The following is a 57,080-nucleotide window of genomic DNA, read 5'->3' as shown; positions in this document are numbered from 1 at the left end:
CACCCTGACGTTCCGGCTGGCGTTCAACCGGCTCCCCAACGGCAAACCGCACGTCGTCGGTGCCCAGATCCATGACGGCGACGACGATGTGACCACCTTCCGCCTCCAGGGCAGCAACCTCTACCTCACCAAGGGAAACGACAGCGACTACAAGCTGATCGCCAGCGGGTATCAACTGCACACGGTCTTCGAGGGAAAGTTCGTCGTCAGCGGGGGGCAGATTCGCGCCTACTACAACGGCGCCCTCCAAGCGACCATCGGACACACGGGACCCCGCAACTATTTCAAGGCCGGGGCCTACACCCTGGCCAACTGCGGCAACTCCTCTCCGTGTAGTAGCTCCAACTACGGGCAGGTGAGCATGTACAAACTATTGATCACTCACTCGTAGCGTGCCGGTCGTCACCCGTTATCCCCTAACTAAGAGCCTGCTATTGCGGTTCGGTGTCCGGCGGGCCTACCCGCCGCCAGCCCGAACGGGAGGGCGCTCCGGCGTCGGTGCGGCTGGGCGCCGGGTCGAAACCGCCCATTGGGCCAGTCGCGGGGCGAACAGGCCGGTGACTGCGAACAGCAGCGCCAGCAGGTCGCGTCGGTCGGCGAGCCGGCCGAACGGCACGCTGGCGATCAGCCCGACCAGCGCGGCGATCGTGAGACCCACTCCGACCGAGCGGGGGGACAGGCCGACGCTCCGGGCGAGGAACAATGCCGAACCGGCAACCGAGAGCCCCATCCCCACCGTGGTGGTACCGGGCGACAGTACTGATTAAAGTCGATTTTTGGTGGTACTCTCCGTCGCACTGTCCACGCGTCCTGAAGGTGTTGCTATGCGGGTGCTCGCCGACCGGGCTACGCACACCACAGTCCATGCCGGAGCTGAAGTACCAGAGGTCGACAAATGTCCTCGGTAACTCGGGAGCGGGCTTCCCGAACGCCTCGTCTCGGCCTGTTTCGCGTACCTGACTTCCGTCGCTTCTACGGCGCGACTCTCGCCGGTCAGCTCGCTGACCGGTTCGTGTTTCTCGCGCTGCCACTGGTGGCAATCGTCTGGCTGGATGCCGACGAGTTCGAAGTCGGCGTACTGACAGCTCTGACGACCGCCGGTTCACTGCTGATCGGGCTTCCAGCCGGTGCCTGGGTGGACCGTTGGCGCAAGCGCCCGGTCATGATCTCCACGGATCTGGTCCGGGCGGCGCTGTTACTGCTTGTACCCCTGGCCTGGTGGGCAGACGCGTTGACGATCGGGCTGCTGTTCGCGGTTGCGCTCGTCCACGGCATGATGACCGTGCTGTTTGAGGTCGGCTACACCAGCTATCTCCCCGCCCTGATCGGCCGCGAGCACCTGGTCGAGGGGAATGCAAAGATCGCCGCAGCCCGCTCCGCGACGAGCATCAGCGGCCCGGGCCTGGCCGGACCGCTGGTCGCCGGGCTGGGTGCACCGCTGACCCTGGTCGTCAGCTCCGCCGGGATGCTGCTGTCCGCGCTGGGCGTGCTCCGGATCCGCAAGCCGGAGCCACAGCCGGAGAGTGCCCTCACCCGGCATCTCATCCGGGAGGTCAGGGAAGGATTGCGGTTCGTGCTCGGCCACCCGATGCTACGCCCGATCCTGTTCACCGACGGCATCTTCAGCCTCTTCCTCATCACCTACCAGACCATGCTGCTGGTGTTCCTCTCTCGGCACCTGGACCTTGGCTCGTTCGGCATCGGCCTGGTGCTGTCGGCTATGGCGTCCGGCGGACTCACCGGTGCGCTGCTCGCCCGCCGCGTGATCGGCCGAGTCGGCCCCGGCCCGGCGGTCTGGCTGGCGACACTGTGCACGGCCCCGGCCGCCGCGATACTGCCGCTTGCCCGGCCTGGCTGGCTTCTCTGGCTCGCGGCGGCCGGATTGGCCCTGGTCTCCGCCGGCGGCGTGATCCGCCTGGTCTCGCAGGTGGGGCTCCAACAGGCCGCCACACCCGACCGGCTGTTGGGCCGGATGAGTGCCATCGTCCGCTTCGTCCAATGGGGCGTCATGCCGATCGGTGCACTACTCGGCGGGCTACTCGGCGGGCTGTTCGGCGCCCAGGCCGTACTGTTCATCGGGGCGGTCGGGATGACAGCCGCGTTCCTGCCGGCCGTCCTGTCACCGCTGGCGGCAGCGCGCGAACTACCGGCGACGGCGGCGACGTGATCGACTCCCGGGTGCCCCACTTGCAGTGTGTCGGCCGTCGCCTGGACTGCTGCGCGATCAGCGAAGCGACCCGGCGCGTTCGGCTAAGGTGTTAGCTAACCTGGGAGGTGGTTAGGTTGACCGAAGCTGCGCACTACAACATGCATGACGCCAAGACCCACCTGTCCCGCATCATCGAGCGGGTGGAAGGCGGTGAGGAGGTCTTCATCGACCGGGCGGGCACTCCGGTGGCAAAGGTCGTGCCGTTGGTGCGCCGGGTCAACCGCACCGCGATCGGCTCCCTCAGCGGGCAGGTGGACCTCTCCGGTGACTGGGACTCGCCCCACACCAATGACGAGATCGCCGGTGACTTCGGCATCAGCGCATGAGCCTGTTACTGGATACCCACGTCGCGCTCTGGGCCATCACCGGCGATGCAAACCTGGAACCGGCATTCCTTGATCGGCTTCGTCATGACCCGGACATCTTTCTTTCTCCGGTCACCCTCTGGGAGATCACCATCAAACAGGCGGCGGGGAAGCTCGCTGGACCGCCCGACCTCGCGGAGTGGGTCCGGGGCATGGGCTTTCGCGAACTGGCGGTGACGCACGTCCACGCGATCGCCGCCGGTCGCCTCCCACCGCATCACCGTGATCCCTTCGACCGGATGCTGGTGGCACAGGCAACCACGGAAGGCATGACGTTGGCCTCGCGCGACGGGTCGATCGCGCGGTACGACGTGGACCTCCTCAAGGTCTGACCCGTCATCCGTTCGGCAATTCGGTGTCCATCCGAGCTGGCCCACCCGCCGTCTACCAGAACCGGAACCCCGCCGAAGCTGCTCCAGTCCTGCGGTTCGGTGTTGAAGCTCGGGTTCTGCCCGCATCCCACCCACCGCCGCCTCGGTCGCGTCAGTGCCGGTTCGCGAAGTCGGCCACCCGGCGGGCAAGCGAGCCCTCGGTCCGAGCCCAGGTGAAGTGGTTCAGGGGGACCGTGGTTTCATCGTTGTAGTGCACCCGTTCGATGGGTGCTGAGACGAGCTTGCGACACAGGTGGTCAAGGCTGAACGAGGGCACGAAATCGTCGCCAGCGATGCTTACCGCGAGTACCGGCACGCGAAGCGCGGCCAGTGCGGGCTCCGGATCGGTCCCGGCGATCGACCGATAGCGACCGTGCCGAGCGGTGTAGGCCCAGTCGCGGATCACTCCGCGAGCCTGTCGGCCGCCGAAACCCCAACCCGGCCAGACGCCGAGTAGCGCCGTGACCTTCGCGACCATTTGTGTCTGCGCCAGCGTCAGTAGTCCGCGGGCACGCGGGTAGGTCCGCCAGTAGGCGAGCCCGGCCGCCACCACGGCAACGCCGGATGGCCCGGACCTGTCGCCAAGTGCGAGGTGCAGCAGGCAGATGTGCGCCCCCAGGGAGTGGCCGAGCAGCAGCGTGGATCGCCCGGCGACGCGGGGAGCCAACCAGTCACGTACGGCGCCGACGTCGGCGGCGAGTTCCGGGTATCCGTACTGGGAACCGCGGTCGGGGCGAGGGGAACTGGCGCCGACACCTCGCAGGTCCACCACGTGGACGGCCAAACCCTCGGCCACGAGCTGTTCGGCGAACGGCCGATAGAAACGCGCTGGCACGCCCATCGCAGGCCAGATGATAACGGCAGGTGCGTCGGCGTGGTCCGGCTCCGGGTAGCTTTGCACCCCGAGTTGGTTCCCGTTGCGAAAGATGTACTCCTGCGTGGGTTCCATCGACGAGAGCTGTCCTTTCGTAGTTATCCGATCGCCAACGGGATCGGGGTCAGCGAGAATAGCTCGGGCGCCTCCACCTGCTTGATAAGCATTTCTTCGACTGCGGCCAGCGGTCCCGGCGATATCTGCCATGTGGGATCGAGGTGTTGGGTAAGCCGGTCCAGGGATGCGATCATCCAGCTCTCGTCCGTGAAGAGGCCGCCCGTATTGTAGGTCCCATTGAGAATTACGCAGGCAGCGGCGTGCAGTACGCAGTGGACTCGTGCTGCCGTCTGCCCCACCATTGACCGGTATCCTCGTCGGTCAATGCTGAACAACCGCGCGGTCTGCTCATGGTAGGCCGCATCGAGCCGGCGCACCGGCTTCCACGACGACAGGCGCGCTGCGAGCTGGGGCCACGCACCCCCAATCTCATCCCGACCACCGTTGGTCAGGTGCAGCCGGCGGCCCTCAGGTATCCACGGTGTCAGTTCAGCCCGTCGGTTGAACAGGGCCGGCAGCAGGGACGGATCACCGCCTGAACCGCTGGGAGCGAATATCAGGTCCGCGGCTATCGAGCTGAGATTCACGTGAGTCGTGCCCTCGAAGATGCTCGCGATCGCCTGGTCCCGGTGCAGCTTCTGAAACGTGCGGGCGGAAACGGTGTCGCGCAGGTATCCCCGGGCGCTGAGCACGGTGTTGAGATCGGCCAGCGCCCGCTCGACCGTGACCGGGACGAAGTACTTCACGATCGCGGACCACAGGCTGAGCCGTTCGGGTACCTCGGTGATTGCTCGCACCGCCGGGATCGACACACATTCTCCGATGATCAGGTCAAGATAGGCCCGTACCAGGATGTCCCGGACCGCAGGCAGCTCGGTGACCGGTGCCCCGTAGAGGCGGCGCCCGCGGGCGTGCGTGTAGGCCAGGCGTAAACCGGTGTCGAGACTGCCCAACGACAGCGCGGCGATGAGCGTACGAGTGATCTGTAGGGCCTTCAGCGTCTGTGGGATGCCCGCGCCCGGTCGCCCCAGCAGCGCGGTGGCGGGAACTGAACAGTCGGAAAACACCATGCCACTCAGGTCATGGCCACGTAGCCCGACAGTTGGCACGCTTGGGCTGTTGTACCAGTGCCCGGTCGGCATCTGCTGCTTGTCCACGAGGAGAAGCGAGAACCTGCGGGGACCGGTAGCGGCGTAGACGGTGCAGAATGCCCCGCGGGTGGCGTTACCCACCGGCCACTTTTCGCCATTCAGCACGTACCGGTCGCCGTCACGCCGGGCGGAGACCTGACACCCGGCGAGGTCACTGCCGTGGTCGCGTTCCGACATCGCGAATGAGCCGAAATCGCCGGCGAGTAGCCGGCTGGCGAGCCAATGCTGCTGCCGGGCGTTCCCCCACAACCAGACCGGGTTGGCGCCGAGCAGAGTCGTGCCGTACGACACCCCGGGCCGCAGGTCGCGACGGGCAATCGTCCGACACATCGAAAACAGTTCCTGGAAGGATCGCATCCGACCACCGAGGGCCTGTGGTACGAGAAAGTGGGGGAACCCCCAGGAACGTAGCGCGTCCATCGCCGGCCAGGGCATGTCGTCGCGCTCATCCTCCTCCACGCTGCGGGAGAATGCGGAGACCGCGTCGGGATGGTTCGGGTCCCCCAGGAACTGCTCAAGCTGTGCGGCCGACTGGTCCGCCGCGTAGGTGCCATGGAGACTCCCGTCAGTCGCCATCGGAGGATTCTACTTCCGGCGCTGGCACAAGGTGCCGCAAGAAGGCGGCGCGGCTGGCCCGCATCCAGTTGCGGGTGGCGAACATCGTGGCCGGTGGGGCGTACAGCGCAGCCGTGTGCTCCACCACCGTGGCCACCTCCGCAGCGCTCGCACCAGCGGCGAGGAGTGTCGCTCCCCATGCCTGGCTACTGAACACGGTCAAGCTGGTGAACTCCGGCGAGTGTTGTCCGGCCTTCGGGTTCGCGGTGACGATGGCCTCGTTTCGGAGGTGAAGGTGCAGACCCAGCAGTGCCAGGTCCCAGCCGACCCCGGTGGCACCCGGACCGAACTCCGCCCAGAATCGCTGGTCAACGGTGGCCGTGTGCTCGAGTTCGATGATGGTCTCCCCGGTGCCGTCGGACAACCGCACATCCACCTCGGACGCCGGGCTGTCCCCGATCACCATCGCCAGGGTGAATAGTCGCATCGGTTCGCAGCGCAGGACGGTGCCACGCAGGTTGCCCTCGAACGCAAAGGCGCCACCCCTGTGCACCTCACCGGTGACCGGAAGGAACCAGCGCGAGATCTGGTCCACGTCGGTGAGGGCGGCCCATACCTCCTCCAGGCTTGCCTGGTATCCGCGACGCAGTCGGACGCTGTGACCGTCACCTGCGGGAATGCGCCGATGGCCGATGTCCCGGTGGACGCTGGCGAGCTGTTCGGCGATGTCTGCCATGATTCCCTTCTTTCCAGTAGCGATCCGCCGTCGGATCACGACGTGCTTTCATACGTTGAACTCGAGGCGGTAGTCGCCGAACTGTCGATCGATCCGGGTCTGGTCCAGGCCAAAATCGGTGAGTGAGTAGCCGGGCCTACCAGGGCGCTCCGGGGCTTGATCGTTCAGGTGCCGCGCCATCCGGGCAGCTGCGTTCGGACGCAGGGAAACCCCGGCGAATTCGCATACCCGTGCGGCGACACCTAACGGGTCCGCCCGCAGGTCTTGCTGTCGTACATCGAGTGTGAGCGCGGCCGTCCCGTATCGATCTCCCTGGCGCAGGTTCGACAGCCCCAGTTTGGCGTATCTGAACCACTGACTGCCGATGGCATGGCAATTCACTGGGGCCCCGCTGGCACCCCGCACGACCGCGGTGAGGTTGCTCGCCGAGGCCAGGTTGGCGGCCGGATCGCGGTGGAGTCGGATAATCCGTGCCCGCGGGTACGCTGCAGCCAGCGCGTCCAGGTGCCATAGGTGGGACGGACACTTGAGCACGATGTGCTGCCCCGGTCGCCGCCACAGCATGCACCGCAGCAGTAAGCGATGATATTCATAGGTTTCGCGCAGGTTCTGCTCGTTCAGCCAGGCTAGGTAGCTCGGTATGTGGTAGCGCTGCGCGAAAATCGAGCTGGAAAATGTGGTGGCGGTCAGCCGGTGGCACTCGTCGGGCCGGAGCGGGTCCAATGGATGCAGGTCCCGGAGTCTCGGTGCAACTCGGTGGTATTGCTCGACGTAGTTGCGAGCGACCTGGATCATCCGGACGCGTGCGGTGGGGTCGGTGGAGGCAGCTGGCGCCAGCATCTCCCACAATCGGGGTGCCCGCAGCTCGGGATGCTCTGCCAGTAGATTGTGCAGGGCCGTCGTGCCTGTGCGTGGCATCCCCGTGATTACGATGACGCTCTCCAGCGGAATCTGCTCGATTTCTGGATTGGCCTTCACGAGCTTGCTCGTCTGGATTTGTGTGACGAGTTGGGTGACCACGAAATCGTGCAGGATCTGACGACCGAAAGAGCTCAGAAACGCCTCGCCGGCCACCGCTTCCAGTAGGCGCCGGAGTGCGGGAAGGAACCGTAGTGGTCGGTGGCCATGGTCGCCGGCCGACTCCCGAGCCCACGCGACGAGATCATCCACAGCCATGCCGGCGACCGTCGGGCGGTCCGCCTCACTGCCGCTCATCGGGGTCACTATCCGCTGTGGTCGGGTTCTGTGATGGAACCGCGGTCTCTCCTGCATCAGGGCTTCTGTCCGCCAACGCATCCGCCACAAGCTGAGTCATGTCGCTCAGGGAGCCAGCCTCGTATAGCTCGGACTCATCCAAGGAGATGTCGAATTTCGCCTCGATCTTGTCTAGGATCTTGTAGAGGGTCAACGAGTCCAGACCGGAGAGATCGGAAAGACCAGCCTCCTGGTCGACCGTCTCGACAGGGTAGTTCAGCAGGTCCGCGATAACCTCCCGGATTTGCTGTTCCACCGTGGTGTGGAAATCAGGCATGGCAGCTCCTTTCCGCTAATTAAGTTGTGTTGAGATCCCCACCGCTTTCAGGTCGTCGGTGGCGCGCTGTGTCGCACCTTGGCCCGTTGCACCTTGCCGCTGCTCGTGCGGGGCATGCTCTGCGGCGGCATCAGTTGCACCGTGACATCGAGTTGACCGAGTTCCGCGGAGATTGCAGATCGAATACGACCGATCAGATTCTGTCGCTCGTCGCTCGACTCGATCGCAGTCTCCACCACTACGACTAGTCGTTCTCCACGCTCGTGGTCCTCGCCGACCGCCGCGCATCGTCGGCGGTAGACCCCCGGCACGTCTCGGACGATCGCCTCCACGTCCTCGGCGTAGTAGTTGTGGCCGCGGATCACCACCATGTTCCTGGTTCGGCCGGCGATATAGAGCTCACCGCCGTGCACGAACCCTTCGTCCCCCGTACGCAGCCAGCCGTCCATGGTGAAGAGTTCCCCCGCCGGCTGCTGAAAGTAGCCGCTGGTGACGGGCGTTCCCGTTATCTCGATCTCACCGAGGTGGTCCTCGGCGCCGTCGGCACCGCCAATGCGGACCCGGACCCCCCGGACAGCCTGGCCCACGGCGACGAGGGGACGGGCTCCAGGCGTACCGGGCTCGGCGAGGACGACGAGGCTGCTGTCGCGAGTGCGGGCTCGATCGAGCCAGAGGTGGGACAGGCGGGCTCCGGGCCGCGGGAAGGTGACGGCGAGTGTCGCTTCCGCCATCCCATAGACAGGCATGATCACATTGGGGCGAAGGCCCCGGTCTGTGAAGGCCTTCTGGAACCGGGTGACCGTGCTGGCCTGGACCGGCTCTGCGCCGTTGAGGCCCAGTCGCCACCCAGACAGGTCGAGATCCTTAGGAACTCGGTTGGCATCATCCGCCAGATGATCATAAAAGAAGTTCGGGGCGGTGGTGACCGTGCAACCGTTGTGGACGAATTGCTGTAGCCACGCTGCTGGTTGCCGGACGAACGTCGACGGACGCCAGACGACCACGCGTAGGCCCTGGCTCAGAGCGGCGAGAGTTGAGAAGAGTCCCATGTCGTGGAACAGTGGGATCCAGAGTCCGGCCACGTCTGTTTCCGTCAATGCGCACCCATCGACGATCGCGTCGAGTCCCGCTACCACGTTGCGGTGGCTGAGGACGACGCCCCTGGGATTTCGGGTGCTGCCGGAGGTGTATTGGATCACCGCGAGCGAGTCGATGTCGGCCGGCTCGGTGAGCTCCGGTCCTGTTGTCGGCAGCGCATCGCCATCGATAACTTTGACCGGGGGTAGGTCGGCTGAGTGGCCGCGAATTACTCCCAGGCATGCCGAGCTGGCCACAAGATGTCGCATCGTGGAGTCGGCCAGGACCCGTCGAAGGTGATCGATGTAGCCGTGTACCCCACCCATGGCCGAGGGAGTAGCGAGCGGTACCGCCACCGCGCCGCAGTGCAGGATCCCGAGTAGGGCGCGCAGGAACACCAGGCCGTTCTCTGAGACTAGTCCAACAGGGTCGCCCGGACGGACACCATCAGCGCGCAACTGCGCGGACGCCGTCCGGCTCATCTGCAGGAGGTCTGTGAGCGATACTCGTTGGCCGGCCTCAGCGATGAGTATCTCACCGCCTCGGGCAGCGTAGATCCGCTCCACTAGCCCGCTCTCCGTGCTGCCGCGCGGTGCTGGCTCCGTCGGCATGGCGACCGCCCCTTTCAACGGATGAGCGAGGCGACCCGCTCGCGGTTGTTGGTCCAGTCGGTTCGGCTGACCGCGACGAGGCAGGCGGTCTTGTGAGGTAGCTCGACCACCATGATCTGCCGCATGCCCAGCATTTTGTGTAGGTGCACCATTGACCGATTACGAATATTGGGATCTCCGATGTAATGTCGGGCCTCCGGCCACGTTTCAAAGGCCCAGTCCACCCCGTCCACGATTACCTCCAGAATGATGCGTCGATCCACCCGCGCTGCCGGATCTACCAGCAAGTGAGACCCGCGGGCCTGATCCTCGATTAGGGGCACATCGGCGAGTAGGCTGTCCCGCTTCGCATAGGTCTCGGCGTAGGCGACCGGCCGTCCATCCAGTTCACCGACGACTGTCTCTACTCCGAGTTGCTCCGCCGGCAGCGCCAGGTAGTCACGTACAGTCTCGGGGCCGTACGGCGGCGGACCGACCTTCGCCACCCGAGGAGCAGTTCCCCAATACGTCAGACCCGGGGCGGTCCACCATCTCCAGATCATTTCCGCGTCGCTCGGCACTGTGCGCCGCCAGACAAATGTGTGTCCACGATGCAGGTGCAGAGTCCGTTGACCCAGTATCCGCCTCTCCACGTCAGCTACCCTTATCACTGGTGTCACGTGGTGTCCGCCGTATGCGTGCTGCCCGGCGCTGGAGTCGGGCAAGGCTCAGGCGAACGGTGCGGGCGACCCGAAAGGCATTGTCACGGTTGGTCTCGAACGAGTTCGTGTAGAAGTGTGTGCCGAATGTCATTGGGCCGACGAGGTAGAGGTTCGGGCACGCGCTGCCGTCCGTGCCGAGAACCTGACAAGTGTCGAACCGGACCCGCACACCGCCCCGAGGATCGGCCGTGAGTAGACCGCGTCCGATCGCGCCGCGTAGTAATGCGTCGCGTCGACAGGCGATGGTGAGATGCCCACCAGTCGCATCTATGAGGACATCGTAGGCGTGGGTGGATGGACCCGACCGAGTGACGATCCGCCAGCGGAAGGCAGCGCCGGATTCTTCGGGGGCGACGGACGTCAGCCCGCTGCGTACGCTCAGTTGTCCGCTCACCACGGCAGGCAGCAGCGCCCTCGCGTTGACCAATGGCATGCTGTGCCGGTACTCGCTCCAGCGGGCTTGGCAGGTCGTCAGGAACAGCATCTGGTCGCGCTCGTCGATGGCGTGCCAGATGGCGGGGGTGTGCGGCGACAACGAGTTCAGTGCGTCGTACCAGGTGGTCGGGGACTCCGTGGCGGCGACGACCGCGGTCGCGAAGACCTGATTCTCGTCCTGTCGTCGACGGCTTCGCTGACCGGCACGGGAGAACCACTCCCGGGCATCTGGCATCCCGGGGGTGTAGGGTTCGCGCGCCCGGGCATCGAGTCCCTCCGCCAGCGCCCGTGCTGCTGTAATTAGCGGGAGCCGCTGTCGGCCTGCCCGGGTCTCCCGGTTTAACCAGTCGGGATCGAGCAGCGCTGGCTGCTGCTCGGCCGTCGCGCTCTGTACCTTCGGAAACCCCCGCGTTCGCGAATAGCAGGAGATTCGTCCCTGGGATCCTTGTCGGAGTAGTTGGATGCAGATGTCAACGGCACTCAGGCCGCTGCCAACGATGCCCACGTGTGCGATGGGCGAAATCTGCATGAGTTGACGTGTCTCGGCGAGAGATGCAACGAAGTTCTGACGGCCCGCCCAGTGAGCGAGGGCGCCGTGGCGGGACTCCCCAGTAGCCAGGACCACAACGTCGAACGTGCGCTGCACACCGTCGGTACCGGTAATCCGGAACGACCCGCCACTCCGCTCAAGGTCTACTGCCGCGGTTGGCCAGTGCTCGACGGCCACACCGGCTCGTTCGGCCGATACGAATGCCCCGAGGAGGACCTGTTGTAGGTAGCGCCCGAAGAGCCAACGCGGTGGGTACTCCAGGTCGTCGTGGTCGGGTGTGCCCGGTTGGGCGCGCAACCAGTCGCTGAACCCGGTGGGTGCCCGCGGGTTGATGTGCAAACGGTCGGTCCGCATGTTTAGACGGTGCGCTGACTGGAAGGCGTATCCTGATCCTGGCTCTTCCGCGGGGTCGATAGCCGTCAGCCTGACCGGGACTGTCGATTGATTGGTCTGAAGCTCGTTGATGAACTTCCACACAAATGAGGTTCCGGTAGGGCCCAAGCCGATTACAGCCACAGACGCTTCGCCGTTTCTGCTCACCCGCTTTTCTCCCTGCGTTGGTTGCTCAGAATGTATTAGCGTGCCGCGCACGAGCTCGCGGACGTCCAGGTAGGTTTTCTGTGGGTTAGTGCCTCAAGGGGTAGTTACGGATCCGTCGCCTCGGGTTCTTTGGATGATTCGACGAATCGCTGGTGTTGGATCCGACCCCACATTGCATTTATGCACACAATTGGCAGCGTTGCCGGGTTTGATCCCTCTTCAGGATATAAGGCGGGAGTGGTTCGGTCAAGTGCTGAAGCGCTTCTTCCTGTGGTCATCTTCGGGTTCCTGGCGCATATTCCGCAAGTCGGGCCCGTCGATGATTTTGGATGGGTGCCGAGGTGGAGATCGTTCGGGGTTGCATCTGAATCCGGTCGGCCTGCGGTGGAGCGCTTGATCAGCTCGTTCACCTGGTGACGGTCGTGCATTTGATCAGGCAGGAGGCCGGGAGGGGAATTCACACCCGGTCGTGAGGTGTGAAGATCTTCAGTGCGGTGCCGGTGCGTGAGACGTCGGGGGAAGCTCATCCTGATCCGGTGGTAGCCGGTCTTGAGGACTTTCCAGGTCTTGAGCTGGCTGACTATGTGTTGGACGGCGGCGCGGAGCCGTAGGCGGTTCGGTGTCCAACCGAGCTGGCCGAACCGCCACCAGCGGGGACGGGAGGGCGCTCCGGCGTTGGTGTGGATGGGCGGCGGGTCAATACCGCCCATCGGGTCAGCCGTGGGGTGAACAGGCCGGTGACCGCGAACAGCAGCGCCAGCGCGACCCAACCCAGGCGCCCCCCGTCGAGGATCAGCAGGGTCAGCAGAGCGGGCCCCACCGCACCGGCGAGGCCGTTGAGGAGCCCGGCAACGCCCTGGTACTCGCCGACGAATTCCGGTGCGGCCAGGTCGTAGGCCAGCCCGGTGCCACCGACCGCGTGCCACAGGTCCCCGATGGTATAGACCGTGGTCGCGACCAGCAGTAGCGCGATCGTCGGGCCGGCGGGCAGCGTGCTGGTGCCGGCGAGGAGCAGCATCGCCGCGGCCAGCGTCAGGCCAGCCCGGCGCATCGTTCGCGCGGCCGGAGTGGCGGTCTGGGCGCCGCGGCTCAGGCGCACGGCCAGCAGCACTGTCAGCACCGTGTTGGTCACCAGGACCGCCGCCACCAGAACGGTCGGTGCCGCCGTGTGGGACACCACCCAGAGGGGAAGGATCAGGGTGAGGACGACGGAGTGCAGCGAGAGCACCGCTGAGGTGGCACCGACGGTGATGAAGGGGGCATCCCGCAGCGCTGGCCCGAGGCCACGCTTCGGGGCGGCCGGTGCCGACCGGGGCGGGAACGGAGGCAGTCGCATGACCAGCATCGCGGAGAGTGCGAACGTCGCGGCGTTGCCGAGCACCAGCAGCTGGTACGCCGCCCGCGTGTCGGCCACCAGGGCGAGCCCCGCCAGGACCGCGCCGGCACCGGTGCCGAGGTTCGCCACCGCGCGCAGGGTCGCGAAGGCAGATACCCGTCCCTGTGGGCCGCCGACGGCCGCGACCAGGGCGGCGCGAACCGCGAGGTTGCCGGTAGCGAGCAGCGCACTGAGCACCGCGACCACGATGAACGCCGCCACCGAGTCAACCAGCAGGTAGGACGCGGCGACAACGGCCTGTAGCAGCTGCAGGACCGCCCGCAGCGTACGCGGGTCGCGTCGGTCGGCGAGCCGGCCGAACGGCACGCTGGCGATCAGCCCGAGCAGCGCGGCGATCGTGAGACCCACGCCGACCGAGCGGGTGGACAGCCCGACGCTCCGGGTGAGGAACAGTGCCGAACCGGCAACCCAGAGCCCCATCCCCACGGTGTTGGTCAGCGTGGCCCAGGCCAGGGTCCGCAGCGGCCCGGGTGGCGGGATCGGCGAGCTCCCCGGCCAGCGGCTCACCGCCCGGCAACCGTGTGGGTCGGGGCGACCTCCTGGGGAACCATGCACTGAATCTAGGGTCGATCGGCTCCGGCCGGGTGCCGACGACCTGCGACGCCGATCACAGTGGATCTATCGGGAGTGCTGCGGGAACCGGGAGCCCGACCACGTCGGCAGCGGAGGCTCCGCCGCGGGTGGAGATGCGGTCGGCGCGGTGTCAGCCGCGGGCGGCGATGCGGTCGGCGCGGTGCAGCAGCGCGGCGGCGACGAGGCCACCGACCAGGACGGCCACCGCTCCCACCGTCTGGCCGGTACGCAACGCGTCGGCGAAGGCGGCGGTGACCGCCGCCCGGTCCGGGCCCGCCGCGGCCAGGGCCGCGGGGAAGGAGCCGGCGCCGGCCAGCGCGGCGGGCAACAGCGCGGCGAAGCGGGCGTTGAGCACCGCGCCCAGCACGGCGATGCCGAGGCTGCTGCCAACCTCGGTCATGGTGCCGTCGACGCCGGCTCCGGCGCCCGCCTTGTCCGTGGGGATCGCGCTCATCACCGCCTCAACGATGGCCGGGTTCGCCAGCGCGCAGCCCGTACCCATGATGAGCAGCCCGGCCAGCAGCGTGCCGTAGCCCTCGGCGGGCACGTGGGTAACCAGCGCCAGTCCGCCGGCGAGCAGGGTCATTCCGGTGGCGATGGCGGCCGGTAGCCCGAGCCGGCGGTTTATCCGCGTGGCGATACCGCCAACGTTGAGCACCACGATGGAGAGTGCGAACGGCACCATCCGTAGCCCGGCCTCCCAGGCCGGGTAGCCGCGGACGAACTGCAGGTGCTGGGTGAGCAGGAAGAGCGCACCGGTGGCGCCGAACGTGATCAGCACGACGCCGCAGACCGCGCCGACGAAGCGGCGGTTCCGGAAGAAGTGCATGTCCAGCATCGGGTGGGCGACCCGCTGCTCCCAGCGGACGAAGAGCACCAGCAGCAGCACGCCGGCACTGCCCGCGCCGAGTACCTTCGTCGAGGCCCACCCGAGCTCCGGACCGGAGATGATCGCCCAGACGATCGCGGTCAGGCCGACGGTGGAGAGCGCCACGCCGACCAGGTCGAGGCGGCCGCTGGCAGGATTGCGTGATTCCGGGATCAGCGCCCGGCCGGCGAGCAGGCAGACCAGCACGATGGGGATGTTCATCAGGAAGATCGCGCCCCAGGGCAGGTGGGCGAGGACGATTCCACCGATCGGTGGTCCGGCGGCGAAGCCCAGCGCGCTGGTCGCCGCCCAGATCCCGATCGCCCGAGACCGCTCGGCGGAGTCGAAGATCTGCATGGCGATGGCGAGGGTGGCGGTGACCAGCAGCGCGCCCCCCACGCCCATTCCGGCCCGGGCGGCGATCAACTGCTCGGAGGTGCCGGCGAGGCCCGCCGCCAGCGAGCCCACGCCGAACAGCACCAGCCCGACCAGCAGCATCCGCCGTCGTCCGTACCGGTCCACGGCACTGCCCGCGCTGAGCAGCAGTCCAGACAGCACCAACGCGTACGCGTTGATCATCCACTGCACGTCGGCGGTGCCGGCGCCGAGCTCCACCGTGAGTACCGGAACCGCCACCGTCAACACGGTGTTGTCCAGGACGACGACGAGTTGGGTCAGGCAGAGGACCGCGAGAATCAGCCAGCGGTGCGGTACCTTGCCGCCAGCGACAGAGGGGCCGACCGACGTGGTCGCGGTCGCTGAAGCGCCGCTCATCGCGTCGCGGTTTCGTCGTGCGTGGTCCGGCTGCCGAGTCGGTTCATCAGGCGGCCCGCCAGTAGCCGAGGGAGGTGAGCTGGTCTTTGCCGACGCAGAGTGTCCGCCGTACGTGCCGGGTGATGCGGCGGGTGCTGGCCGCCTCGCAGCCCACCCAGTAGTGCGCGGTCCCAGAGCCGGATCCACATCGTCGGGTGTATGCCGCACGCCGCCAGGAGCCCACCGTCGTCGAGGAGCAGCCGCTGGTAGCGCCCGGCGACCGACTCGGTGCGCAACACGGTGAGCCGGAAGTCCCGACCGCCCATGGCGCGGAGGACCAGGCCCTCCCAGTTCCGTTTCACAGCGCCTCCAGCTAAGGTCAGCCTAAGTTAGGAGAGGTTAACCTAAGCGGAAGCTCCGATGGTACCGCTCCCTGCCCGCCGGACTCCAAGCTGCTGACCCGATTTCCGCCCGGGCGCCGAACGAAAGGCGGTATTACATGATTTATCAGGAGCAAATCCCCGACCTCGGTGCACTGACGCTGGAGTCGGTCTGCCCCGACCGGCACGCCGAACTGCTGCACGGCTGGCTGACCATGCCCCGGAACCGGTTCTGGGGCATGGGGTCGCACCCGCTCGAACAGGTGCGGTAGACCTATGCGTTCCTCGACGGGTTGGACACCCACCATGCGTACCTGATTCTGCTGAACGGTGAGCCGGTCGGACTGTTCCAGGGCTACCGGCCGGAGGCGGACCCGGTGGGGGAGCGCTATCCGGCGCTACCTACGCGGACTCACCGTGGCGGTAGGCCCCGCGCTGGCCCGGTTTCTGCTGCGAGATCCGACCACCCGGCGCATCGTGGTGGAGCCGGACGTGCGCAACCAGGCCGCGCTGCGCCGGCTACGGATCGAAGGGTTCACCTTCGCCGCGGAGATCGACATGCCCGACAAGCGGGCCCAATTGGCCTTCCTGACCCGAGCCCGGTTTGAAGCCGACCATCCGACTCCGATGGGATAGCGATATCGGCCGTCGCGTGTTGGATCAGGTCGCCCCACACGCGACACCAACTCGGTCGAGGGTTCGACACTAGGCGACATGCCCCGCGTTCTGCTGATCGAAGACCATCAAACGGTGCGCGATGGACTGCAGCTGGCGTTGACCCGGCAGGGCCACACGGTGGACGCGGTGGCGACCGGCGAGCAGGGGCTGGCCCACCTGCACGAGGACGCCTGCGATGTCGTCCTCCTCGACCTTATGCTGCCGGGGATGGACGGGTTCGAGGTCTGTCAGCGGTAGCTATTTCCAGGCGACCTACCCCCCGCCGAGGTGCTTCGGCTCCTGGCGGCGGGCCCAGCGGCGCACGAACGTCGCGAGGGGTTCACGAGCGAGGTGCCCGCCGACGCCGTTCCGGCCGAGGTCGTCCCGAGCACCGACGGTGCCCACCTCGTGGTGACATTGTCGAGCCCGGTGACCACGTTGTCAGTGACCGCCGTCCAACAGATTGTCTGCACTGTGGACCTCGCGGCGGCAAGCCCCGGGCAGGTCGCCACGGTCACCCTGCACGACTCCGACGGCCACCTGAGCCCCCAGTCCTGTCCCAACTATCCGGGCCAGCTGACCGGGTACCCCAACCCGGCCGGCTCCTAGCCGGTCCGGCCCGGCCCGGTGGTGACGCCGAGGGGACCGGGCCGTGGAGTTGGCGTGCGGCGGGTCATCCCGGCTGGTGCCGACCGACCGTAGTCGGTCAACGCGCCGCGGATCAGGACGTCGAGCAGGGCTGGGAACTCGATTCCGGCCCGCTGCCAGATCTGTGGGTACTGCGACATGCGGGTGAACCCGGGGAAGGTGTTGACCTCGTTGACGATGGGCTCGGTGGATCCGTTCGTCGGCAGGAAGAGATCGACCCGGAGTAGCCCACGGCAGTCGAGGGCGTGGAAGGCGCGTACCGCCCGGCGCTGGAGCAGCTCGGTGGTGGCGGAGTCGAGCCGGGCGGGAATGTCGAAGACCGCACCGTCCTCGTATTTCGCGCCGTAGTCGAAGAAATCGGCGTCAGTCACGTTTATCTCCAAGGGGGGACCGGCCTCCACCCGGCCGTCGGGATGCTGCAGCACGGCCACGTCGATCTCGCGTCCACCGGCCGCCTGCTCGACCACGACCTTCGGATCGGCTGTCCGTGCCCAGGCCAGTGCGGCGGGAAGGCGCGACCAGTCGTCCACCCGCGTGACGCCGAGGCTGGACCCGGAGCGGGCCGGCTTCACGAAGACCGGCAGGCCCAGCCGCTGCCGGTCGGCCGGGGCGAGACCGTCACCGGGGCGCAGGGTTACGCCGGGGCTAACCCGCAGGCCCTCGGCGCTGAGCAGTTTCTTGGTGGTGGCCTTGTCCATGCCGGCGGCGCTGGCGAAGACCCCGTTGCCGACGTACGGGGTGCCGAGCCACTCCAGCAGTGACGCGACGGTGCCGTCCTCACCGTACGGACCGTGCAGCGCAGGGAACACCACGTCCTGGGCGTCCAGCGCGCGCAGGGCCGTGGTGAGCGGCGCGGCTTGGCCGTCGACCCGCCAGCCGCCGTCCCAGCCGATGAACACCTCGGTGACCTGGTATTGGTCCCGGTCCAGCGCGGCGAGGATGCTCTCCGCCGAGTGGCAGGACACCTTGTGTTCGTTGCTCTGCCCACCGTAGAGGACCGCCAGTCGCGTACTCATCAGATCATCACCATCTCGTGCAGGTACTCGCGGGCCACCCGGGCCCCGATTCCGGTCAGGATCTCGTTGGGGTTGGTGCCCGCCCATCCCGCCCACTCGGCGACCGTCGGTTGGTCGCCCTGCGCGGGGCCGAAGACCACGACCGGGTCGCCGATCGTCACGGGAAGGTCGCCGGCGTCAACCACGCACTGATCCATGGCGATGCGCCCGACGACCGGGCAGCGCCGGCCGGCGAGCCACACCGCGGCGCGGCCCTCGGCGGTCCGGGGCAGGCCGTCGGCGTAGCCGAGCGGCACCAGTGCCAGCGTGGTTCTCTTCGTGGTCACATGACTCAGTCCATACGAGACGCCGGTGCCGGCGGGCACCCGCTTCACGTTGACGACGCTCGTGCGCAGCGTCATCGCCGGGTGTAGCCCGAACCTGTCGGGCCCGCTCCCACCGAATGGATCGACGCCGTACAGGGCCAGCCCGATCCGGCAGAGGTCGAAGCGGGACGTCGGGGCGGACAGCGCGGCCGCCGAGTTCGCCAGGTGCGCGAGGTCGGGCTGGAGGCCAGCGTCCCGGGCGATCCCGAGTACCTCCTCGAACCGTGCCACCTGCCGCCGTAGCACCGGGCTCCCCGGAATGTCCGCGTCGGCGAGGTGGGACCACACTCCGCGGACCCGGACGCTGCCCTCCACCTCGTAGCTGCGGGCCCGGTCGACCAACTCCGCCCAGTGCTCCCCGCCGGCCCCATTGCGGGACAGTCCGGTGTCCGCCTTCAGCTGCACCATCGCCGGCACGCCCAACCGGTGCGCCGCCTCGGCGGTCGCGCGTAGGTGGGTCGGTGTCGACACGCCCACATCGACGTCGGCGGCGACCAACGCGTCGAACTCGTCGTCGGGCCGGTGCAACCAGCTGAGCGTGGGGGCGCTGATGCCGGCCCGGCGCAGGGCCAGCGCCTCGGATGCCGAGGTCACCCCGAGCCAGGCGGCGCCGGCGTCCAACGCTGCCCGGGCCACCATCGCCGCGCCGTGACCGAAGGCGTCCGCCTTCACCACCGCCATCAACGGGGTACGCGTCACGCCTGCGATCGCCCGCACGTTGCTGGCGACCGCCGCCAGGTCGACCTCGGCCTTGGCCAGCGCGCGTACCGCGTCTTGGATCATGCGGCTGACGTTGTCACCCGGATATCAGCGGATGGTCCGCGATGTGTCACGAGCCGGTAATGGACGCAGGTCCACCCCGCGGCGGGGTCAGATCCAGCGGCGCAGTGCCACCTCCACGCCGGCCTGGAATCGACTCTTCGCGTCGAGGCGTCGCATCAGGTCGTGGACGGTGCGACGGACCGTCCGCTCGGAAAGTTGGAGTTGGCGGCCGATGGCCTCGTCGGTACGCCCTTGCCGGAGTAGCCGGAGGATGGCAACGGTCTGGTCCGTCAGGCCGTCCCTGTCGGCCGTGGCCGACCGCGGAAATTCTCTGCTCTTCTCCCAGAGCAGGTCGAAGAGGAGGCACAGTGTGGAGACCAGGGAGCTACCGCGGATCTCCAACGCGCCCCGGCTGGGTCGTGGCCCGATCGGGATGAGGGCGAACTGCCGGTCGACCAGGGTCATCCGAATCGGGGCCTCGGACATCACCCGACTCTCCTCGCCCTGCTCCGCCATCAGCTCGGCGTACGCCCGGGACCCGGCATCGTCCAGTGTGCTTTCCTGGTATATGTGGCGGATCGTCACCCCGCGGGAGAGGGCGATCCGGGTCAGCGTCTTGGCGGTCTCGATGCTTCCCGGTGGCATCGCCCGGCCGGTGGTCAGCGTCATGATGCTCTCGGACGCGGTGCAGGCGTGCTCGGTCAGGCGTTCCCACACGGTGTCGGTTCCCTCCAGCCGCACGACTTCCTCCCGCCCGCGGTGGGTGTCGTGGCTGGCAGCGTTGGCGAGTACCGAGGCCCGGGCCGCCAGGAGCTTCGCCTGCTGGGTGATCGTCTGCTGCTCGGCCTGGTGTAGCAGGGCGAGCAGGCCGAGGCGCAGGCTCACCGAGCGCAGACTGCCTTCCTGGTGGGGGGACGGCGGGATGATGGCCTGGTCGGCCAGGGCGGAGAAGGCATCGCGGATGACCGCCTCCGGTACGTCCAGGGTGGTGGCGAGTTCATCGACGTTCCAGGTCGGGTGCTCCACCATCGCCCAGTAGACGGCTTCGATTCCCGCCGATATGCCTAGCCTGTCGAGCAAGGTTGCCTCCACCAGTTCTACCGGGTGTTCACATTAGTGAAATCTGCCCCCTCCGCAAGGTTCCGATATTGAGGCGCGCCTTTGGTTGGTGTCGAGCGACCCTCGCGGTGCGACCCGTGCCCCAGGCCGGCCGGCGTCCGGTGCCCCGGGTCGCTCCGGAGATTCGGCCCGGTGCCGTCCTCCCTCCCCGCGCCCGGGCGTCACGGTCGCCCGGGCCAGCCCATCGGCCCTGGCTGCTCCGGGCGTTGCCGGAACCGGCCACGGCCGGTTCCGGCAACGCCCGGGGTGCTGACGCGGGCGACGCCGGAACCGCACGATGATCGCAGCGGCGTTGCCAGGGGACAGGTGGCAGCTGAGGGGAGGTGCCCGATGCGTACCGGGCAGATATGGATAGTCGACACATTTGTGAAAACAGCGGTGCGCGAATCGCGAATCCGATTAGGGGAACGGGCCGCGAGGCCACTACATCGCCCTGCCCACCCGAATTCCCGAATTTGCTCCAGATCTCGCAGTATCGCCGCAAATGCCGGGCGGCCTCCGACCACATCGGGCAGCGGGGGGCGATCGAACGCAGCACATCGTGCCGCCGCAGGGGTGAGCGAGTGCCGGGCGTCCGCGTGGACGGGAGATGGCGATGGAGTCTGTTGCGGTGCGCCCATCCGGCGGTGACCCACCAGCCCGACCGGCGGTGTTCCGGGTGCTCGGCCCGTTGACCCTCAGCAGCGGTGGGGACACGCTGGTTCTGCCACCGTCGAAGGTGACCTCGTTGCTCGCCGCGCTGTTGTTGCACCCCGACGAGGTGATCTCGGTCAGCACGCTGCAGCAGGCGGTGTGGGGAGACGCGCAGCCCGCCTCGGCCAAGGCCGCGTTGCAGACCTGCACGCTGCGGCTGCGGCAACTCTTCCACCGCCACGGCATCACCGGCAGCGTGATCAGGACGGTGCCGGGTGGCTACCGGATCACCGCCAGCGCCGCCACCGTCGACCTGATGCGCTTCCGCGAACTGATCGGCCACACCCGCGAGGCCACCGAGCCAGAGGCCGAACTGGCCAGGCTGGAGGAGGCGCTCGCGCTGTGGAGTGACCCGATGCTGGCCAACGTGCCATCAGAGACGCTGCACCGGGACGTCGTACCCCGGATCAGCGAGGAGCGGGTTCGGGCGATCGAGCGGGTGTGCGATCTGAAGATCAGCCTCGGCCGGGACCGCTCCGCGCTCGTGGACCTCTGGACCGCCAACCGCGCGTACCCGGCGAACGAGCGCTTCTCCGCGCAACTCGCCTCGGTGCTCTACCGCACCGGTCGGCAGGCGGACGCCCTGGCCGAACTGCGCCGGATCCGGGAACATCTGCGCCACGAACTCGGCATCGCTCCGGGCCCGACCCTGCGTGCGCTGGAGCTGACCATTCTGCGGGGCGAAGCCTCCACTCCGGTCGCCCCGGCGGGCGGATCCGCCATCGCGGTGCCCCGGCGTGCGGTCGTGTCCAGCCTGGTCGGTCGAGAGGCGCTCGGCGAGACCATCGCCGACCGCCTCCGCGCGGACTGCCCGATCGTGGTGCTCACCGGCCCACCCGGCGTCGGCAAGACCGCGCTGGCGCAGCACGTTGGGCAGCTCGTAGCCCCCCAGTTCCCCGGCGGCCAACTCCGGGTGCCGGCGGGCCCCGCATCGCTGCAGGACGCCCAGGGGCAGGCCCTCACCCCGCTCGACCATGGTCACGGTACCCGGGTGGGCAGACGACTGCTGATCGCCGACGACGTGGTCAACGGCAGTCACCTACGAGCCATGCCGGCCCTGCTGGCACCGGGCGACGCGCTGTTGCTGACCAGTCGGCAGAGCCTTTCTGGTCCCGTTACCCGACTCGGCGGCTGGCTGCACCGGGTGGAGCCGCTCGACCCCGGCGACTCGCTCCAGTTGCTCCGTTCCGTGCTGGGACCCGAGCAGGTCGATGCCGACCCAGAGAGTGCCGCGGAGATCGCGGTGCTCTGTGACCACCTGCCACTCGCGCTGCGCATCGCCGCCACCCGCATCCTGCTGCGCACCCGGACCGGACTCGCGGCGGCCGTGGAGTGGCTGCGGGTGGACCCGCTGAGCCGGCTGAGTCTGCCCGGCGAACCGGACATGTCACTCGGCCACCGCTTCGACGAGGCCCTGTCCCGAGCCGGCGAAACACTGGCGGCGGCCTTCGTCCGGCTGGCCACCGCGGCCCCCACCGCCAGCACCGCCGCAGCGGCCGCGGAGCTGCTCGACGTTGACCCGGCCACGGCTCACGACCTGCTCGACGGGCTGGTGGACCACAGTCTGGTCGAGGAGGCCGCGGAGCACTACTGGATACGAGCCCTACTGCGGCGACACGCCCAGCTGGTGGCCCAACGGCACGCCCCCCACTCCGGCCCACCGCACCGAGCGAAGGGACCCCTGCGATGAGCACTGCCTACGACACGGTGGCGCAGACCCGGCCGCGGGTGCGCCACGACGTGCTGTTCACCCGGACCGAGGACGGAGTGGTGTTCCACAACGCCACCAGCGGCTTCCGGCTCTCCTCCGCGACCGCGTACCGGCTGGCGTCGTTGCTCGTCCCGCATCTGAACGGGCGTCACCAGGTCGCGGAGATCTGTGCCCGGCTGCCGGCCGGGCAGCGGGCCATGATCGGTGAACTGGTGACCGCTCTCTACGCGCGCGGCTTCGCCCGGGACGTCCCCGAGACCGAGGTCGACCCGACCACGATTCTGGGCCCGGCGGTGGCCGCGCACTTCGCCACCCAGGTCGCCTATCTCGACCACTACACCGACCGGGCGCCGCAACGCTTCGCCACCTTCCGGAACACCTCGGTCGCGGTACTGGGCGCCGGTCCGGTCGCCACCGCCTGCGCCACCGGGCTCCTGCGCAACGGCGCCGCCACGGTGACCAGCTCGTCGGCGGTCGTGTGGCGGCTCACCCCGGAAATGGCTCAGCTGAGCGCCGCGGGCTGCGCGGCGACAGCCGTGCCGCTACCCGACGTGGGGGTCGAGGTCGGCTGGTCCGAGCTCGCCGCGGCGGAGATCGTGGTGGTGGCCGCCGGTCCCGACGCCCCCCGCGACACCCTGCGGCTACTCGCGGCCGGAATTCCCCCCGGCCGGCTCCTGCTGCCCGCCTGGGTCGCCGGCGGGCGGATGCTGGTCGGCCCGGTCCAGGGTGCCGGCCGGACCGGATGCTGGTGCTGCGCCATGCTGCGGCTCGCCGACAACGACGAGACCGGTGGCGCCGGGCGGGTGTGGCAGGCGGCGGCGTTGCCGTCCGGGGCCGCGCCAGCCGCCGCCGAGCCGGACGGACCCCTCGCGGCGATGATCGGCAACCTGCTGGCGTACGAGGTGTTCCGGCTGACCACCGGCGCGCTGCCCGCCGAAACCGACGGGAGTGTGATCGTGCAGCACCTCGCCGCACTCGACGTGCTGACCGAGCGACTGCTCCCGCACCCCCGGTGCGCATTCTGCCGGCCGGCCCCGCCCGAACCGGCCTGGGTCACCGGTGGGCTGGACGACGCCCCCGTCGAGGCCGGAACCGCGGCCGACCCGGCCGCCGAGGCACCGGAGGCGCTCGCCCGGCTCCAGGCCCACCAGCCGCTACTCCAGCCACATCTGGGGGTGTTCCGCCGTTACGACGACGAGCGTTGGGACCAGACCCCGGTCAAGGTCGGCGCGGTCGAGCTCACCGACGGCGGCGGCCAGCGTCGTACGGTGGCTGCCTTCGATGTCCACCACGTCGCCGCCGCCCGGTTGCGGGCACTACGGATCGCGGCCGTCGTCACCACCAGCAGGATCGCGGCTGCCGCCCCCGCCTCCCGCGACCTCCCGCGGGTCGATGCCACCCGGCTCGGCCTCGCCTCGGGCTGGGATGCCGCCGAGCCGGACGCGTGGGCCACCGCCCGGTCGCTGTTCACCCGCGAGGCGGTGGCGGTGCCGACGTCCGTGCTGGAGCCGTTTGGGGCGGCCAACCGCGGGCACGGTGCCGAACCGACCAGCGCCGGCGGGGGAGCGGGCGAGGACCTCACCGAGGCCGTCCGGGCGGGCCTCGCCTCGGCGCTCGCCGGACAGCGGCTACGACAGGTCGTCCTCGGCCAGGAGACCGTCCAAAAGGTTCGCTCTGCGACCATCGGCGGCACCCCCGAGCTGCTCTTTCTCACCAGGTCGACGGCGAACCTGGGCATCACCATGGACCTGCTCGACCTCGGCGGACAGCGCGATACCGGAGTGGCGGTGCTGCTGGCCCGCTCCTTCGACCCCGACCGCGGCCAGTGGACGTACGCACTCACCGCCGACCCGGACTGGACGACGGCGGCCGCGGCGGCGCTACGCGACGTGCTCGGTCAGGCCCAACTGCGGGCGCAGGACCCCGAGCTGGTACCGGACACCGGCGACCCGGTGCTGGTGGACTTCGACGCCGGCACGGTGCCGGTGCACGGTGAGGTGGACGCCGCCGGGGTCGGTAGCCGCTGGGCCGACGTGCTCCAGCGGCTACCGGACCTCGGCTACGACGTGCTGGTGGCACCCGTCGGTGGTGCCGACCTGGCCGCGGGCGGGCTGGTGGCGGTCCGGGTGCTGCTGGCCGCCGGAGGCGACCGATGAGCGTCGGTGCGGCCGCGACCGATGACCTGGTCTGTGCCGGGCTGACCCGGCTGCTCGCCGAGCGGGGCTGCGCCGCGGAGGTGGTCGCGCTGGGGGTGCGGGACGAACTCCGCGCGACCGTCCGCCCGGAGCGCGGACCGCGGCTGCTGCTCTACGGGCAGCTGGCACTCATCGCACCGGTGCCGCCGGCAGCAGCCTGTGCGACCTGCCTCGCGCGGCGCTGGCAGGCGGTGCGCCACCGCGACCTGCGCGACGCGGTGGAGTTGGGCGGTGACACGGCCGCGGTGGGGCCCTGGCCGTACGCGACCCCGCTCATCGCGGACTTCCTGCACGCGCTGATCGCGGCGCGGGGCATCGCCGAGACCGGACCGGCCAGCACCGGGGCGGGTACGCCGAGCACGGTGTTTCAGGTCGACCTGTCGACCCTGCGGGTGCAGCAGGTGCCACTGCTGCCCGACCCCGAGTGCCCGGGCTGCGGCACCATGGTCGCCGACGCTCCGGAACTGGCGACGATCGAGCTGCCCGCCACCCCGAAGTCGGAGTCAGACCCGTTTCGTGGCCGGGACCTGGATGACTACCCGTTGAACGTCACGGCCTTCGCCAACCCGGTGTGCGGGGCGCTCGGCGGCGGCCTGTGGCAGGACGTGACCTCGCTCTCCACCTCCCCGGCGGTCGGCTCGTTCACCCTGCGTTGTGGCCGCTTCCTACGGGAGACGCTCTACGGTGGGCACGCCGACGGCTACCGACGCAGCGCCCGGATCGCGGTGTTGGAAGGGATGGAACGCGCCGCCGGCCTGCGCCCGCGGGGCAAACGCACCACGGTCACCGCGACCCTGCGGGAGTTGGGCGACGACGCCCTGGACCCACGCGAGTGTGGGCTCTACCCCGACACTGTCTACCAGGCCAATCCGTACCTGCACCGGTTCGACGTGGACCGGCCGATCACGTGGGTCTGGGGCTGGTCCCTGCGGGACCAGCGCACGCTGCTGGTGCCGGAGGTGCTCGCCTACTACCACGCGGCGAGTGTCGAGGAGCGTTTCGTCCAGGAGACCTCGAACGGCTGCGCCTCCGGCGGATCCATGGTGGAGGCGATCTACCACGGCCTGATGGAGGCGATCGAGCGCGACGCCTTCCTGCTGACCTGGTACGGCGGCCGGTCCCTACCGGAGCTCGACCCGGCCAGCATCGACCGGCCACGGACCCGGATGATGGTCGACCGGCTGGCGATGTACGGCTATCGGGCCCGGTTCTTCGACACCCGGACCACCTTCGACATCCCGGTGGTGACCGCGGTGGCCGTCCGCGAGGACGGCGGTCTCGGTACCCTCGCCTTCGGTGGCGGGGCGAGCCTCGACCCGCAGGCCGCGATCACCGCGGCGCTCTGCGAGATCGCCACCGACTCGGTGATGGTGCGAGTTCGCGCCCGCGCCGACGAGGCCCGGTTGCGTCCGATGACGACCGACTTCTCCCGGGTGCAGGGCCTGCACGACCACCCGCTGCTCTACGGCCTGCCGGAGATGGCGCGACACGCCGCCTTCCTGCTCGATCACGGCACCGCACCCGTCTCGATGTCCCAGCTGTACGAGCGGGATCGGCCCGCCCCACCGGTCACCCCCGATCTCCGCGACGACCTCGAACACTGCCTGAAGCAGGTGACCGCGCAGGGCTTCGACGTGATCGCCGTGGACCAGACCACCCCCGAGCAGCGCGAGCTGGGCCTGACGACGGTGAGTGTGCTCGTCCCGGGACTCCTGCCGATCGACTTCGGCTGGCTGCGCCAGCGTGCCCCGCACGCGCGGCGGCTGCGGACCGCGTTCCGCGCCGCCGGGCTTCTCGACCGCGACCTGCGCGACGACGAAATCCACTCCGTTCCCCACCCGTTTCCGTGAGGTGCCGCCATGACGTCCGAGAACCCCGGCCTCGCCCACGCGTACGCGACCGCGATCCTGCATCGCAGCCGTGAACCGATGCCTCCGGCCGACTTCGCGCCGAACTGGGCCGACGCACCCCGCCGCGGCAAGTACTACCCGCAGGCGACCGCCTTCGGGCTGCCCGCCCCGGCCAGCGCCGACGCCGACCTGGACACCGCGCTGCGGGGCCCCGGCGACGCCGACGAGCCGTTCACGCTGCCGCTGCTGGCCGGCCTGCTCCACCACTCGTACGGGCTGCTCGGACGGCGGCTCGGCATCCAGGCCAACTCCGATCTGGGGGTGCTGCCGTCGTACGCGTACGCCAACTGGCACCGAGGCGCCGCCTCCGGTGGAGGTCTCTACCCGTGCAGCGTCTACTGGGTCGCCGGGCCCGGAGCCGGAGTCACCCCGGGCGTCTACTACTACGCGCACGCCCGGCACGCGATGCAGCGGCTGCTCGGCGGCGACGTCAGCGCCCGGGTGAACGCGGCGGTCGCCCCGCCCCGCCCCGCCAGCCAGTTTCTGATCGTCGGGGTGAAGTACTGGCAGAACGCCTTCAAGTACAACAACTTCTCGTACCACGTGGTGTCGATGGACCTGGGTACCCTGCTGCAGTCGTGGCGGCTCTGGGCCGGCGCCCAGGGCCGGCAGATCCGACCCGTGCTCTGGTTCGACCAGGCGGCCGTCGCCGACCTGCTCGGGCTCACCCCCGACGACGAGACGCTCTTCGCCGCCGTACCCCTGACCTGGGCCGCGCCCCCGCCAGCCGCCTCCACGCCCGTCGCCTCCACGCCCGTCGCCTCCGCCGGTCGTGGGGAGCCGCCCACGGTCCGGGTACGGCACCACGACCAGGAGCGGTCGCGGACGCTACTCCACTTCGACGCCCTACGGCGGGTCAGCCGCAGCACCGCCGCGTCGGTTGACCGGCCCGCCACCGGGGCGTTGGCATCCGCCGCCGCCCACCCGGTGCCGCCGGGCGGAACCCGCCGGCCACTGCCCGCCGCCGCGCCGCTGACGCTGCCGGTGGCGGCCGCCCTCACCGCCCGCCGCAGTAGCTTCGGCCGGTTTCTACGGAACCGCCCCCTGGCGGCGGCGCACCTCGCCGCGCTGCTGAAGGCCACCGCCGCCAGCACCGTGCCATCCGAGATCGACGGTCCGGCCGACCGGCCGCTGGCTCGGATCTACGCCTTCGTCAACGCCGTGGCCGCCGTGCCCGCCGGAGGGTACGCGTACGACCCGCAGGAGCACAGCCTCGTCGCCATCACCAGTGGCCCACCCGGGGCGTTCCTGCAACGCAACTACACCCTGGCCAACTACAACCTGGAGCAGGCGGCGGTCGTCCTCGTCGCGACGGTGCGCACGCACGCGGTGCTCGACGCCACCGGCGACCGCGGCTACAACCTCGCCAACGCCACCATCGGCGCGATGGCCCAGACCTTCTACACCGTCGCCGCCGCGCTTGGTCTCGGGGCGGGGGTCGCCCTGGGCTTCGACGGCGTCTCCTACGTCAAGGAGCTGGGACTCACCGGCAGCGACGAGTTCCCGCTGCTCATCATGCTCGCCGGCGAGGAGCGCGGGCAGCTCGGCAACTACCGATACGAGCTGCGGTGAGGCAGGCCGTGCCAGCGCCGGGCCCGCTACCGGACGTGGCCGCCCCCGCCCCCGCCGGCTGGCGTACCGGTGCGTACTTCACCGCCCGGGTCGCCGGTCTTCCCCTCTCGACGGTCGACCTGCTCCGCTCCCCGGCAGCCTGCAGCTGGGCCGACCAGGCGCTGGCCCTGGAGCGTGCGCTGCGCACCGACGGGGCGCAGCTCAGCCAACTCCTGTACGAGCTGGTCAGCGACAATGAGGACGAGTCGGTCCGCCGACGGCTGCTGACACTGCGCCGACAGGTCTTCAACAACACCCTGCCGGCCGCCCCCGGGCCGGCGCTCGCCGCGGTCGAGCAGACCCGAGCGGCGGCCCTGCCGGTCGTTCAGCGCTGGCTCCGGCGACGTGCGGAGCTCGCCCGGCACCAGGACGAGGGCAGCGCGATCCTCGCCGCCGACGTCGCCCAGGCCCGCGCCGAGCTGTGGCGGCTTGCCGACGAGCCACGCCTGCGCGGCGGGCTCCAGCTCGCCTCACCGACCCTCGACGAACAGCTCGCCGCCGGGAGCACACCGGAGCTGACCCGGCCGGCGAACAAACGGACCCGCCGCGTCGAGCGTTCGCTGCTGTCCTACCTGTATCGCACCGCCGGCAAGACCAGCCCGTTCAGCACCTTCACCGCGGTCGCCCTCGGCCGCTTCACCGACACTGGATCCCAGCTCGAGTTCCCCGTCAACGAGCAGTGGCACCAGCACGTACGCCTCAACGTCGTCCTGGTCGCCCGGCTCGCCGAGCTGGTCACCGCCGACCCGCGGCGGCGCGGCGACCTGATGGTGGAGTTGAGCCCGGGGTGGCGCCGCGACGCGGACCGGATCCGCTACGTGCGGCACTGGGTCACCGCCGGCGACGACAGCGCCACGGTCAGCTTCGACTCGGTCCGCGACGGTCTCTTCTTCCTCCGCCGCAGCGGCATCCTGGACGGGCTCACCGCCCTGTTGCAGCAGCGCGGCACGATGCGCTGCGCCGAGCTGGTGGACCGGCTCTGCCGGGACACCGGGGCCGACCGGCCCGATGGCGAGACCTACCTGTCGACGCTGCTGGAGTTGGGAATGCTGCGGCTGGTCGGCCTGGACACCGAGGTGCACGCCACCGACCCGATCCGCGCCCTCGCCGACACGCTGGGGCAGCTGGACCGGCCGTGGGCCGGACAGCTCGTCAACCAACTCCACGAGATCGTGCAGCTGGTCGACGCCTACCGGCAGGGCGACCTCGGTCGGCGTCGCGACCTGCGGCACCGACTGCGGACCGCGGTACGCGCGGTGATGCGCTCTCTCGGCGAGGAGAACCCGACCCTGCCGCAGACGCTGCTGTACGAGGACAGCCGGGTGGCCGGTGAACCGGTCGCCATCGCGGCCCCGCCCTGGCAGCGGTTGGTCGGCGCGGACCTCGCCGCCGTGGAACGGATCCTGCCCGCCTTCGACCAGAACCTGCCGCACCGGATCATGTTCCACGGCTTCTTCCTGGCCCGCTTCGGTGTCGGCGGCCGCTGCGACGACCTGCTGCGGCTCGTCGAGGACTTCCACGACGACCTCTACGACCAGTACTCGTCGTACACGGCGGGGCGCCGCCCGTTCGCCGCGGACGGTAGCTACACGCCAGAGGAGAACTGGCTGGGCCGGCCCGAGATGTCCGCGCTCGACCAGGCCCGACAGCTCTTCGCCAAGCGGGTGGCAGCGCGCGCCGACGCCGACCCCCGGTGCACCGAGCTGTCCCTGCCCGTCGAGCTGTTCGACGAGGTGGGCGCGCTGCTCGGCGCCACCGCCCACCAGGTACACCCGATGGGGCACTTCGTCCAGCTGGCCCTCCGCGAGCCCGACCCGCTGCTGGTGCTCAACCAGTCCTTCGGCGGGCTCTCCTTCCCGTTCAGCCGGTTCACCCACTGCTTCGACGCCGACACCCCCACCCTCGCCGAACGGTTACGGGCCCAGACGGCGGAGCTCACCCCACCGGGCGTGGTCTTCGCCGAGCTGACCGGGGGAGCGGCCACCACCAACCTGAACCTGCACGCCCGGCTCACCGACCACGTGATCGTGTGTCCCGGCGAAACCAGCACCGTCCCGGTCGACCGGCAGCTCACCCTCGACGACCTCTACCTGGCCCACGATCCGGAGACCGACCGGGTCGTCCTGCGCTCGACCCGCCTCGACAAGGAGGTCGTCGCCGTGTACCTGGGCTACCTGGTGCCGATGGCGTTGCCGCAGATCCCGCGTACCCTGCTGCTGCTCTCGCCGGCGTCGCTGGTGCGGCTCGACGTGTGGCGCGGGGTGCCGGCGGCAACCAGCGACGGTGTTACCGTCCGGCCCCGGCTGCGCCTCGGCAACATCGTGCTCAGCCGCCGAAGCTGGTCGGCGCCGGTCCGCGAGATTCCCGACGCGGGTGACCCCGGCACCGACCCGGCGGCGTTCCTGGCCTGGCGTCGGTGGCGGGCCCGGCACGGCCTGCCCGAGCAGGTGTTCGCCACCATCTACCCGGCCCAGTCCGGTCCGCGCACGGCCAACCCGAAGCCGCAGTACGTCGACTTCGGTAGCGCGCTGTCGCTGCAGGCCCTGCGCGCCGCGCTGGCTGATCCGGACGACCGGGTCGTGCTGCGCGAGTTGCTGCCCGCCGCGAGCGAACTGGCTGCCCACAGCGTGCTCGGTGGACACGTCAGCGAGCTGGCCGTGGAGACCTTCCGCGGCCACGCGGAGACCTCTCGTGCCGACGCGGAGACCTCTCGTGCCGACGCGGAGACCTTCCGCTTTCCCGCGCGGCAGACCGTCGCCGCACCACGATCCGGAGGTAGCAGCCGATGACCGCGTCCGCCGCCGCGCCCACCGACGTCGGGGAGACCGCCGCCCGGCGAGGAGAGTGGATCTCGCTGCACATCTTCTACGCGGCCAACCCGCAACCGTTGCTGGTGGACTGCGTGGCGCCGCTCATCCGGGAACTCACCGAAGCGGAGCTGCTCGCCGGCCACTTCTTCATCAACTACTGGCTGGAGGGGCCACACGTGCGGCTGCGGCTACGGCCGCGTACCCCCGCCGACGCGCCGGCCGTGCGGGCGCGCGCCGAGGCGGCGGTCAGCCGGTTCCTCACCACCCGCCCCGCGCTGTACGCGATGGGCACCGGCTACCTGCGGGAGCTCTACGACATCCTCTTCGCGCTGGAGTTCCCCGACGGGCGGCCGGCGGAGCTGGTCGACGCCGCCGGACAGATGCTGCTCAGCCCCAACAACTCATACAGCTACCGGCCCTACGCACCGGAGTACGGCAAGTACGGCGGGCCGGCGGGCATCGAGGTCGCCGAGTGGCACTTCCAGCACTCCAGCGACACCGTGCTGCACGCCATCTCGTCGATGAACCTGCACCTGCGCCCGGTGCTGCTGGGCGCCGCCGCGCAGCTGATGACGGTGCACGCCGGCACCTTCCTGCCTGACCGGGAGCAGCTGGTGGACTTCCTCGACCGGTACCACCACTACTGGCATCAGGCCTTCGCCGGCACCAACCTCATCGGCATCGACGAGTACACCCGAATGTACGACAGCGTCGCCGGTGCGCTCGGCCGTCGCGTACGGCAGATTCTCACCCTCGTCGGGCGAGGCGAGACACAGCGACTCCCCGGCCTCCTGCGCGGGTGGGCCGAGCACACGGCCCAGCTCCGCGAGAAGGTGCTCGCCCTGGCCACCTCCGGCGAGCTGACGGTCAGCGCGTGGAGCGGCGACGACCGGGTCATCACCGACCCGGGGGAGGCCCTCCCGTTCCTGCTATCGCCGTACCTGCACATGACCAACAACCGGCTGCACGCCACCATCCGCGACGAGGCGTACCTCTCCTATCTGCTCGCCCGGGTGCTGCGGGAGTCGGCGGTGTCGTCGTGACGCCTCCGGGCCTGCTGGCCAAACGCCCCCGGCTGCGCGAAGACCTGATCTTCTCGCGGCCCCTGCAGCGCGGCCCCGACACGGTCTATCTGCTCAAGGACCGGCGCTCCGGCCGGGCGTTCGAGATCCCGCCGAAGGAGCAGTTCCTGCTCCGCCGCCTCGACGGCGTCCGATCCCTCGGCGAGGTCGGCACCGAGTACGCCGACGAGTACGGTCGCCGCCTCGGCGACGCGCACTGGACCCGGCTGCTGTGGCTCCTCCACGAGCGGGACCTGCTGGCCGTACCCCCCGCCGGCCCGGCCCCGGCGCCGGGCGACGGCGAGCGGGCGACGGCCGACCCGGGACGCTCCGGCGCGCTGGGATGGTGGGCGCACCGGCTGCGGTTCCTGCTGCGCCCGGCGGTCTTCGCGCTGGTCGCCGTCCTCGTCGTCGCGCTGCTCGTGCTGGTCGGGCTGCGGCTCGGTCCGCTCTGGCAGACCGCCCGCCCGGCCTTCACCGACCCGGTCAGCCTGGTGGCGCTGGTGTTGCTCGCCTGGTCGAGCGCGGCCCTGCACGAGTTCGCGCACGGGGTGGTAGCCGTCCACTTCGGTGCCACCGTCAACCGGATCAACCTGGTCACCCTCACCTGCCGGGTCGAGGACTACCTCTACCTGCCGCGTCGGTCCCAGCAGGTGCTGATCGCGTCGGCCGGTGCGGTAGCCAACGGGCTGGTCCTGCTGCTCGCCGGCGCCGCCCTCATCGTGCTGCCCGGCGCCTTCGCCGACCGGCTACTCAGCGCGTTCGTGCTGGTCGGGGCGGCCCAGACGTTGGTCAACGTCATCGCCCTGCCTCCACTGGACGGCTACAAGGTCCTCAGTCACCTGCTGGACCAGCTGGACCTGGCCCCCGAGAGCCGCCGCTACCTGGCGACCCTTCCCCGGCGCCTGCTGCGCCGGCCCAGCCGCCGTTACCCACGACGGGCCGCGGTCTGCCTCGGGCTCTTTGGCGCCGGGTGGCTGCTGGCGAGCGCCGCCGCCGCCAGTTTGGTGATCGTCTACCTGGGCGCCCTGCTTCGGCCTTCCCTCGGCGCGCTCGCCTACGTTCTGCCGGCCGCCATCGTCGGTCTGACCGTCGCCGGCTGGCTGGCCCGACCCGGTCGGCCCCGCCCGGCGGACCGGATTCCCGCACCACCAACCAGTGAGAACAACCAGTGAAAGGCGAGCCGATGTCATCCATCGACAGTCCGGCGATCGTGCTGGACGCCGTGAGTAAATCGTATGGCGAGGTGCGGGCGGCCGATGAGGTCTCCATCTCGATCGGCCGCGGCGAGTTCTTCGGCCTACTCGGCCCCAACGGTGCCGGCAAGACCACCCTCATCGAGATGATTGAGGGGCTGCGCCTCCCCGACACCGGCACCATCACCGTGCTGGGCATGGCACCAGCGCCGCGCAACCTCGACCTGCTGCCCCGGATCGGCGTGCAGACCCAGCGCTCGGCCTTCTTCACCCGGCTGACCGCCCGCGAGCACCTGGTGACCGTCGCCGCCCTCTACGGCCTCCCGCCAGCCACCGCCGAGAAGGCGCTGGACCTGGTCGGGCTGACCGATTCCGGGGACGTCCGGGTCACCAAGATCTCCGGCGGTCAGCGCCAGCGCCTCGCCATCGCCTCCACGCTCGTCCACGACCCCGAGGTGGTATTCCTGGACGAACCCACCGCCGCGCTGGACCCGGAGGCCCGCCGCGACCTGGGCCAGATGCTGCGCCACCTGAAGGCGATCGGCAAGACCATCGTCTACACCACCCACCACCTGGACGAGGCGCAGACCCTCTGCGACCGGGTCGCGATCCTCTCCGCCGGGCGCGTCCTCGCGCTCGACAGCCCCCGCGAGCTGATCGCCCGCTCCGGCATCGGTACCCGACTGGTCGTCCCCGCCGGCCGGCTCAGCCCGGAACAGGCCGGCACCCTCGACGGCGTCAACGGGGTCGCCGTCGAGGACGGCATGCTCGTGCTGCGGACCGCGCACACGGCCCGGGTGCTCGCCGCCCTCGACGGTGAAGCCGATCTGGACGACGTGGAGACCCGGCCGGCCACCCTGGAAGAGGTCTACCTCGAGCTGATCGGAGCGCCGCAGGCATGAGCGCATACGCCGCACTCTCCCGAGCCGTCTACAAGGCGGCCGTCCGGGACGCCACGACGGTCTTCTTCACCTTCGCCTTTCCGCTGATCTTCCTGGTCATCTTCGCGCTGATCTTCCGCAACCAGGAGGTCGCCGACACCGGCCGCGGATACGTCGACTACATCGCCCCGGGCGTACTCTCCTGGGGCCTGGCCAACGCCGCCCTCTTCGGCGTCGCCTTCACCCTGATGCAGTGGCGCAACGACGACCTGCTGCGGATCATCCGACTCTCCCCAACCAGCATCTGGTCGGTGATCGGCTCCCGCTACGTGGTCGCGTTGGGCATCGGGGCGGCACAGTGCGTGCTCTTCGTCGGCGTCGCCATGCTGCCGGTCTTCGGCATGCGCCCGGACCAGACCTGGCCGCTCGCCATCCCGATCATGCTGCTCGCGGTGACCGCCTTCCTCGCCCTCGGCCTGATCGTCGGATCCGCGGCCAACACCCCGGAGGCGGTCGCCGCGATCGCCAACTGCGTCGTGGTGCCGATGGCCTTCCTCTCCGGCTCGTTCTACCCGCTCGAACTGATGCCGGACTGGCTACAGGAGGTCTCCCGGATACTGCCGATGCGCTACGTCAACGACGGCATCACGTACGCCTTCACCGGCTTCGGCACCATGACCGACTACCTGGTCTCGTGCGCCGCACTGGTCGTCTTCACCGCCGTGTTCGCTGTCGTCGGAGTGCGGACCTTCCGCTGGAGCAACGACTCATGACCGGCACCGCGGCGGCAGCGCACCCCACCCCCCTCGCCGCCGCCGCGGCCCAACTCCGACAGCACCTGCGCCACCGTTGGCTGGCCCAGCCGACCGGTGCCGCCGACGCCCCGAGGGCCCGGCGAGCCGGAGGGGCGCCGCGGGTGGTGACGCTGGGCGACGCCCCCGCGCCCGCCGTGGCCGACCCGGACCGGTGCGCCGCCACCGTGCACCTCACCGCCGCCACCGTGCTGATCGGACCCTTCGGTGGCACGGCCGGCCGGGCCTGCGGGCACTGCCTGGCCATCCGGTGGCAGCGGCTGCGCAGCCGCAGCCAACGCGACGCCCTGGAGGTCGGTGACCGGACAACCGCGGTCGGCCCGTGGCCGCAGCTGACCGGCTACCAGCTCGACGCCGCCTGGGAGCTATACCGCGTCAGCCACACCGGCCCACCACTGCCGCCGCCACCAAGCTGGGACCGGCACAGCATCCCGCTGCCCCGGGTCAGCCAGCTCGACCTGGCCAGCCTGCGGGTCCGCACCTACCCGCTGCTGGCCGAGCCGTGCTGCCCCAGCTGCGCCTCGCAACGACCCGACAGCCCCGAGCGCCCCGGCCCGCTGGTGCTCGCGCGCCGACCCCGGCCCAAGCCGCGCCCCGACACGTACCGGCTGCATACCCCCGACGACTATCCGCTGCCAGCGGCCGCGCTGGTCAACCCGGTCTGCGGCGCACTCGGTGCGGGTACCGCGCTCACCATCACGTCACCGACCACCGCACCGGTGACCGGCAGCGTCTTCATCCGCGGCTACGGCGGACTGCTGGACGTCTCCTGGAGCGGCCAGTCCAGCGGCTACGACGCGAGCCGCGCGCTGGCCCACCTCGAAGGGCTGGAGCGCTACGCGGGGACCCATCGACGGCGTAACGTCACCCCGGTCCTCGCCGCCTACGCCGATCTCGGCCCGGAGGCGTTGCACCCGGACCGTTGCGGCCGGCACCCCGACGAGGTGTATGACACCGACCCGATCCTGCGCCGATTCGACCCACAACGACCGATCCCCTGGGTGTGGGGCCAGAACCTGCACACCGGCAGGCCCGTACTGGTGCCGCGCCGGCTGTGCTTCTACAGCTCGCCCGCCGCCGACGACACCTTCGTCCTCTCCTCCTCCAGCGGCTGCGCCACCGGCAGCTGCCTGGCCGAGGCCGTCCTGTTCGGCCTGTTGGAGCTGATCGAGCGGGACGCGTTCCTGCTCGCCTGGTACGGCAACCTGGCCCTGCCCCGGATCGACCTCGACACCTGCCCGCCGGTCGTGCGTGCGATGGTCGACCGGGCCGAGCTGCAGGGCTACCGGCTCTACGCCTTCGACAACCGGATCGACCTCGACGTACCCGTGGTCACCAGCCTCGCCGTCCGCCACGACGGCGGCCCCGGCCTGCTGTCCTTCGCCGCCGCCGCCCACCTCGACCCGCGGCAGGCGGTCACCGGCGCGCTCGCCGAGGCGCTCACCTACATCCCGCACCAGCCCACCACCGTGCGCCGGCGCCGGGCCGAGCTGGAACGGATGGCCGACGACTACACCCTCGTCCGCCGGCTGCCCGACCACGCGGCGCTCTTCGGCCTACCCCGGATGGCGGGGCACGCCGGAAGCTACCTCGACGACCGTGGCACGCTCCCCGTCGCGCAGCTCTTCGCCGGCTACCGACCCCCCGGCACGCCGGATCTCCGCGACGACCTGCGCCGGGTGCTCGACCTGCTGGCTGCGCGCGGACTTGAGGCGATCATGGTGGACCAGACCACACCAGAACAGGAGGCGGTCGGACTCCGCTCGGTCTGCACGATCGTGCCCGGCCTGCTTCCGATCGACTTCGGCTGGATCCGGCAGCGGGCTCCGCACCAGCCGCGGCTACGGACCGCGCCCGCGGTGGCGGGCCTCACCGACGCCGAACTGACCGACATCGACCTCCGCCTGGTGCCGCACCCCTTCCCGTAACGGCCACGGCGCACCCGTCAGAAAGCGACCGCTCGTGCCGACCTTTCGACGTTTCACTGCCACAACTATTGTGGATCATTCGACCTCTCGGTGCCGAACGGGTTGTCGATGACGTACCGCCAGCAGCCGTCCGGTCCTCGCCGTGCCACGTCGGTAGCCGTGCCCTCCAGGTGCACATGCTTCCCGTCGGGGCCCTGGCCGTCTATGGTCCAGTCGACGATCAACAGGGCGATGTCGTCGGCTACGTACACATGCCGTGGGCGAACGTCGATTGGTAGCCCCAGGCCGAGGAATTGTTGATTGGCCGCAGCCCGGGCGGCGCCGGTGACAGGTTGGCCCGGCGTGGCGACAAAGACGCCGTCCGGTTCGTAAACCTGCTCAACAGCACCGACGTCCCCGGAGTTGAAGGCTCGAGCGAAGACCAGCGGGTGTTGGCTGGCATTGTCGGTGAGAGCGACAATGACAGGGTGGTTGGTGGAGTCAGTTGGCATACGGTCAGTCAAACCGAGCCCGTCGCAGGTAACCAAACGGTGAGCAACGGCTGGGATCGTGACCTCGTTCTAGACACCCGAGGTGAAACAAGACATCCGGAGCCGACCTGCCCGGTGGAGGTGGCCCTCGCTGCCGTCGCCGGCCGATGGACGACGCTGCTCCTACGAGAACTGATGCACGGGCCCCGTTCCTTCAGTCAGCTTCGGGTCGCACTGCCCAGGCTGAGCGCAAAGGTCTTGAGTGAGCGGCTCGCCACGCTGACGCGGGCCGACCTGGTCGAGTGCGAGCGCCAAAAGGGCTTCCCCTCTCATGTCATCTACCAACTCACCCCAGTCGGCCGGACCCTCAAGCCACTCCTGATCGAGCTGTACCGGACTGGCGACGCGCTCCTCCGGGAGAGGGCGGCCTGGGGTAATCGGTCCGTTTCAGGGCGAGGGTGAACACTCCGGGGTCCGTCCTCGGCCAGGGCGTGGCGGTTGACCATGCGCTTGAATTCGCGCGGACCCGGCCGAAAGATCTTCAACCGGCGCAAGTAAGAGATAATCTCAAACGATCTCGGTGGGGTCGGTGAGCCAGACCTGCTGCCCGACGGGGGTGACGGTCACACCGATGTGCGGGCGGTGGGGTTTGCCATGCGCGCTCCACCGGCTGTAGAGGTCCTCCACCGCGGTCCACAGCCGCCGTGGGCCGCCCTGTTCCACCATGCGGGTGGAGATGTCGTGGTACGCCCACGAACCATCCGGGTGGACGAGCCACTGCACCGGGCCGTCCGGGCGGTCGATGTCGAGGCGGGCCACACCCGGCAAGTGCAGCGCCACCAGCGCGGTCCACGCCTCGCCGTCGTCGGCCAGCGGGCCGGGTAGGTGGGTCTCGTGCCGGTCCCCGGTGGCCTGGGAAGCGGCGCGGACGAGCGCCGAGGTTCGCACGGTGGGGCAGGAGCGCAGCGGCATGAACGAGCCGAGTCGTCGAGCAGGTGCCCGCTGGCCGCGCCGGTCTCGTCCACGGTCAGCCGCAGCAGCAGCCCACCGCCGATCTCGCGGTGCAGGCTGGTCAGGATCACCCCGCCGGGGCGGGTCTGTGCGAGCCAGCCCGCCGGCACCTGTGGCACCGAACAGGCGGCGATGATCCGGTCGTACGGGGCGTTGCCGGGGTGACCTGCCGCGCCGTCGGTGGCGGCCACCGTGGGGGCGTAGCCGACAGCGGCCAACGACCGCCGCGCCCGCCGCACCAGCCCGGCATCGATATCGACGGTGGTGACCAGCGGCGAGCCGAGCCGGTGCGCGAGGAGTGCCGCGTTGTACCCGGTGCCGGTGCCGACCTCCAACACCCGGTGCCCGTCGGTCACGTCGAGTGCGTCCAGCATGACCGCCATGAGAGCCGGTTGGGTGCTGGAGCAGGTCGGCACGCCGTCGATCGGGCCGTGGCGCCGGGACTCGTCCCAGCGGGCGTCGTCGCCGTCGAGTTGGGTGGGGAGCACGCGGTCGGAGTAGATCAGCTCCAGCGCCCCTGGATCGTTCGCGTCGACCGCTTCATACCGGCTGCGGTCCGGGGTCTGGCGGAAGAAGCGGGGCAGGAACAGGTGGCGGGGCACAGCGGCAAAAGCCGCCCGCCACGCCTCGGTGAGCCGGCCGTGGCCGGTCAGCTCGTGCACGAGCCGGTTGCGCGTCCGTTCGGCGGTGGCCGTCATCGTGTCTCCTTGGTCAGAGCATCGGCTATCGCGGCGGAGATGGGCAGCCCGGTGGCGTCTTGCAGCCACGCCCACTGCCCATTTGGGTTGATCTCCAGGAAAATCCATTCGTCCTGCGGGGTAGGCGTACAGCGAAGTACACCTTGTCAACGACTGTCAGCCGCACCTCGTATGCCTTCTCCACCTGCTGTTGGAACAGGTGCGCGGTCCCGGAAACCGTGTGGTCTATTTCCTCGGCGTGCACCCGGTTGGTGTAGACCAGCTTTGCGGTGCCGGCCTCGGTTAGCACACCGGAGCCGAGCGGTTTGACGACCGCGCCGTCGTGCTCGCGCACGAATCGCTCGGCCGCCGCCGGCTCATTCGTGATCAATGTCGGGGGCACGGACAGCCCGGCCGAGCCAGCGGCGGCGAGCTGGGACGGCTTGTACTCGGCGCGGGCGATGTCATGTGGGTGGTTGAGCCACCTTGGGTGCGCGGCGAGCACCCGCCCAGGCCCATGCGGGCCTCGCGGGCAGCCCAGCGGCGTTCTTCGTCGGTCAGGTGCGCCGGAAGCGCGAACGCCGTCGGGCGCCGGTAGTAGGCGCACCCGAGGTTGTGCAGCAGGGTGCGGCGGCTGGGGAGGCGAAGGCTGCCGCGCCAGCCTTCGCCCCACCGCGCGACGAGCGTCAACCGCTGCGGGAAGTCGCCGGGGTCGCACCGGAACACCGGCACGTCCCGTGCTGCCAGCTCCGCCACCACATAGTCGGCGGTTACGTCGTACGGCTGGGTCAGCACCAACACCGTGCGCTCGTCGCCCACCGGTTCAGTCCTCGGTGTGGTCGGTGTCGGAATCCATGCTCTCGTGCCCGTCCGAGGTCCGGGTGCTGGTTGCCCCGGTCGAGTGCTTGCCCAGGACCGGGGTTCCCGTGGGGTCGACCGACAGCTGTCGGTCCGGGTCGTAGCGAACCGTGGTCAGGTTCACCGGGATCGGCCGTGCTGGCACGGTGGCGAAGCGGAGCGCGAACGGACGCCGGTCGGTGGGGCTCGGCTGCACGTCGTCGTCGCTGCCAACAGCATCCAGCGGGCGACCCAGGGGAATTGGTTGATCGGGGCAGCGCCACACTTCCCCGATGGACGCCGTGGAGTTGACCCCGACGCAGCGTCATGGTTTGCGATGGTCGTATGAGCAAGGTGTCGTGGGCCTATTTGGCCTCCTACGTCCTATCCATGCTGGGTAACTCCATTGCTGGGGTGGTTCTGCCGTTGCTGGTTCTGCAGACCACCGGCAGTGTGCTCGCCACCGGTGCGGTCGCCGTCGCCTCGGCGCTGCCCGCAGCCGTCGCGGGGCTGGTCATGGGCGTGGTGATCGACCGGATCAACCGGCGTACGGCCGCCGTACTCACCGATGTGATCTCCGCGCTCTCGATTGCCGCGCTGCCCGTGGTCGACGCTGCCGTCGGGCTCGCGCTCGGCTGGTTCGTGCTGTTCGCGGTGATTGGCTCGTTCGGCGACGTGCCGGGACTGACCGCCCGGGAAGCGATGATCCCGGGCGTCATCCGGATCGGGCGGACGAGCGCCGAGCGGTTGCTGGGACTACGCGAGGCGCTCGGCGCAATGGTCATGCTGATCGGGCCGGCGCTCGGGGCGGTGCTGGTCGCGGCGTTCGACGGAGTCGCCGTGCTGTGGGTGACCGCGGCGACCTCGGCCTCGGCCGCGGCGGTCACGATGCTCATCCCGCGCGAGGCCGGCGTGGTCCCGGCTGCGGTGATCCCGGCAGACGGGGCCGTGCCGCAGCGGGTGGTGCTGCGCGACGGCTGGCATACCCTGCGCCGTTCGCCGTTCCTGCTGACCACCACCCTGATCAGTGCCGGCCTGGTGGTGGTTCTGGCCGGCTTCCAGGCGCTGGTCCTGCCGGTATACTTCACCCTGCAGCAGCGGCCTGAGCTGCTCGGACTGGTGCTCAGCTCGCTCGCTGTCGGACTGCTGATCGGCGGCGGGACGTACGCCGCGGCGGGCAGCCGGGGTCGGCGGCGTACCTGGTTCCTGACCGGATTGCTGATCATGATTGCCGGCTTCAGCGCTATGGCGACGCTGGCGAGCCCGTGGATCGTGCTCGGCGCTGCGGCCCTGGTCGGGCTCGGCAACGGGCTGTTCGGCAGCCTGATCGGTGTGCTCATGGTCGAGCGAATTCCGGACGCGATGCGCGGTCGGGTGATGAGCCTCCAGAACTCGCTGCTCACCCTCGCCCCGGCACTCGGCATGGGCGGCGCAGCGCTGCTGGTCGCGGAGTTCAGCGCTCGCACCGGCGCGATCGTCCTCGCCCTCATCTGGCTCATCACCGGCGTCGCCGCGATCGGCGCACGGGCACTGCGCGACCTGGATCCAAGGCCGGCACCCGAGGCCGAACTAGTAAGTTGACCTGGAGGAACGGATGAACAGCGGCGAAATCGCCCGGCTGGCCGGAGTCAGCGTCCGCACCCTGCGGCACTACCACCAGGTTGGGGTCCTTCCCGAGCCGGCACGGCGGGCGAACGGCTATCGCGAGTACACGGTGCGCGACCTGGTGCTGCTGCTGCGCATCCGGCGGCTGGCCGAGGTCGGCATCCCCCTGGACGAAATTCCGCCGATACTGGGGGCCGGCGGCCGGGCCCACGCTGTCCTCGACGAGCTCGACCGCGCACTGGCCGACCAGATCGATCGGCTCACCGCCCGCCGCGAGGTGATCGCCCAGCTTCGCGCCGCCGGAGCCGCCGCGGACACGCCGTCGGAACTGGCCGGCCTGCTCGCGAGCATCGGCAGCAGCGGCGGTCCGGACCTGCCGCCAGAGCTACTCAAACACGACCGCGAAGTGATCTTGTTGCTGCACCACCTCCTGGACAACAAGGGCCGGGCCGAGTTGATCGGGCTGCTCCGTCAGGCCACGGCTCCGGACGTGCTGGCGGCCACCACCGCGCTGGCCGCCCGGTTCGCCGCGCTCGGGCCGGACACCGGCGATGAGGAGATCGACCGGCTGGTCGTCGACTACCACCTCGCCTTGGGCCAGCTGAGCGTCGACGGGTGGACGGAGTTGGATCCGCGGACCCGTGCGTTGCTCATGTCGTACCAGGAGATGGCTTTCAACGACGCCCAGCGTGAGCTTCTCGCCCGGCTGGCCAATGTCGATCAGCCGTGAACGACTGCGCGACATGCCCGCCCCAACACCGGGAGGGTAAACGGTCCAGCCGAACCCGACGACGAGGAATCAAACTCCCTCAGTTATCGAGGACATCGGTTCGGCGTATACCGATGACGAGTGGCGCTGCTGTTGCAGGTCTTCGAGGAACGCCCTACATGGTGGGTAGTTGACCTGGACCTCGACGGTTTGGGCGTCGGCGGGGGCGGGAGGTCCGCGGTGGGCGGGGAGACCTCCGCGCTGATCTTGTGTGAGGTCCTGCACCCTTCCCGCGGCGTGACGGGGCCGTACCCACTGTATGGCCAAGGGTGATGAGGGTTTGGGCAGGGCTGAGTGGCAGCGCGGGTAGCGGGGCGTCTGGGAGGCGGCGTCGCAGCCTTCGTCTCCAGATAGGACAAATTGGGCTATGCCAGCCCACAGTGGAGGTTGTTGCGATCTAAATATTCCTATTCGATACGCTGTCGGGGCTTTTGTTCGCGATTGAGCGTGACAGGGAGAAGTGTGTGAAGTCATTCCTGCGGCTGTCCGTGGCGGCCAGCCTGACCCTCGCGCTGATAGCCTCCGGGTCGTCAGGTGCCACGGCTGGGCAGAGTGCGACTGACCTGGCCGAGCCGGTCAGAATTGGTTTCGAAGTCCGTAACGGCCAGCCGGTCACCGCGAGCGGTGAGAAGGTCACTGACTACTGGACCCCGGAGCGGATGGCCGCCGCTGTCCCTATCGCCGGGCCGGCCTCAAATGGGACCTCCGGCGAGCGCGCCGTGGCTAGCGCGGAAGGCTACACGCTTACCGTGGGTAAGATCTTCTATACCCTGCCAGGCGGTGGTGATAGTTGGTGCTCGGCCAGCGCGGTGGACAGCCCAAAGAAGCGACTCGTCCTCACCGCCGCGCACTGCGTGTTGAAGGAGAGTGGGTGGGTCTTCAACATTGCGTTCGTGCCGGGATACGAAAACGGCGAGGCGCCGCTGGGTATGTTCGCCGCCACTAACGTCACGGTCAGCCCTAGCTATATTCACGAGGTCCCAGATTATGGCTTTGACCTGGCCGTCCTTACAATGGCAAATGGTGATGTCGAGGATCGTCCGGTCGGCCGCGTCGTTAACCCCTTCCCGGTTGAATGGAACACGGGCTACGAGCACGACAACGTAACCCCTATTGGCTACCCGCAAAATGTTAATGGCGGCAAGATTCAACATCACTACGAGGAGGTTTCAACCCAAGAAAGTCCCCATGACAACATGATCTGGGGGGACTTTCCTGCATATCATGGTGCCAGTGGTGGCCCCTGGGTCAGGAATTTCAACGGTGACGGCAACGGCACCATCATAAGTATCAACAGCCTCGCCGACGGTCACGGGCCGCACCTTGGCGATGAGCTTAAAGCGGTCTTCGATTGGGCGGAGAATTTCGCGCCCGAATAGGATGCCCGAGCATGTGATGTCGGGCTGCACTTTTCGGATGGCCGACATCCCCAGGGCTCCGGCAAAGTAGCGATATGACCATGGAACGCCCTTCATGGTGGGTAGTTGACGTGGACCTCTACGGCTTTGGCGTCGGTGGGGCGGGAGGTTCGCGGTGGTCGGGGACACCCTTCTCGCTGATCTTGTGGGAGGTCTTGAACGGCCTGTACGACGATCTCGGCCTGGACAGCCTCGGCGATGACGCGTTCGGGCGTTGGTTCTGGCCGGGTAGTTGAGCAGACCAGTAAGGCGGACGCCGTGCGGGGTGCTGACGGAGATAGGGATCGTCTCGCTGCGTCGGGTGGCGTTTGGGCAGGGCTGAGTGGCAGCGCGGGTAGCGGGGCGTCTGGGAGGCGGCGTCGCGGCCTTCGTCTCCAGATAGGACAAATTGGGTTATGTCAGCCCACAGTGGAGGTGTTGCTGCGATCTAAATATTCCTATTCGATACGCTGTCGGCGCTTTTGTTCGCGATTGAGTGTGACAGGGAGAAGTGTGTGAAGTCATTCCTGCGGCTGTCCGTGGCGGCCAGCCTGACCCTCGCGCTGATAGCCTCCGGGTCGTCAGGTGCCACGGCTGGGCAGAGTGCGACTGGCCTGGCCGAGCCGGTCAGAATTGGTTTCGAAGTCCGTAACGGCCAGCCGGTCACCGCGAGCGGTGAGAAGGTCACTGACTATTGGACCCCGGAGCGGATGGCCGCCGCTGTCCCTATCGCCGGGCCGGCCTCAAATGGGACCTCCGACGAGCGCGCCGTGGCTAGCGCGGAAGGCTACACGCTTTCCGTAGGTAATGTCTACCTTACCTCGGCAAGCGGTCGTGATGTTAGGTGCTCGGGGGGCGCGGTGGACAGCCCAAAGAAGCGACTCGTCCTCACCGCCGCGCACTGCGTGCGTGGGGAGGAAGGCTTCGCCTCCAACATTGTGTTCGCGCCGGGTATCCGAGACGGCGTGTCGCCGGTGGGTGAATTCGCCGCCACTAGCGTCGTAGTCAGCCCTAACTGGTATATCGAGGCCCCCGATTTCAACTACGCCTACGACCTGGCCGTTCTCACCATGGCGAACGGTGATGTCGAGGATCGTCCGGTCGGCCGTGTCGTTGAACCCTTCGCGATTGAATGGAACACGGGCTACGAGCACGACAACGTAACCGGGATGGGGTATCCGGGAAATCCCGATGCCGGTGGGAACCAACATCACTACGAAGAGGTTTCAACCGAAAGAGGGGAATGTCCCGACCATTTGGAGGGTGAGTGTGACGTTGACAACATGGTCTTGGGGGACTTTTATTGCTTCTCCGGTTCCAGTGGTGGCCCCTGGGTCAGGAACTTCAACGGTGAGGGCAGCGGCACCATCATATCTGTCATCAGTTTAGGGGCAGAGGGATTTCCTTGTTACGGGCCGTACCTTGACGATGAGCTCAAGGCGGTCTTCGATTGGGCGGAGAGCTTCTCTCCGGAATAGGCCGCCCCGGCATGCGACGTCGGGCCACCCTTTTCCGGATGGCCCGGCGTCGTACTGCCGTTGCTCAGGCCGAGCAACTGGTGGTGGAGGTGGTGCTGCTGCAGGTCGAGGTGGTGGCCGACGAGGAGCAGGAGGCGAGGATCGCCTCGGACGCGTCGGCGTAGTCGGAGATCGCGAAGGTCTCCGACTCCAGCTCCATAATCTCCTCGGCGAGGGCGTTGAGGTCGGTGTCGTGCTCCATGGTGACTCCTCCCGGTCGGTGGCCGGCCGGCTGGTCCGGTCGGCCCACCGCAAGCACACCCCAGGGCGCTTACCGATCGCGTGGTGCCGCTGTCACACATCTCTGTCGCCCGATGTCAGTGGAATGACAGCGGCGTCGGCTTGGCTCACCTCATGGCGTTCGTAGCAGCCGATGCCGCCGATCTGGCCGGCCCGCCGGTCGGCCGGGAGATCGTTGCCGCCGCGGCCCGGCTCTACCGCGACCTGCATGCGCATCCGGAGCTCTCCGGGGCGGAGGAGCGCACCGCAGCCCGCTTCGCGGCTGCGCTACGCGGGGTGGGATACCAGGTCACGACCGGAGTCGGTGGGCATGGCGTGGTCGGCGTCCTCCGCAACGGGGCCGGCCCGACCGTCCTGATCCGGGCAGAGCTCGACGCGCTTCCGGTCGCCGAGGAGACCGGTCTGCCGTACGCCAGCACCGCTACCGGCGTCGCCGCCGACGGCCGGACCGTACCGGTCATGCACGCCTGCGGACACGACCTGCACCTGGCCGCGGCGGCCGGCGCCGCTGCCCACCTGGCCCAGGGCCGGGACGGCTGGCGGGGGACGCTACTGATCCTGGGGCAGCCGGCCGAGGAGACCCTGCACGGGGCGGCGGCCCTGATCGCCGACGGCCTCTACGAGCGGTTCGGCCGACCCGACCTGCTCCTGGCCCAGCATGCCGCACCGCTACCGGCGGGAATGGTCGCCCACGGCGCCGGCGCGATGACAGCCGGCTGTATCACTGTGGACGTCACCCTACCCGGACGGGGCGGGCACGCGGCCACCCCGCATCTCTGTGTGGACCCGGTGGTGCTCGCCGCGAACATCGTCGTGCAGTTGCAGGCGCTGGTAGCCCGCCAGGTCAACCCGGCCGATCAGGTGGCGCTCACCGTCGGAACGCTGCGCGCCGGGCACCATGCGGGAGTCATCGCCGACGAGGCCGCCCTCGGGCTGACGATTCGGGCGTTGCGTGCGCAGACCCTGGACCGGGTGCTGGACAGCGTGACCCGAATCGTCGAGGCCGCCTGTACGGCCGCCGGCAGCCCGCGCGAGCCGACGGTACGTGTCGTTTCGCGTACCCCCGCCTATGTGGGGGATCCGGGGGTGACCGCCCGGGTACGGGACGCTCACGTGGGCGTGTTCGGGTCGGAGCGGGTGGGCTGGTGGCCACCGTCCCTGGCGGCGGAGGATTTTCCGCTGCTGGCCGCCGGGGGGATACCGAGTAGCTACTGGATGCTCGGCACGGTGGGGCCACGACAGTGGCGGAGGGCGCCCGGGGTCAACGCGGCCGAGAAGCTGGGCAACCTGCCGACGAATCACAGCCCGGCCTTCGCTCCCAGCGTCGAGCTGGCGTTGCCGACCGGGGTGACGGCCCTGGTGGCTGCGGCCCGACCGCTGCTCGCCACCGGCTGACCAGCAACCCACGTCAGCGTGGGTGGGGTGTGGATCGGCGTCGGTGGGTTAGCTGGATGAGGATGGCGCCGGTGACGATGAGCAGGCTGGCGGCGCCGATGGTGGTGGGCAGGTCGGGGCCGGTGATGGGGAGGTCGGGATCGTCGGTTGGTGGGTGGATGGTGATGCTGGTGGAGATGGACTCGCTGTCGGGGCAGATGTTGGTGCTGGTGTAGCCGGCGGTGAGGGTGTGGGTGCCGGCGGGCAGAGTGGTGGTGTGGGTGGCGGTGGCACCGGTGGTCAGGGGCTCGGTGGCGAGGGCGGTGGTGTCGGTGCGGAAGGTGACGGTGCCGGTGGGGGGCTCGCTGGTGCAGGTGACGGTGGCGGTGAGGGTGACCTCCTGACCCGCCGTCGGGCTCGGTGGCGTCACCTGCAGCGCGGTGGTGGACGTCGGTGGCGCGGCCAGGGCCAGGCTGTGGCCGAAACCGCCGACGACGGTGGTGCTCACCGGCAGGTCAACCGCCTGGGGAGTGGTGCGGTTGGTGGTGCTCCCGTCGCCCAGCTGGCCATCGTCATTGATGCCCCACGCAAGGGCGGCGCCGGTGGCGGTGACCCCCAGACTGTGGGAGCGGCCAACGGCGATGGCGGTGATCGTGGTGCCGGGGGTAAGGTTGACAGTCACGAATGTGTTGCTGCTGGTGTTGGTGCCGTCGCCGAGCTGACCGTAGAGGTTGTCACCGGCGGCGAGGGCGGTGCCGGCGGAGGTGACTGCCAGGCTGTGGAAGCGGCCGGCGGCGACGGCGGTGAACGCCGTGCCCGTGGGCGGACTTACGGTCACGGGTGTGTTGCTGCTGGTGTTGGTGCCGTCGCCGAGCTGACCATGGACGTTGTCGCCCCAGCTGAGGGCGGTGCCGGCGGAGGTGATCGCCAAGCTGTGGTCCTCGCCGGCGGCGATGGCGGTGACGGTGGTTCCCGGGGGCAGCTTCACCGCCACCGGCTTGGTGGTGTCGTCGGTGGTGCCGTCGCCGAGCTGACCACGGAAGTTGTCGCCCCAGGCGAGGACGGTGCCGGCGGAGGTGATCGCCAGGCTGTGGGAGCGGCCGGCGGCGATGGCGGTAACCGTGCTGCTCGGGGGGAGGCTCACCGCCACGGGAGCGGTGCGGCTGGTTTTGGTCTTGTCGCCCAACTGGCCGAAGCGGTTTCTGCCCCAGCCGAGGACGGTGCCGGTGGACGTCAACGCCAGGCTGTGATTGTCGCCAGTGGCGATGCCGGTGACGGTGGTGCCGGGGGGAAGACTCACGGGAACGGGTGTGCCACGGTCGGCGCGAGTCCCGTCCCCCAGCTGACCGTACAGATTGTCACCCCAGGCGAGGATGGTGTCCGACGCGGCGGTGGACGGTGACAGCGTGTTCTGGGCGGCTGTGGGCGACACGGCGATCGCGGGCGACACGGCGTTCGCGGGCGACACGGCGATCGCCTGCGTCCCTGCTACCGCCGTCGTGAGCAGACACCATCCGGCGATGGCCCATCGCGTCCAGCGCGCGCCGACATCATGGACCGACCACTGGCCGAGTTTCCGCATCGCTCCCACCTTCAAATGGACGAGAGCCGCTAACAGGACAGGCGCTATTGTCGACCAGCTATCCATTCTGTTCGCGGAGAAATGCCGCAGCCACGGTGACCAAGACTGATGGCTGAGGTCAGGGCCGGGCGCCGGAGTCGCGGCGGATCACGCTGCCCCGCACGATGATCTCCAACACCGGAGTGGCCGGCGGGAAGACCGCCTCCAGCCGACCACGACAGCCGCTCCCCGACGACGGCTGCGTCATGCCGGTGAGCGCGGCCAACGCTGTGCTGTTCGCGGCCTCAGCGCGTTGCTCCGCCGCACCTTTCCCAGTCCTGCCGCCACTGCCGTTCATCGGGTTCGCCGGCGGCGGCCACCAGCGCCTCCAGCACGCCGATCAGCCCGACGTCGGGCGCGGCGCCGGTCACCGCGACCAGCCGCCGGATCTCGGCGCTACGGCGTTGAACGACCTCGCCGACCAGGTCTCGACCGGCGACGGTCAGGCTGAGCCAGGACACCCGGCGGTCGCTCTCGCCGGCCCGTCGGGCCACCAGCCCCCGTCGGACCAGACGATCACAGGCGCGGGTGACGGTGGAGGGATGGACGTGCAGGCTGGTGGCGAGGTCAACGACCCGGACCGGCCCCTGGGAGATGAGAAGGACCAAGATTCGGTACTGCGACATCGTGAGGTCGACATCGAGAGCGTCGAGTGTGCGGACGGTGACGCCGACCAGCGAGCGGCACAGCGCTGCCAGCGCGTCTACCAGGGGTTCGTCTACCTGAGGCTCGTCCACCGCCGTCGACGACCCCGTTGGCTCCACGTAGAGTCGCATCGGCCCATAGTTGCACGGACACGCGCACCACGGTCGGGGGGCGATCATGGAAGACACCGGCTCCATCAGCCGGCGGGAGCAGCGGGCCGCGAGCTGGGAGCGCGTGACTGCGCTGCCGCTGACCGTTTTCTCCCTGGTGTTCCTGGCCGCATATGCTGCGCCGATCCTGGATCCGCAGCTCAGCTCGGCGTGGATCACGGTCTGTCAGGTGACCACGTTCACCACGTGGCTGGTGTTCTGGCTCGACATGGCTGTCCGATTCATCCTGCACACGCAGCGGCGACGCTTCCTCCGGGAGCACCTGTTCGACCTCGCCGTCCTGCTCCTGCCGATGCTCCGTCCGCTGCGGGCGCTGCGGTTGGTGACGGTGGTGCTCTCGCTCAGCCGGCGCACCGAGGCATGGGTTCGCGGCCGGCTCGGCATCTACGTGGCCGCGACGACCGTGTTGCTGGTGGGGGTGGCCTCCCTGGCGGTCCTGGACGCCGAGCGGGCGGCTCCCGACCCGTCCATCACCAACTACGGCGATGCCCTCTGGTGGGCGGCCGTGACCATCACGACTGTCGGCTACGGCGATTTCTATCCGGTCACCCCGGAAGGGCGGCTGGTGGCGGTCGGCCTGATGATCGGTGGCATCGGCCTGATCGGTTTCGTGACCGGCTCGCTGGCCACCTGGATCGTTGACCGGGTGACCGGTCGGGACCGGCACCCGGCAGCGACCGCCGAGGACGTCGCGGCGCTGCGCCAGGAGATCGCGGCGCTGCGCCAGCAGCTCGACCCGTCGGCCGGCGCCGGATCCGCCGACCCGCTGGCCGCGCCGGTGCAGCCGGCCCGCACGACTCACACCTGACGGGGGACCAGCGGCGGATGGCACCGCCGCCCGGCGGGGCGGACCGGCCGACGGCGACGCGATCGGGTGTTGTCCGGGCGTCCGGCGCTCGCGCCGCCATGGAGCCGCTGGTATGGATGGCATGGCCGACCACCATTGGTTCTTGGAAGCGGTGGACCTCCTGGTGCGAGTGGTGGAGGCCGCCGGCATCCTTATCATCTTCGTCGGGGCGATGATGGCGTTCGTCCGGTTCTTGCTCGCGGGGTTGTGGCACCGGCGGAGCCGGGCGTTCGTGCCGATCCGGCTGACTCTCGGCCGGTTCCTGACCCTCGGGCTGGAGTTTCAACTCGCCTCGGACATCATGCGCACCTCGGTCGCCCCCACCCTGCTGGATATCTCCGAGCTGGCCGCGGTGGCGGCGATCCGAACCGCCCTGAACTTCTTCCTCGCCCGTGAGCTCAAGCAGGAGCGCCGCGAGATCGCCGAGTTCGGCTCGCCCCGGTCCGCCGACCCGAAGCGGGCGGGTAAGGAGTCCACCACGTGAACACCCTGGTCGAGTACGCCACCCTGGCCTGCATCGCCGCGGGCATCGGCTCGGCCGCGGTGGTCCTCCTGGTGTCCCGGGATGGGCGCCTGGCCCTGCACGTCGGCCTTGACCTGTGGTTGGCCGCCAGTCTGCTGCGGCTCGCCCCGGCGCCGGTGGGGGAGAACCTGCTCTACGTAGTGGCAATCATGGTTATTCGCCAGCTGGTCCGAGTGGGTTTGACCGCCGGCGGGGGCCAGCCAGGGCCAGCGGAGCGTGGGTTGTCGCAGCGCCCTTCGATCCGATAGGCGCACCGCCGTCAGTCGTCCTGCCGTCAACTGCCCGGCGTACGCGACGGGTCATGCCCCAACCCGTAGGCGGCGTGGCTCTCGACCGCCTCGTATCACGTCGGCGCGGCACCCGGGCCGGTTTGCCGGTAGTTCCGCCGCCGGTGCCGCCGCCGGTCGCACGATGGGTGGTAGGAGCGCCGGCACGCCAGGTGCCGGTGGTGAAGCTACCGGGGGTAGCAAGGTGCAGGAGGTCGTGGCCTCGCCGGTGGAGGAGATCGGCGGGGTGTTGCCGGGGCTGGCCGAGCAGGTGTGGACCAACGCCCGGGAGGAACCGGAGGCGGTGCAGTTCGTCCGGCCCGCACCGGTGTCCCGCGCCTGGCCCGCGCGGCGCTCGGTGCGCGGTGGGGATGTGCCGGTGACGTGCGCCCAGTTCCGGGACGACGTACTCAGCCTCGCCCGCGGCTTCCTCGCGGCCGGGGTGGGGCACGGTGACCGGGTCGGGCTGGTGAGCCGCACCCGGTACGAGTGGACCCTGGTCGACTACGCCCTCTGGGCGATCGGGGCGGTGTCGGTGCCGGTCTTCGAGACAGCCAGCGCGGACCAGCTCGGGTGGGTCCTGTCGGACGCGGGCGTGGTGGGCTGCGTGGTGGAGTCCGCCGGTCAGGCCGAGTTGATCGCCAGCCAGCGTTCGGAGCTGCCGGCGCTGCGCGACGTGTGGCAGATCGACGCCGGCGATCTGATCGATCTGGCTGGCCAGGGCCGTGCGGTTGAGGACGCGGTGGTGGACGGCCGGCGTCGTCGGGTGACCGGCGGTGACATGGCCACGATCGTCTACACCAGCGGCACGACCGGTCGGCCAAAGGGCTGTGTGCTGACCCACCGTTCCCTCCACTGCGATGTGAGCGCCGCGGTCTCGGTGCTGCCGCAGCTGCTCCACGCCGGGGCGACCACGGTGTTGTTCCTGCCCCTGGCCCACGCGTTCGCCCGGATGATCCAGGTCGGGGTGGTGCAGACCCGGAGCACCATGGTGCACAGCGCTGACATCGCGGGAGTGCTGGAGCAGCTGCGCCGGCACCGGCCGACGTTCGTCCTGGCGGTGCCCCGGGTCTTCGAGAAGCTGCACAGTCGGGCCCGGCAGAAGGCCGAGGAGAGCCACCGGGGCTGGTTGTTCCGGCTCGCCGAGCGGGTGGCGGTGCGGTACAGCCACGGCCTTGATCGTTCCTGGGGACCGAACCCCCTGCTCCGGCTCGCCCGAGGCGGGTTCGACCTGCTGGTGTACCGGAAGCTGCGGGCCGCCCTGGGCGGTCGGTGCTCCGCGGCGATCGTGGGCGGCGCGCCGCTCGGCGAATGGCTGGGACATTTCTTCCGGGGCGCGGGCCTGCTGGTGCTGGAGGGGTACGGACTCACCGAGGCATCCCCGGCGTTGACGGTGAACACGCCGACGACACAGCGGGTCGGCTCGGTAGGTCGCCCCCTACCGGGGGTGCGGATCCAGATCGCCGACGATGGTGAGGTCCTCGCCCGCGGCGACCCGGTCTTCCCGGGTTACTGGAACAACGCGGAAGCTACCCGGGCGGTGTTCACCCAGGACGGGTGGATGCGGACCGGTGACCTGGGAGAGCTCGACGCGGATGGCTTTCTGCGGATCACCGGGCGACAGAAGGAGATCATCGTTACCGCCTCGGGGCAGAATCTCGCGCCCGCGCCGATTGAGGAGGCGATCCGCGCGCACCCGTTGGTCAGCCAGTGCATGCTGATCGGCGACGGTCGCCCCTACGTCGTCGCGCTGATCACGATCGATCAGTCTGCCTGGGATCGGTGGCGTTCCGAGCACGGCCGTTCGGACGACGCGACCGTGGCCGAGCTACGGGACGACCCGGAGCTGTGCGGCGAGATCCAGGCGGCCGTTGACCGGGCGAACGCGACCGTCTCCCGGGCCGAGCAGGTCAAGACCTTCCGCATCCTGCCCCGGGATCTCACCGAGGCCGATGGCGAACTCACCCCCATTCTCAAGATCAAGAAGAGTGTGGTCGAGGAACACTTCAGCGACGACGTCAACGCCCTGTACCAGGGCCATTGAGCTGGGCGGGCGTACCGGAAGGGGTGCCATGGCAGCCGGCTTCATCGGCGTGGTGATCGTGCTGGTCGTTCTGGTGCTGCTCGGCGCCCTGAGCCTGCGGATCGTGCAGCAGTACGAACGCGGGGTGGTCTTCCGCTTCGGACGGGTGCTGCTGCCCGTCCGGGAACCCGGCCTGCGGCTGATCATTCCGATCGTGGACCGGATGGTCCGGGTGAGCATGCAGACCACGGTGATCGACGTGCCGGCGCAGGGGGCGATCACGCGGGACAACGTGACCCTCAAGGTCGACGCGGTGGTCTACTTCCGGGTCGTGGACCCGGTGAAGGCCCTGGTGAACGTGGAGAAGTATCCGGCAGCAGTGCTCCAGATCTCGCAGACCGCGCTGCGCTCGGTGATCGGCAAGGTGGACCTGGACACCCTCCTCGCCGACCGGGACAAGGTCAACGCCGACCTCAAGTCGGTGATCGACGACCCGACCGAGGGACCGTGGGGGCTGAACATCGAGCGGGTCGAGGTCAAGGATGTCTCGCTGCCGGAGGGGATGAAGCGGTCGATGTCCCGGCAGGCCGAGGCCGAGCGGGACCGTCGGGCCCGGGTCATCGCCGCCGACGGTGAGTACCAGGCGTCCCGGCGGCTCGCCGACGCCTCCAAGACCATGGCGGACACCCCGGGCGCGTACCAGCTGCGGCTGCTACAGACCGTGTCGGATGTGGCGGCGGAGAAGAACAGCACCCTGGTGATGCCCTTCCCGGTGGAGTTGCTGCGCTTCTTCGACAAGTACGCGCGTGGCGCCCCGACCGACCAGGACGAGGCGGTGGCGGAGCAGCAGGCAGCCGCGGTGGCCGGTGACGGGCACCGCCGCGACGACGGGCCGCGCCCGGGCCGGTGAACGGCTACCATCGGCCGCATGACCTGGCGACATTGATCCACCGCTGAGTGCCCTTCCCGTGGGCCACCGCGGTCGCCGTACCTCCGGCGTCCGCACTCACCCCACGGGAAGAAGCGATGATCTCCGACCCGACCCCACCGCGAGGTGGCCCGCACCCGGGCCCGATCGCCTCGCCCGACCGGCAGGTCCGGTCACTCGCGGCAACCCTCTACGGGTACGCGTTCCTGCGCGACCTCGTCCTGCTCTACCCCGTCTACCCGCTGCTGTTCACCGACACCGGTCTGACGGTGTGGCAGATCTCGACCCTGTTCGTCATCTGGTCGGCCAGCTCGATCGTGCTGGAGGTCCCCTCCGGGGCGTTGGCCGACGCCGTCTCCCGGCGGCTGCTGCTCTGCCTCGCGCCGCTGGTGACCGCCGCCGGCTTCGCGCTCTGGACACTCGTGCCCTCGTACCCGGCCTTCGCGGTGGGTTTCCTGCTCTGGGGAGTCGGCGGCGCGCTCGCCTCCGGTGCGTTGGAGGCCCTGGTCTACACCGGCCTGGACCGGTTCGGCGCGGCCAGCCGGTACGCCCATGTCATCGGCCGGGCCCGCACCGCGGAAACCCTCGGCGTGTTGGCCTCCCTCGTGGTGGCGGCGCCGGTACTCGCCCTCGGCGGCTACCCCGCTCTCGGCGGGGCGAGTGTCCTGGCCTGCCTGGGGGCTGCCGCCGTCGCCACCCGCCTACCGGAGCACCGCGAGCCGGCCGCCGGACCGGGGGCCGACCCCGACGAGGGTGAACCCGGCTGGTGGGTCTCCCTGCGGGGCGGGCTGGCCGAGGCGCACGCCGACCGGGCGGTGCGCGCGGCGGTGCTGCTGGTCGCCGCCGTCGCCGCCGGATGGGGAGCGCTCGACGAGTACCTTCCGCTGTTGGCCCGAGACGTTGGGGCGAGCGGGCCGGCCGTGCCGTTGCTGCTCGTACTCACCTGGGTCGGTGTCGCCGTCGGCGGCCTGCTCGCCCCGGCGGGGGAGCGGCTGGGCCGCCGCGGGTACGCCGGCCTGATCGGTGGGTCCGCCGGTGCGCTCGCCGCCGGCGCGCTGATCGGTCACCCGGTCGGGTTCCTGCTGGTGGGCGTCGCCTTCTGCGGTTTCCAACTGGCCACTGTGCTCGCCGACGTCCGGCTCCAGGCGCGGATCGTCGGCCCGGCCCGCGCCACCGTCACCTCGCTCGCCGGGATGGCGACCGACACGACGATCATCGCGTGCTACGTCGGGTACGGCCTGCTCGCCACCGTAGCCGGCAACCGGGTCGCGTTCGCGGTGGCGGTGGCGCCCTACCTCGTCGTGGCGCTGCTGGTGGCCGTCGTACGACCGGTCCGCCGATGATCCGGGCCGTGGATGTGACACCGTGCGCGCGGGCGCCCCGCTCCGACCAGGACGAGGCCCGGGCGGAGCGGGGCGCTCCGTACGCGTCAGACAGCCGATGCCGTACGCAGCGGTCGCCAGGCGATGACAGCGATGAGCGCCAACACGACGGCGGCGGCCCAGAACGGTGTGGTGAGTCCCCACGCCCCGGCGAGCAGGCCGCCGAGGAGCGAACCGAGGGCCGCCCCGCCGAGGTCGAGTAGCGAGTAGACGCTGCCCACCCGGCCGAGTAGGTGCGCGGGCACGACGCGTTGGCGCAGGGTTACCACGATGACGCCCCACACCATGGTGTGGATCCCGAAGACGATCAGAATGGCGGCGGCGACGAGTGGGGTGGTGGTGATCGCCAGGATGACGTGGGTGACGAACTCGACGACGAGGCCCGCGCGGAGCAGGGTGCCGGCCCCGACGATCCGTTGTAGCCGTGGCGCGAGGACGGTACCGACCAACCCGCCGACGGCGAAGGTGGTCAGGAGGAAGCCGAAGCCGAGGTCGGACAGGCCCAGTCGCTGCCGGGCGTAGAGGACCAGGGTGGCGAAGGCGGCGCAGAACGCGAGGTTCGCCAGCCCCATACTCACCGCGAGCGTACGCAGCAGTCGATGTCCGAACAGCCAGCGGACACCGTCGGTGATCTCTACCCGCAGGCTCCGGCGCGGTGCCACCGGCGGGAGCGCGGGGATCGGCCGGATCGTCGCCACCAGCGCCGCGGCCACGGCGAAGGTCAGGGCGTTCACGCCGAAGGGCGCGGCGGCGGCGATGACGAACAGCCACGCCCCCAGCGGCTTGGCGACGAACTGGTTGGCGATGGTGAAGGTGGCCATCAGCCGGGCGTTGGCGCTGGCCAGCTGGTCCGGTGCCACGATGGCGGGAAGGAACGCGCCGGCGGCGGTGTCGGCCAGGGTATCCCCGGTGCCGAGGAGGAAGAACACCGCGTAGACCAGAGCGACCGTGGCGGTGTCGGTGGCGATGGCGAGGGTCAGCGCGGTGAGCGCCGCGGCGCGCAGCGCGTTGACGGCCACCACCAGCTTGCGGCGGTCCAGCCGGTCCACGTAGGCGCCGCTGATCAGGGCGAACAGCAGCCAGGGCAGTTGTTGGACGAAGACAGCGCCACCGATGAGCGCCGGATTGGTGGTGATGGCGGCGACCAGCAGTGGACCGGCCGCCATGGTGACTCCGTCACCGATGTTGGACACGGCCGAGGCGGTCCACAGTTTGGTGAAGTCCGCGCCGAGACGCGCGGATACCAGGGCACGCAAAAATAGCTCCTCGAGCAAGGGGAAACGGTCGTCTTTGGGAGCGACCGCTTCGCGGCGAGGAGCGCTACACCGTGGGGTGCGAGCCCGTCGGTGGGACCGGCTAGCGCGCGGTGTGCTCTCGCGGCGAAGCGGTGACCGTGACCTTGCCCTGGCGCATGCCAACTCCTAACTGTCGATCACGGCCAGAATAGCCGCGATCGGGTGAACGCGAGAACCGCTGGGCTGACCTGGCGACGCCGGTGGTTGCGGGGCCGCCGGTCCGGCCGGTGGCCCCGACCGTGGGTGTGGCAGCGTGTACGGGTGCCCACCGTCGACGTTGACCTCGCCCTGGTCGGAGGGGGCGGCGCGGGCTCTCTCGTGCTCGCCGCCCTGGACCGGCGGGACGTGCGTGGCCTACGGGTGGCGGTGATCGAT

Annotated in this window: 50 protein-coding genes and 5 pseudogenes (2 of these 55 only partly in view); 31 read left to right on the top strand and 24 right to left on the bottom strand. The window is 69.5% G+C overall.

Translation table 11 applies throughout. The features are described from left to right. A protein-coding gene (locus H0524_RS13380; protein WP_180198934.1) for a polysaccharide lyase family 7 protein crosses the window boundary here: on the top strand, positions 1–391 show its 3' portion. Its footprint begins 380 nt before the window's first position; only the last 391 of its 771 coding nucleotides appear in the window; its start codon lies beyond the left edge, outside the window; its stop codon occupies positions 389–391. Positions 392–583: 192 nt separating this feature from the next. On the opposite strand, the pseudogene H0524_RS25425 reads toward H0524_RS13380, so the two are convergent. Then, positions 584–757, bottom strand: a pseudogene (locus tag H0524_RS25425) (MFS transporter); the annotation flags it as partial. 138 nt (positions 758–895) lie between these two features. Here H0524_RS25425 and H0524_RS13370 point away from each other — a divergent pair. The 3 genes from H0524_RS13370 (at position 896) to H0524_RS13360 (ending at position 2,906) form a co-directional block, all read left to right on the top strand. Then, positions 896–2,167, top strand: coding sequence for an MFS transporter (locus tag H0524_RS13370; RefSeq protein ID WP_180198932.1), 1,272 nt, complete (start codon positions 896–898; stop codon positions 2,165–2,167). Positions 2,168–2,307: 140 nt separating this feature from the next. Then, positions 2,308–2,535 (top strand): type II toxin-antitoxin system Phd/YefM family antitoxin, encoded by a 228-nt coding sequence (locus tag H0524_RS13365; RefSeq protein ID WP_018724803.1) that lies wholly within the window; start codon positions 2,308–2,310, stop codon positions 2,533–2,535. Then, positions 2,532–2,906 carry a type II toxin-antitoxin system VapC family toxin gene (locus H0524_RS13360; protein WP_180198931.1) on the top strand — a complete coding sequence of 125 codons (375 nt, stop codon included), beginning with the start codon at positions 2,532–2,534 and terminating at the stop codon, positions 2,904–2,906. Before H0524_RS13365 ends, H0524_RS13360 begins: the two co-directional genes overlap by 4 nt. Positions 2,907–3,057: 151 nt before the next feature. Here the strand turns inward: H0524_RS13360 and H0524_RS13355 are convergent, their stop codons facing one another. From H0524_RS13355 to H0524_RS13305, 11 genes and pseudogenes are all read right to left on the bottom strand, one after another. Further along, positions 3,058–3,894 (bottom strand): alpha/beta fold hydrolase, encoded by an 837-nt coding sequence (locus H0524_RS13355; protein ID WP_180198930.1) that lies wholly within the window; start codon positions 3,892–3,894, stop codon positions 3,058–3,060. Between the two features lie 23 nt (positions 3,895–3,917). Further along, positions 3,918–5,603, bottom strand: coding sequence for an acyl-CoA dehydrogenase family protein (locus H0524_RS13350; protein WP_018724806.1), 1,686 nt, complete (start codon positions 5,601–5,603; stop codon positions 3,918–3,920). Then, the gene (locus H0524_RS13345) at positions 5,593–6,318 is read right to left on the bottom strand and encodes an SRPBCC domain-containing protein (RefSeq protein WP_018724807.1); all 726 of its coding nucleotides are present in this window, start codon (positions 6,316–6,318) and stop codon (positions 5,593–5,595) included. Before H0524_RS13345 ends, H0524_RS13350 begins: the two co-directional genes overlap by 11 nt. 48 nt (positions 6,319–6,366) lie before the next feature. Beyond that, entirely contained in the window at positions 6,367–7,533 is a 1,167-nt protein-coding gene (locus H0524_RS13340) for a sulfotransferase (protein ID WP_180198929.1), read from the bottom strand. Then, positions 7,520–7,849: an acyl carrier protein gene (locus H0524_RS13335; protein ID WP_018724809.1), complete on the bottom strand. Its 330-nt coding sequence runs from the start codon at positions 7,847–7,849 to the stop codon at positions 7,520–7,522. Before H0524_RS13335 ends, H0524_RS13340 begins: the two co-directional genes overlap by 14 nt. Before the next feature lie 47 nt (positions 7,850–7,896). Continuing rightward, positions 7,897–9,537 carry an AMP-binding protein gene (locus H0524_RS13330; protein WP_180198928.1) on the bottom strand — a complete coding sequence of 547 codons (1,641 nt, stop codon included), beginning with the start codon at positions 9,535–9,537 and terminating at the stop codon, positions 7,897–7,899. Positions 9,538–9,551: 14 nt separating this feature from the next. After that, complete coding sequence (locus tag H0524_RS13325; protein ID WP_080644782.1) at positions 9,552–10,079, bottom strand: GNAT family N-acetyltransferase; 528 nt, start codon at positions 10,077–10,079, stop codon at positions 9,552–9,554. A gap of 91 nt (positions 10,080–10,170) precedes the next feature. Beyond that, positions 10,171–11,739: an FAD/NAD(P)-binding protein gene (locus H0524_RS13320; RefSeq protein ID WP_309225097.1), complete on the bottom strand. Its 1,569-nt coding sequence runs from the start codon at positions 11,737–11,739 to the stop codon at positions 10,171–10,173. Positions 11,740–12,343: 604 nt separating this feature from the next. Further along, on the bottom strand, positions 12,344–13,666 hold the full coding sequence (locus tag H0524_RS13315; protein WP_180198927.1) for an MFS transporter: 1,323 nt from the start codon (positions 13,664–13,666) through the stop codon (positions 12,344–12,346). Positions 13,667–13,862: 196 nt separating this feature from the next. Beyond that, a complete protein-coding gene (locus H0524_RS13310; protein ID WP_180198926.1) occupies positions 13,863–15,374 on the bottom strand; it encodes an MFS transporter in 1,512 nt (503 codons plus the stop codon). A gap of 46 nt (positions 15,375–15,420) precedes the next feature. Next, positions 15,421–15,715: pseudogene (locus H0524_RS13305) on the bottom strand (SIP domain-containing protein). 137 nt (positions 15,716–15,852) lie between these two features. Between H0524_RS13305 and H0524_RS13300 the strand changes: the two are divergent. From H0524_RS13300 to H0524_RS13290, 3 genes and pseudogenes are all read left to right on the top strand, one after another. Next, positions 15,853–16,369: pseudogene (locus tag H0524_RS13300) on the top strand (GNAT family N-acetyltransferase). A gap of 78 nt (positions 16,370–16,447) precedes the next feature. Continuing rightward, positions 16,448–16,648 (top strand): response regulator transcription factor, encoded by a 201-nt coding sequence (locus H0524_RS13295; RefSeq protein WP_255435930.1) that lies wholly within the window; start codon positions 16,448–16,450, stop codon positions 16,646–16,648. A gap of 30 nt (positions 16,649–16,678) precedes the next feature. Then, positions 16,679–16,999: a hypothetical protein gene (locus H0524_RS13290; protein WP_180198925.1), complete on the top strand. Its 321-nt coding sequence runs from the start codon at positions 16,679–16,681 to the stop codon at positions 16,997–16,999. Here H0524_RS13290 and H0524_RS13285 read toward each other — a convergent pair. The 3 genes from H0524_RS13285 to H0524_RS13275 all read right to left on the bottom strand — a co-directional run bounded on the left by H0524_RS13285 (position 16,996) and on the right by H0524_RS13275 (position 20,210). Beyond that, positions 16,996–18,054, bottom strand: a complete 1,059-nt coding sequence (locus H0524_RS13285; protein ID WP_180198924.1) for a D-alanine--D-alanine ligase family protein — start codon at positions 18,052–18,054, stop codon at positions 16,996–16,998. The two genes, H0524_RS13290 and H0524_RS13285, sit on opposite strands and share 4 nt — an antisense overlap. Beyond that, positions 18,054–19,202: an alanine racemase gene (alr, locus tag H0524_RS13280; RefSeq protein ID WP_180198923.1), complete on the bottom strand. Its 1,149-nt coding sequence runs from the start codon at positions 19,200–19,202 to the stop codon at positions 18,054–18,056. Before alr ends, H0524_RS13285 begins: the two co-directional genes overlap by 1 nt. Positions 19,203–19,289: 87 nt before the next feature. Continuing rightward, the gene (locus H0524_RS13275; protein ID WP_180198939.1) at positions 19,290–20,210 is read right to left on the bottom strand and encodes a helix-turn-helix transcriptional regulator; all 921 of its coding nucleotides are present in this window, start codon (positions 20,208–20,210) and stop codon (positions 19,290–19,292) included. 679 nt (positions 20,211–20,889) lie between these two features. Here H0524_RS13275 and H0524_RS13270 point away from each other — a divergent pair. The 10 genes from H0524_RS13270 to H0524_RS13225 are packed head-to-tail and all read left to right on the top strand — an operon-like array spanning position 20,890 to position 37,108. Further along, on the top strand, positions 20,890–22,683 hold the full coding sequence (locus tag H0524_RS13270) for a BTAD domain-containing putative transcriptional regulator (RefSeq protein WP_180198922.1): 1,794 nt from the start codon (positions 20,890–20,892) through the stop codon (positions 22,681–22,683). Then, entirely contained in the window at positions 22,680–24,860 is a 2,181-nt protein-coding gene (locus H0524_RS13265; protein WP_180198921.1) for a TOMM precursor leader peptide-binding protein, read from the top strand. Before H0524_RS13270 ends, H0524_RS13265 begins: the two co-directional genes overlap by 4 nt. Next, positions 24,857–26,749 carry a TOMM precursor leader peptide-binding protein gene (locus tag H0524_RS13260; RefSeq protein WP_180198920.1) on the top strand — a complete coding sequence of 631 codons (1,893 nt, stop codon included), beginning with the start codon at positions 24,857–24,859 and terminating at the stop codon, positions 26,747–26,749. The genes H0524_RS13265 and H0524_RS13260 overlap by 4 nt, the downstream gene beginning before the upstream one ends. A 9-nt stretch (positions 26,750–26,758) precedes the next feature. After that, the gene (locus H0524_RS13255; protein WP_180198919.1) at positions 26,759–28,381 is read left to right on the top strand and encodes a nitroreductase family protein; all 1,623 of its coding nucleotides are present in this window, start codon (positions 26,759–26,761) and stop codon (positions 28,379–28,381) included. An 8-nt stretch (positions 28,382–28,389) separates the two neighbouring features. Then, a complete protein-coding gene (locus tag H0524_RS13250) occupies positions 28,390–31,209 on the top strand; it encodes a lantibiotic dehydratase (protein WP_180198938.1) in 2,820 nt (939 codons plus the stop codon). After that, positions 31,206–32,273: a lantibiotic dehydratase C-terminal domain-containing protein gene (locus H0524_RS13245; RefSeq protein ID WP_180198918.1), complete on the top strand. Its 1,068-nt coding sequence runs from the start codon at positions 31,206–31,208 to the stop codon at positions 32,271–32,273. Before H0524_RS13250 ends, H0524_RS13245 begins: the two co-directional genes overlap by 4 nt. Then, positions 32,270–33,466, top strand: a complete 1,197-nt coding sequence (locus tag H0524_RS13240; protein ID WP_180198917.1) for a peptidase M50 — start codon at positions 32,270–32,272, stop codon at positions 33,464–33,466. The genes H0524_RS13245 and H0524_RS13240 overlap by 4 nt, the downstream gene beginning before the upstream one ends. After that, entirely contained in the window at positions 33,463–34,389 is a 927-nt protein-coding gene (locus H0524_RS13235) for an ABC transporter ATP-binding protein (RefSeq protein WP_180198916.1), read from the top strand. The genes H0524_RS13240 and H0524_RS13235 overlap by 4 nt, the downstream gene beginning before the upstream one ends. Further along, positions 34,386–35,141, top strand: coding sequence for an ABC transporter permease (locus H0524_RS13230; RefSeq protein WP_180198915.1), 756 nt, complete (start codon positions 34,386–34,388; stop codon positions 35,139–35,141). Before H0524_RS13235 ends, H0524_RS13230 begins: the two co-directional genes overlap by 4 nt. Further along, positions 35,138–37,108 (top strand): TOMM precursor leader peptide-binding protein, encoded by a 1,971-nt coding sequence (locus H0524_RS13225; protein WP_180198914.1) that lies wholly within the window; start codon positions 35,138–35,140, stop codon positions 37,106–37,108. The genes H0524_RS13230 and H0524_RS13225 overlap by 4 nt, the downstream gene beginning before the upstream one ends. 65 nt (positions 37,109–37,173) lie before the next feature. Here the strand turns inward: H0524_RS13225 and H0524_RS13220 are convergent, their stop codons facing one another. After that, positions 37,174–37,599, bottom strand: coding sequence for a DUF4440 domain-containing protein (locus tag H0524_RS13220; RefSeq protein WP_018724834.1), 426 nt, complete (start codon positions 37,597–37,599; stop codon positions 37,174–37,176). 114 nt (positions 37,600–37,713) lie between these two features. Here H0524_RS13220 and H0524_RS13215 point away from each other — a divergent pair, with 114 nt between their 5' ends. After that, on the top strand, positions 37,714–38,040 hold the full coding sequence (locus tag H0524_RS13215) for a helix-turn-helix domain-containing protein (RefSeq protein WP_180198913.1): 327 nt from the start codon (positions 37,714–37,716) through the stop codon (positions 38,038–38,040). A gap of 105 nt (positions 38,041–38,145) precedes the next feature. On the opposite strand, the pseudogene tgmC reads toward H0524_RS13215, so the two are convergent. The 3 genes and pseudogenes from tgmC to tgmA form a co-directional block, all read right to left on the bottom strand. After that, a pseudogene (gene tgmC, locus H0524_RS13210) lies at positions 38,146–39,287 on the bottom strand (ATP-grasp peptide maturase system methyltransferase). After that, positions 39,284–40,085: pseudogene (locus tag H0524_RS24305) on the bottom strand (MvdC/MvdD family ATP grasp protein). Before H0524_RS24305 ends, tgmC begins: the two co-directional pseudogenes overlap by 4 nt. Before the next feature lie 4 nt (positions 40,086–40,089). Then, entirely contained in the window at positions 40,090–40,398 is a 309-nt protein-coding gene (tgmA, locus tag H0524_RS13195; RefSeq protein ID WP_180198937.1) for a putative ATP-grasp-modified RiPP, read from the bottom strand. A 50-nt stretch (positions 40,399–40,448) separates the two neighbouring features. Here tgmA and H0524_RS13190 point away from each other — a divergent pair, with 50 nt between their 5' ends. The 5 genes from H0524_RS13190 (at position 40,449) to H0524_RS13170 (ending at position 45,352) form a co-directional block, all read left to right on the top strand. Continuing rightward, a complete protein-coding gene (locus H0524_RS13190) occupies positions 40,449–41,684 on the top strand; it encodes an MFS transporter (protein WP_180198911.1) in 1,236 nt (411 codons plus the stop codon). 13 nt (positions 41,685–41,697) lie between these two features. Next, positions 41,698–42,438 (top strand): MerR family transcriptional regulator, encoded by a 741-nt coding sequence (locus H0524_RS13185; RefSeq protein WP_180198910.1) that lies wholly within the window; start codon positions 41,698–41,700, stop codon positions 42,436–42,438. 503 nt (positions 42,439–42,941) lie between these two features. Then, entirely contained in the window at positions 42,942–43,856 is a 915-nt protein-coding gene (locus H0524_RS13180; protein WP_180198909.1) for a serine protease, read from the top strand. 80 nt (positions 43,857–43,936) lie between these two features. Continuing rightward, positions 43,937–44,131, top strand: coding sequence for a hypothetical protein (locus H0524_RS24760; RefSeq protein ID WP_255435929.1), 195 nt, complete (start codon positions 43,937–43,939; stop codon positions 44,129–44,131). 258 nt (positions 44,132–44,389) lie between these two features. Then, on the top strand, positions 44,390–45,352 hold the full coding sequence (locus H0524_RS13170; protein WP_180198908.1) for a trypsin-like serine protease: 963 nt from the start codon (positions 44,390–44,392) through the stop codon (positions 45,350–45,352). 64 nt (positions 45,353–45,416) lie between these two features. Here the strand turns inward: H0524_RS13170 and H0524_RS13165 are convergent, their stop codons facing one another. After that, complete coding sequence (locus tag H0524_RS13165) at positions 45,417–45,593, bottom strand: thiazolylpeptide-type bacteriocin (RefSeq protein WP_018215603.1); 177 nt, start codon at positions 45,591–45,593, stop codon at positions 45,417–45,419. Positions 45,594–45,745: 152 nt separating this feature from the next. On the opposite strand from H0524_RS13165, the gene H0524_RS13160 reads away from it, so the two are divergent. Then, entirely contained in the window at positions 45,746–47,026 is a 1,281-nt protein-coding gene (locus H0524_RS13160; RefSeq protein ID WP_180198907.1) for an amidohydrolase, read from the top strand. A 13-nt stretch (positions 47,027–47,039) separates the two neighbouring features. On the opposite strand, the gene H0524_RS13155 is transcribed toward H0524_RS13160, so the two are convergent. The 3 genes from H0524_RS13155 to H0524_RS13150 form a co-directional block, all read right to left on the bottom strand. After that, a complete protein-coding gene (locus H0524_RS13155; protein ID WP_180198906.1) occupies positions 47,040–48,587 on the bottom strand; it encodes an Ig-like domain repeat protein in 1,548 nt (515 codons plus the stop codon). A 118-nt stretch (positions 48,588–48,705) separates the two neighbouring features. Beyond that, positions 48,706–48,834 (bottom strand): hypothetical protein, encoded by a 129-nt coding sequence (locus H0524_RS24755; RefSeq protein WP_255435928.1) that lies wholly within the window; start codon positions 48,832–48,834, stop codon positions 48,706–48,708. A gap of 37 nt (positions 48,835–48,871) precedes the next feature. Beyond that, positions 48,872–49,402 (bottom strand): MarR family winged helix-turn-helix transcriptional regulator, encoded by a 531-nt coding sequence (locus H0524_RS13150; protein WP_180198905.1) that lies wholly within the window; start codon positions 49,400–49,402, stop codon positions 48,872–48,874. Between the two features lie 46 nt (positions 49,403–49,448). Between H0524_RS13150 and H0524_RS13145 the strand changes: the two genes are divergently transcribed. The 6 genes from H0524_RS13145 (at position 49,449) to H0524_RS13120 (ending at position 55,371) form a co-directional block, all read left to right on the top strand. Beyond that, on the top strand, positions 49,449–50,249 hold the full coding sequence (locus H0524_RS13145) for a potassium channel family protein (RefSeq protein WP_018724847.1): 801 nt from the start codon (positions 49,449–49,451) through the stop codon (positions 50,247–50,249). A 112-nt stretch (positions 50,250–50,361) separates the two neighbouring features. After that, positions 50,362–50,772, top strand: coding sequence for a DUF1622 domain-containing protein (locus H0524_RS13140; protein ID WP_180198904.1), 411 nt, complete (start codon positions 50,362–50,364; stop codon positions 50,770–50,772). Next, on the top strand, positions 50,769–51,059 hold the full coding sequence (locus H0524_RS13135) for a hypothetical protein (RefSeq protein ID WP_180198903.1): 291 nt from the start codon (positions 50,769–50,771) through the stop codon (positions 51,057–51,059). Before H0524_RS13140 ends, H0524_RS13135 begins: the two co-directional genes overlap by 4 nt. Positions 51,060–51,222: 163 nt before the next feature. Further along, on the top strand, positions 51,223–53,121 hold the full coding sequence (locus tag H0524_RS13130; protein WP_180198902.1) for a long-chain fatty acid--CoA ligase: 1,899 nt from the start codon (positions 51,223–51,225) through the stop codon (positions 53,119–53,121). A gap of 28 nt (positions 53,122–53,149) precedes the next feature. After that, positions 53,150–54,010 carry a slipin family protein gene (locus H0524_RS13125; RefSeq protein ID WP_180198901.1) on the top strand — a complete coding sequence of 287 codons (861 nt, stop codon included), beginning with the start codon at positions 53,150–53,152 and terminating at the stop codon, positions 54,008–54,010. A 116-nt stretch (positions 54,011–54,126) separates the two neighbouring features. Beyond that, entirely contained in the window at positions 54,127–55,371 is a 1,245-nt protein-coding gene (locus H0524_RS13120; protein ID WP_180198900.1) for an MFS transporter, read from the top strand. Positions 55,372–55,457: 86 nt separating this feature from the next. Here H0524_RS13120 and H0524_RS13115 read toward each other — a convergent pair whose 3' ends face one another. Further along, positions 55,458–56,666 (bottom strand): MFS transporter, encoded by a 1,209-nt coding sequence (locus tag H0524_RS13115; protein WP_180198899.1) that lies wholly within the window; start codon positions 56,664–56,666, stop codon positions 55,458–55,460. 282 nt (positions 56,667–56,948) lie between these two features. Between H0524_RS13115 and H0524_RS13110 the strand changes: the two genes are divergently transcribed. Further along, positions 56,949–57,080 carry the beginning of a lycopene cyclase family protein gene (locus tag H0524_RS13110; RefSeq protein ID WP_180198898.1) on the top strand. It continues 1,125 nt past the right edge of the window, so the window shows 132 of its 1,257 coding nt (coding positions 1–132); its start codon is at positions 56,949–56,951; the stop codon falls past the right edge of the window.

The organism is Salinispora sp. H7-4 (assembly GCF_013416675.1).
GTDB lineage: Bacteria > Actinomycetota > Actinomycetes > Mycobacteriales > Micromonosporaceae > Micromonospora > Micromonospora vitiensis.
The sequence above is the reverse complement of the archived record's forward strand: the minus strand, read 5'-3'. Positions and strand labels throughout refer to the sequence as shown.

What these genes read in the sequence shown, in the direction of transcription:
- H0524_RS13370 (WP_180198932.1), top strand. Translation starts at nt 896, where the DNA reads ATGTCCTCGGTAACTCGGGAGCGGGCTTCCCGAACGCCTCGTCTCGGC.
- H0524_RS13365 (WP_018724803.1), top strand. Translation starts at nt 2,308, where the DNA reads ATGCATGACGCCAAGACCCACCTGTCCCGCATCATCGAGCGGGTGGAA.
- H0524_RS13360 (WP_180198931.1), top strand. Translation starts at nt 2,532, where the DNA reads ATGAGCCTGTTACTGGATACCCACGTCGCGCTCTGGGCCATCACCGGC.
- H0524_RS13355 (WP_180198930.1), bottom strand. Translation starts at nt 3,894, where the DNA reads ATGGAACCCACGCAGGAGTACATCTTTCGCAACGGGAACCAACTCGGG.
- H0524_RS13350 (WP_018724806.1), bottom strand. Translation starts at nt 5,603, where the DNA reads ATGGCGACTGACGGGAGTCTCCATGGCACCTACGCGGCGGACCAGTCG.
- H0524_RS13345 (WP_018724807.1), bottom strand. Translation starts at nt 6,318, where the DNA reads ATGGCAGACATCGCCGAACAGCTCGCCAGCGTCCACCGGGACATCGGC.
- H0524_RS13340 (WP_180198929.1), bottom strand. Translation starts at nt 7,533, where the DNA reads ATGAGCGGCAGTGAGGCGGACCGCCCGACGGTCGCCGGCATGGCTGTG.
- H0524_RS13335 (WP_018724809.1), bottom strand. Translation starts at nt 7,849, where the DNA reads ATGCCTGATTTCCACACCACGGTGGAACAGCAAATCCGGGAGGTTATC.
- H0524_RS13330 (WP_180198928.1), bottom strand. Translation starts at nt 9,537, where the DNA reads ATGCCGACGGAGCCAGCACCGCGCGGCAGCACGGAGAGCGGGCTAGTG.
- H0524_RS13325 (WP_080644782.1), bottom strand. Translation starts at nt 10,079, where the DNA reads ATGATCTGGAGATGGTGGACCGCCCCGGGTCTGACGTATTGGGGAACT.
- H0524_RS13310 (WP_180198926.1), bottom strand. Translation starts at nt 15,374, where the DNA reads ATGAGCGGCGCTTCAGCGACCGCGACCACGTCGGTCGGCCCCTCTGTC.
- H0524_RS13295 (WP_255435930.1), top strand. Translation starts at nt 16,448, where the DNA reads ATGCCCCGCGTTCTGCTGATCGAAGACCATCAAACGGTGCGCGATGGA.
- H0524_RS13285 (WP_180198924.1), bottom strand. Translation starts at nt 18,054, where the DNA reads ATGAGTACGCGACTGGCGGTCCTCTACGGTGGGCAGAGCAACGAACAC.
- alr (WP_180198923.1), bottom strand. Translation starts at nt 19,202, where the DNA reads ATGATCCAAGACGCGGTACGCGCGCTGGCCAAGGCCGAGGTCGACCTG.
- H0524_RS13275 (WP_180198939.1), bottom strand. Translation starts at nt 20,210, where the DNA reads ATGGTGGAGCACCCGACCTGGAACGTCGATGAACTCGCCACCACCCTG.
- H0524_RS13270 (WP_180198922.1), top strand. Translation starts at nt 20,890, where the DNA reads ATGGCGATGGAGTCTGTTGCGGTGCGCCCATCCGGCGGTGACCCACCA.
- H0524_RS13265 (WP_180198921.1), top strand. Translation starts at nt 22,680, where the DNA reads ATGAGCACTGCCTACGACACGGTGGCGCAGACCCGGCCGCGGGTGCGC.
- H0524_RS13260 (WP_180198920.1), top strand. Translation starts at nt 24,857, where the DNA reads ATGAGCGTCGGTGCGGCCGCGACCGATGACCTGGTCTGTGCCGGGCTG.
- H0524_RS13255 (WP_180198919.1), top strand. Translation starts at nt 26,759, where the DNA reads ATGACGTCCGAGAACCCCGGCCTCGCCCACGCGTACGCGACCGCGATC.
- H0524_RS13245 (WP_180198918.1), top strand. Translation starts at nt 31,206, where the DNA reads ATGACCGCGTCCGCCGCCGCGCCCACCGACGTCGGGGAGACCGCCGCC.
- H0524_RS13230 (WP_180198915.1), top strand. Translation starts at nt 34,386, where the DNA reads ATGAGCGCATACGCCGCACTCTCCCGAGCCGTCTACAAGGCGGCCGTC.
- H0524_RS13225 (WP_180198914.1), top strand. Translation starts at nt 35,138, where the DNA reads ATGACCGGCACCGCGGCGGCAGCGCACCCCACCCCCCTCGCCGCCGCC.
- H0524_RS13220 (WP_018724834.1), bottom strand. Translation starts at nt 37,599, where the DNA reads ATGCCAACTGACTCCACCAACCACCCTGTCATTGTCGCTCTCACCGAC.
- H0524_RS13190 (WP_180198911.1), top strand. Translation starts at nt 40,449, where the DNA reads ATGAGCAAGGTGTCGTGGGCCTATTTGGCCTCCTACGTCCTATCCATG.
- H0524_RS13185 (WP_180198910.1), top strand. Translation starts at nt 41,698, where the DNA reads ATGAACAGCGGCGAAATCGCCCGGCTGGCCGGAGTCAGCGTCCGCACC.
- H0524_RS24760 (WP_255435929.1), top strand. Translation starts at nt 43,937, where the DNA reads ATGGAACGCCCTTCATGGTGGGTAGTTGACGTGGACCTCTACGGCTTT.
- H0524_RS13165 (WP_018215603.1), bottom strand. Translation starts at nt 45,593, where the DNA reads ATGGAGCACGACACCGACCTCAACGCCCTCGCCGAGGAGATTATGGAG.
- H0524_RS13160 (WP_180198907.1), top strand. Translation starts at nt 45,746, where the DNA reads ATGGCGTTCGTAGCAGCCGATGCCGCCGATCTGGCCGGCCCGCCGGTC.
- H0524_RS13155 (WP_180198906.1), bottom strand. Translation starts at nt 48,587, where the DNA reads ATGCGGAAACTCGGCCAGTGGTCGGTCCATGATGTCGGCGCGCGCTGG.
- H0524_RS24755 (WP_255435928.1), bottom strand. Translation starts at nt 48,834, where the DNA reads ATGACGCAGCCGTCGTCGGGGAGCGGCTGTCGTGGTCGGCTGGAGGCG.
- H0524_RS13150 (WP_180198905.1), bottom strand. Translation starts at nt 49,402, where the DNA reads ATGCGACTCTACGTGGAGCCAACGGGGTCGTCGACGGCGGTGGACGAG.
- H0524_RS13145 (WP_018724847.1), top strand. Translation starts at nt 49,449, where the DNA reads ATGGAAGACACCGGCTCCATCAGCCGGCGGGAGCAGCGGGCCGCGAGC.
- H0524_RS13140 (WP_180198904.1), top strand. Translation starts at nt 50,362, where the DNA reads ATGGATGGCATGGCCGACCACCATTGGTTCTTGGAAGCGGTGGACCTC.
- H0524_RS13130 (WP_180198902.1), top strand. Translation starts at nt 51,223, where the DNA reads ATGGGTGGTAGGAGCGCCGGCACGCCAGGTGCCGGTGGTGAAGCTACC.
- H0524_RS13125 (WP_180198901.1), top strand. Translation starts at nt 53,150, where the DNA reads ATGGCAGCCGGCTTCATCGGCGTGGTGATCGTGCTGGTCGTTCTGGTG.
- H0524_RS13120 (WP_180198900.1), top strand. Translation starts at nt 54,127, where the DNA reads ATGATCTCCGACCCGACCCCACCGCGAGGTGGCCCGCACCCGGGCCCG.